Annotated in this window: 45 protein-coding genes and 2 pseudogenes (1 of these 47 running past the window's edge); 15 read left to right on the forward strand and 32 right to left on the reverse strand. The window is 61.0% G+C overall.

The genetic code is table 11. The features are described 5' to 3' along the window. Window positions 1-17: 17 nt before the first annotated feature. A pseudogene (locus tag AW06_RS12360) lies at window positions 18-1595 on the forward strand (alpha-amylase family glycosyl hydrolase); the annotation flags it as partial. Here the strand turns inward: AW06_RS12360 and gloA are convergent. From gloA to uvrB, 12 genes are all read right to left on the reverse strand, one after another. Next, the gene (gene gloA, locus AW06_RS12365; RefSeq protein ID WP_034950482.1) at window positions 1592-1984 is read right to left on the reverse strand and encodes a lactoylglutathione lyase; all 393 of its coding nucleotides are present in this window, start codon (window positions 1982-1984) and stop codon (window positions 1592-1594) included. The pseudogene AW06_RS12360 and the gene gloA sit on opposite strands and share 4 nt — an antisense overlap. A 9-nt stretch (window positions 1985-1993) precedes the next feature. Then, a complete protein-coding gene (locus tag AW06_RS12370; RefSeq protein ID WP_246148685.1) occupies window positions 1994-2767 on the reverse strand; it encodes a SprT family zinc-dependent metalloprotease in 774 nt (257 codons plus the stop codon). Further along, window positions 2739-3491 carry a lysophospholipid acyltransferase family protein gene (locus tag AW06_RS12375; RefSeq protein WP_034950484.1) on the reverse strand — a complete coding sequence of 251 codons (753 nt, stop codon included), beginning with the start codon at window positions 3489-3491 and terminating at the stop codon, window positions 2739-2741. Before AW06_RS12375 ends, AW06_RS12370 begins: the two co-directional genes overlap by 29 nt. Continuing rightward, window positions 3491-4027 (reverse strand): D-glycero-beta-D-manno-heptose 1,7-bisphosphate 7-phosphatase, encoded by a 537-nt coding sequence (gene gmhB / locus AW06_RS12380; RefSeq protein ID WP_034950486.1) that lies wholly within the window; start codon window positions 4025-4027, stop codon window positions 3491-3493. Before gmhB ends, AW06_RS12375 begins: the two co-directional genes overlap by 1 nt. Then, entirely contained in the window at window positions 4024-6096 is a 2073-nt protein-coding gene (gene glyS, locus AW06_RS12385) for a glycine--tRNA ligase subunit beta (RefSeq protein ID WP_034950487.1), read from the reverse strand. Before glyS ends, gmhB begins: the two co-directional genes overlap by 4 nt. 1 nt (window position 6097) lies before the next feature. Further along, window positions 6098-7003, reverse strand: a complete 906-nt coding sequence (glyQ, locus tag AW06_RS12390; RefSeq protein WP_034950488.1) for a glycine--tRNA ligase subunit alpha — start codon at window positions 7001-7003, stop codon at window positions 6098-6100. A 33-nt stretch (window positions 7004-7036) separates the two neighbouring features. Next, entirely contained in the window at window positions 7037-8611 is a 1575-nt protein-coding gene (gene lnt / locus AW06_RS12395; RefSeq protein ID WP_337958785.1) for an apolipoprotein N-acyltransferase, read from the reverse strand. Then, entirely contained in the window at window positions 8598-9440 is an 843-nt protein-coding gene (locus AW06_RS12400; RefSeq protein WP_034950491.1) for a transporter associated domain-containing protein, read from the reverse strand. The genes lnt and AW06_RS12400 overlap by 14 nt, the downstream gene beginning before the upstream one ends. 375 nt (window positions 9441-9815) lie before the next feature. Further along, window positions 9816-12584 carry a phosphoenolpyruvate carboxylase gene (gene ppc / locus AW06_RS12405; RefSeq protein WP_273704647.1) on the reverse strand — a complete coding sequence of 923 codons (2769 nt, stop codon included), beginning with the start codon at window positions 12582-12584 and terminating at the stop codon, window positions 9816-9818. Then, a complete protein-coding gene (locus tag AW06_RS12410; RefSeq protein WP_171047329.1) occupies window positions 12584-12859 on the reverse strand; it encodes a universal stress protein in 276 nt (91 codons plus the stop codon). The genes ppc and AW06_RS12410 overlap by 1 nt, the downstream gene beginning before the upstream one ends. Window positions 12860-13035: 176 nt before the next feature. Further along, entirely contained in the window at window positions 13036-13518 is a 483-nt protein-coding gene (locus AW06_RS12415; protein WP_138678198.1) for a cyclic nucleotide-binding domain-containing protein, read from the reverse strand. A 65-nt stretch (window positions 13519-13583) separates the two neighbouring features. Further along, window positions 13584-15662 (reverse strand): excinuclease ABC subunit UvrB, encoded by a 2079-nt coding sequence (gene uvrB, locus AW06_RS12420; RefSeq protein WP_034950495.1) that lies wholly within the window; start codon window positions 15660-15662, stop codon window positions 13584-13586. A 168-nt stretch (window positions 15663-15830) separates the two neighbouring features. Here uvrB and AW06_RS12425 point away from each other — a divergent pair, with 168 nt between their 5' ends. After that, window positions 15831-17033 (forward strand): amino acid aminotransferase, encoded by a 1203-nt coding sequence (locus tag AW06_RS12425; protein WP_034950497.1) that lies wholly within the window; start codon window positions 15831-15833, stop codon window positions 17031-17033. A 15-nt stretch (window positions 17034-17048) separates the two neighbouring features. Here the strand turns inward: AW06_RS12425 and AW06_RS12430 are convergent, their stop codons facing one another. The 3 genes from AW06_RS12430 to AW06_RS12445 form a co-directional block, all read right to left on the reverse strand. Then, complete coding sequence (locus tag AW06_RS12430; RefSeq protein WP_034950499.1) at window positions 17049-18920, reverse strand: AsmA-like C-terminal region-containing protein; 1872 nt, start codon at window positions 18918-18920, stop codon at window positions 17049-17051. A 1004-nt stretch (window positions 18921-19924) separates the two neighbouring features. Continuing rightward, window positions 19925-20263: a hypothetical protein gene (locus tag AW06_RS12440; protein ID WP_034950503.1), complete on the reverse strand. Its 339-nt coding sequence runs from the start codon at window positions 20261-20263 to the stop codon at window positions 19925-19927. 139 nt (window positions 20264-20402) lie between these two features. Further along, window positions 20403-21434: a PstS family phosphate ABC transporter substrate-binding protein gene (locus AW06_RS12445; RefSeq protein ID WP_034950505.1), complete on the reverse strand. Its 1032-nt coding sequence runs from the start codon at window positions 21432-21434 to the stop codon at window positions 20403-20405. Window positions 21435-21683: 249 nt separating this feature from the next. Between AW06_RS12445 and AW06_RS12450 the strand changes: the two genes are divergently transcribed. Continuing rightward, complete coding sequence (locus tag AW06_RS12450; protein WP_034950507.1) at window positions 21684-22436, forward strand: SDR family NAD(P)-dependent oxidoreductase; 753 nt, start codon at window positions 21684-21686, stop codon at window positions 22434-22436. Window positions 22437-22447: 11 nt separating this feature from the next. Next, window positions 22448-23299 (forward strand): pyruvate, water dikinase regulatory protein, encoded by an 852-nt coding sequence (locus tag AW06_RS12455; protein WP_046535405.1) that lies wholly within the window; start codon window positions 22448-22450, stop codon window positions 23297-23299. A 45-nt stretch (window positions 23300-23344) separates the two neighbouring features. Here the strand turns inward: AW06_RS12455 and AW06_RS12460 are convergent, their stop codons facing one another. After that, window positions 23345-23665, reverse strand: coding sequence for an AzlD domain-containing protein (locus AW06_RS12460; RefSeq protein WP_034950509.1), 321 nt, complete (start codon window positions 23663-23665; stop codon window positions 23345-23347). Then, window positions 23662-24390, reverse strand: coding sequence for an AzlC family ABC transporter permease (locus tag AW06_RS12465; protein ID WP_034950512.1), 729 nt, complete (start codon window positions 24388-24390; stop codon window positions 23662-23664). The genes AW06_RS12460 and AW06_RS12465 overlap by 4 nt, the downstream gene beginning before the upstream one ends. Window positions 24391-24611: 221 nt before the next feature. Between AW06_RS12465 and aroC the strand changes: the two genes are divergently transcribed. From aroC to ald, 4 genes are all read left to right on the forward strand, one after another. Beyond that, window positions 24612-25715, forward strand: coding sequence for a chorismate synthase (aroC, locus tag AW06_RS12470; protein WP_034950514.1), 1104 nt, complete (start codon window positions 24612-24614; stop codon window positions 25713-25715). 81 nt (window positions 25716-25796) lie between these two features. Then, window positions 25797-26048: a DUF465 domain-containing protein gene (locus AW06_RS12475; RefSeq protein ID WP_034950698.1), complete on the forward strand. Its 252-nt coding sequence runs from the start codon at window positions 25797-25799 to the stop codon at window positions 26046-26048. Window positions 26049-26094: 46 nt separating this feature from the next. After that, window positions 26095-27282: an MFS transporter gene (locus AW06_RS12480; protein WP_034950517.1), complete on the forward strand. Its 1188-nt coding sequence runs from the start codon at window positions 26095-26097 to the stop codon at window positions 27280-27282. A 173-nt stretch (window positions 27283-27455) separates the two neighbouring features. Further along, window positions 27456-28574 carry an alanine dehydrogenase gene (ald, locus tag AW06_RS12485; protein ID WP_034950518.1) on the forward strand — a complete coding sequence of 373 codons (1119 nt, stop codon included), beginning with the start codon at window positions 27456-27458 and terminating at the stop codon, window positions 28572-28574. A 219-nt stretch (window positions 28575-28793) separates the two neighbouring features. Here ald and AW06_RS12490 read toward each other — a convergent pair whose 3' ends face one another. From AW06_RS12490 to AW06_RS12560, 15 genes are all read right to left on the reverse strand, one after another. After that, a complete protein-coding gene (locus AW06_RS12490) occupies window positions 28794-29162 on the reverse strand; it encodes a hypothetical protein (RefSeq protein WP_034950520.1) in 369 nt (122 codons plus the stop codon). 66 nt (window positions 29163-29228) lie between these two features. Beyond that, complete coding sequence (gene secF, locus AW06_RS12495) at window positions 29229-30173, reverse strand: protein translocase subunit SecF (RefSeq protein ID WP_034950524.1); 945 nt, start codon at window positions 30171-30173, stop codon at window positions 29229-29231. Window positions 30174-30185: 12 nt separating this feature from the next. After that, on the reverse strand, window positions 30186-32069 hold the full coding sequence (gene secD, locus AW06_RS12500; RefSeq protein ID WP_034950526.1) for a protein translocase subunit SecD: 1884 nt from the start codon (window positions 32067-32069) through the stop codon (window positions 30186-30188). A gap of 66 nt (window positions 32070-32135) precedes the next feature. Beyond that, window positions 32136-32462 carry a preprotein translocase subunit YajC gene (gene yajC / locus AW06_RS12505; RefSeq protein ID WP_034931364.1) on the reverse strand — a complete coding sequence of 109 codons (327 nt, stop codon included), beginning with the start codon at window positions 32460-32462 and terminating at the stop codon, window positions 32136-32138. A 55-nt stretch (window positions 32463-32517) separates the two neighbouring features. Beyond that, window positions 32518-33627 carry a tRNA guanosine(34) transglycosylase Tgt gene (gene tgt / locus AW06_RS12510; RefSeq protein WP_034950528.1) on the reverse strand — a complete coding sequence of 370 codons (1110 nt, stop codon included), beginning with the start codon at window positions 33625-33627 and terminating at the stop codon, window positions 32518-32520. Window positions 33628-33714: 87 nt separating this feature from the next. Beyond that, window positions 33715-36447: a pyruvate, phosphate dikinase gene (gene ppdK, locus AW06_RS12515; RefSeq protein WP_034950531.1), complete on the reverse strand. Its 2733-nt coding sequence runs from the start codon at window positions 36445-36447 to the stop codon at window positions 33715-33717. 159 nt (window positions 36448-36606) lie between these two features. Beyond that, on the reverse strand, window positions 36607-38229 hold the full coding sequence (locus tag AW06_RS12520) for an NAD(P)-binding protein (protein WP_034950534.1): 1623 nt from the start codon (window positions 38227-38229) through the stop codon (window positions 36607-36609). Next, on the reverse strand, window positions 38229-39242 hold the full coding sequence (locus AW06_RS12525; protein ID WP_034950536.1) for a thiamine pyrophosphate-dependent enzyme: 1014 nt from the start codon (window positions 39240-39242) through the stop codon (window positions 38229-38231). The genes AW06_RS12520 and AW06_RS12525 overlap by 1 nt, the downstream gene beginning before the upstream one ends. A gap of 10 nt (window positions 39243-39252) precedes the next feature. Beyond that, window positions 39253-40506: a pyruvate ferredoxin oxidoreductase gene (gene porA, locus AW06_RS12530; RefSeq protein WP_034950539.1), complete on the reverse strand. Its 1254-nt coding sequence runs from the start codon at window positions 40504-40506 to the stop codon at window positions 39253-39255. Continuing rightward, a complete protein-coding gene (locus AW06_RS12535; protein WP_034950540.1) occupies window positions 40499-41095 on the reverse strand; it encodes a 2-oxoacid:acceptor oxidoreductase family protein in 597 nt (198 codons plus the stop codon). The genes porA and AW06_RS12535 overlap by 8 nt, the downstream gene beginning before the upstream one ends. Before the next feature lie 160 nt (window positions 41096-41255). Continuing rightward, the gene (locus tag AW06_RS12540; protein ID WP_034950542.1) at window positions 41256-42311 is read right to left on the reverse strand and encodes a MaoC family dehydratase; all 1056 of its coding nucleotides are present in this window, start codon (window positions 42309-42311) and stop codon (window positions 41256-41258) included. A 33-nt stretch (window positions 42312-42344) separates the two neighbouring features. Next, window positions 42345-43388, reverse strand: a complete 1044-nt coding sequence (locus AW06_RS12545) for a CoA ester lyase (protein WP_034950545.1) — start codon at window positions 43386-43388, stop codon at window positions 42345-42347. A 59-nt stretch (window positions 43389-43447) separates the two neighbouring features. Continuing rightward, window positions 43448-44668, reverse strand: coding sequence for a 2-methylfumaryl-CoA isomerase (locus AW06_RS12550; protein ID WP_034950547.1), 1221 nt, complete (start codon window positions 44666-44668; stop codon window positions 43448-43450). Window positions 44669-44692: 24 nt separating this feature from the next. Next, window positions 44693-45922: a CoA transferase gene (locus tag AW06_RS12555; protein ID WP_034950549.1), complete on the reverse strand. Its 1230-nt coding sequence runs from the start codon at window positions 45920-45922 to the stop codon at window positions 44693-44695. Window positions 45923-45944: 22 nt separating this feature from the next. Then, window positions 45945-47132, reverse strand: a complete 1188-nt coding sequence (locus tag AW06_RS12560; RefSeq protein ID WP_138677967.1) for a CaiB/BaiF CoA-transferase family protein — start codon at window positions 47130-47132, stop codon at window positions 45945-45947. A 387-nt stretch (window positions 47133-47519) separates the two neighbouring features. On the opposite strand from AW06_RS12560, the gene AW06_RS12565 reads away from it, so the two are divergent. From AW06_RS12565 to ccrA, 7 genes and pseudogenes are all read left to right on the forward strand, one after another. After that, on the forward strand, window positions 47520-48380 hold the full coding sequence (locus AW06_RS12565) for a MaoC family dehydratase N-terminal domain-containing protein (protein ID WP_034950703.1): 861 nt from the start codon (window positions 47520-47522) through the stop codon (window positions 48378-48380). Between the two features lie 824 nt (window positions 48381-49204). After that, window positions 49205-50647, forward strand: a complete 1443-nt coding sequence (locus tag AW06_RS12570) for a phosphoenolpyruvate kinase (protein ID WP_034950552.1) — start codon at window positions 49205-49207, stop codon at window positions 50645-50647. A 21-nt stretch (window positions 50648-50668) separates the two neighbouring features. After that, entirely contained in the window at window positions 50669-52339 is a 1671-nt protein-coding gene (locus tag AW06_RS12575) for an acyl-CoA dehydrogenase family protein (protein ID WP_034950554.1), read from the forward strand. A gap of 131 nt (window positions 52340-52470) precedes the next feature. Further along, a complete protein-coding gene (locus tag AW06_RS12580; RefSeq protein WP_034950557.1) occupies window positions 52471-53652 on the forward strand; it encodes a MaoC family dehydratase in 1182 nt (393 codons plus the stop codon). A 2-nt stretch (window positions 53653-53654) separates the two neighbouring features. Further along, window positions 53655-55673, forward strand: a complete 2019-nt coding sequence (locus AW06_RS12585) for a protein meaA (RefSeq protein ID WP_034950559.1) — start codon at window positions 53655-53657, stop codon at window positions 55671-55673. Window positions 55674-55680: 7 nt separating this feature from the next. Beyond that, complete coding sequence (locus AW06_RS12590) at window positions 55681-56730, forward strand: methylmalonyl Co-A mutase-associated GTPase MeaB (RefSeq protein ID WP_138677962.1); 1050 nt, start codon at window positions 55681-55683, stop codon at window positions 56728-56730. Then, window positions 56711-57671, forward strand: a pseudogene (ccrA, locus tag AW06_RS12595) (crotonyl-CoA carboxylase/reductase) (its annotated part continues 272 nt past the right edge of the window); the annotation flags it as partial. The gene AW06_RS12590 and the pseudogene ccrA, both read left to right, overlap by 20 nt.

Genomic DNA, 57671 nt, shown 5'->3' on the forward strand with positions numbered 1-57671 from the left:
CGTGACCGCGCACGGTATATCATGGCTACGGTGTCCAGGATTTCCTCGACATCGACCCGCGTTTTGGCAATCGCGCCGATCTGGTCGCTTTGGTGGCAGAAGCGCATCAGGCCGGACTGCGGGTCATCCTCGACATCATTTTCAATCACTCGGGTTCCAACTGGGTTTATCCGGAGGGCACACCAGGAGGCACATCGACACCCCACTATACACAGGGACGTTACGCCTTCGGTGCCTGGCTCGGCGATCAGGGACAGACGGTCGGCGCCATCGCCGGTCCCGAAGACGGTGCCTGGCCGAGCGAACTGCAGGCGCCCGAGTGCTACACCCGTGCCGGCAGTGGCAGCCTGGGTGCCGGCGACATCAACGACCCGTTTGCCGAGCACAAACGTAGCGATTTCATCACGCTGCGAGATTTTGACCAGAACACGGTGCTTGGTGACCTGGCACAATGCTACAAGTACTGGATTGCGCTGAGCGACTGCGATGGCTTTCGGATCGATACGCTGAAGCATGTTTCACTCGAAGACGCGCGCAATTTCTGCGGCGCGATCAAGGAATTCGCCAGCAACCTCGGCAAGGATGATTTCTTTCTCGTCGGTGAGGTGGCAGGCGGCGACTACAGCCAGGACCGCTATCTCGATGTTCTCGACCGTAACCTGAACGCCGCGCTCGACATTGGCGAGATGCGCCCGACGCTGAATGGCGTCGCCAAGGGGCTGGTGCACCCGCATGCCTACTTCGACGGTTTCAACCCTGCTTCTGCGGGGATGGGTTCGCACCGCAATCTCGGCAACCGGCATGTTTCGATTCTCGACGATCATGACCATGTATTCGGTCAGAAACTGCGCTTTTCGAGCGAGGCGGCTTCGCCGCAGCAGATCGCGGCCGGCGTGGCCATGCAGGCCTTCACGCTGGGTATCCCGTGTATCTATTACGGGACCGAGCAGAGCCTGGCCGGGCCGGAGCCGGCAGAGCGTTTTTGGCTGCCGGAGTGGAAGGGTTCGGATCGTTATCTCCGCGAAGCCATGTTCGGACCGGCGCATCCGCTCCGGAGCGGGCGGGCCGGCCTGGAGTCTGCCCTGGACCCGGACCTGCCTGGCTTTGGCCCGTTCGGAACCGCCGGCCAGCACTGCTTCGACGAACAGGGCCCAGCCTTTACCCGCATTGCCGCGATCAATGCGGTACGCGCGCAGTACCCTTGCCTGCGGCACGGTCGACAGTACCTGCGCCCGATCTCCCTGTTCGGACGGGCATTCGACGTCTATGGGCCGGGCGAGCTGATCGCCTGGTCGCGCATTCTCGACGACGAAGAGTTGCTCTGCGTCGTCAATGGCCATGGCACGGACGCACGTGGCGCCGACGTTCTGGTAGACGCTTCGCTCAGCCCATCCGGTTCGCTGCTGCAGGTGGTGCTGAACACCGCGCAGGCTGGCTGCCCGCTGGCGTCCGGAGCGCACCCGGTAGGTTCAAGCCTGGTGGTGAAGCGGAGCAGTGGCGGTATGGCCTTTGTCGAGATACGCAATTTGCCGCCTTCGGAAGTCCTGGTCCTGGCAAACCATCCGCAACCCGATCCAGGCGACGTCTTGCCTTAGGCATGGGTCTTCTTCTGGATCAGCTCAATCTTGTAGCCATCGGGGTCTTCGACGAAGGCGATCACCGTCGTGCCGTGTTTCATCGGACCAGCTTCGCGCACCACCTTGCCGCCACGCTTCTTGATCTGCTCGCAAGCGGCGTAGGCGTCGGGAACCTCGATGGCTACATGCCCGAAGCCATTGCCGATGTCGTACGAGGGCGTATCCCAGTTGTGCGTCAGTTCCAGGACCGCGCCTTCCGATTCCAGACCGTAACCGACGAAAGCCAGCGTGAAGCGACCGCCAGGGTAATCCTGACGGCGCAACTCGCGCATGCCGAGAACTTCGGTGTAAAAGGCCAAAGAGCGATCGAGATCGCCAACCCGCAACATCGTATGCAAAATCCTCATCTCATCTCCTCACCAGTGTGGGCAATTCGTCGCGCAGCGCTTGAGTTCTGCGCGCGCGCTTCGGTAATCGGGGTACAGCGCTGCGACGATCGACCAGAAGCGTTCGCTGTGGTTCATTTCGCACAGGTGCGCGAGTTCATGGACCACCACGTAGTCGATCAGCGGCGGCGCAAAGTGGATCAGTCGCCAGTTCAGGCGAATGCCGCTGCGCAGGCTGCAACTGCCCCAGCGCGTGCGCGCTGCCGACAGCGAGAGCGGCGGCCGTGCAACGCCAAGCTGTGGCAGGTAATGGTCGATCCGTTCGCTGAACAGCAACCGCGCTCGTTCGCGCAGTGCTTTTTCGAGCAGCCGCGGCGCCTCGACCGGCGAGCGCAGGCACAGCGTCAGTGCCCGCTCGGAAGCCTGCAGGTTCCAGACGATGCGATTGGCGCCGACCGCCAGGTGGATGCTGAGCGGGTGTCCGAGCAGCGGCAGTTGCGCGCCATCGACGATCTGCAGCCGTTCCGGCAGGCGGCGGTTCTGCCATTCGTCGAGTTTCCTGCCGATCCATTCACCATGCTGACGGATCAGCGACTCGACTTCACGCAGCGAGACGCGCTCGGGGGCGCCGACACGTAGACCCTGCTGATCGATCGACAGTCCGATGGTGTGGCGCCTGCTCCGACGCAGGACATAGCTGACCGGGCGGTCGCCGAGTGCAATGCTGCGCGAGATTTCGCCGGCCGCCAGCGGCCGCTCGCCGGATCGTGGCGGTTCAGACTGCGGCAACGGCATCAGCAGCATCGGCAGCGCGATAACGATGCGGTGAGAGACGCCGCATTTCGGCTTCGATCCAGGCCGAGGCCAGGGCGTTGATCTTCACCGCAGTCTTGCCGGCGGGATCGATCGCCGGGCCGATACTGATGGTGATCAGACCGGGGGAAATCGCGAAGCGGCCCTTTTTCCAGACTTCCCCGGCGTTGTGTGCCACCGGAACGACCTTGGCAGCGCTGCGCACCGCCAGATGCGCGCCGCCAGGCTTGTAACGTTCGGTTTCGCCGGGGGCAACGCGCGTTCCTTCGGGGAAGATCACCACCCAGTAGCCGGCCGCCAGGCGTTCACGCCCCTGATCAAAGACCTGCTTGAGCGCATCCTTGGCCGCCGCCCGATCGATCGAGATCATCTTCATCGCTGCCAGTCCCCAGCCAAAGAAGGGCACCCGCAACAGTTCCTTCTTGAGCACGAAGACCAGCGGTGGAAAGACCTCCTGCAGCCCGACCGTTTCCCAGGCCGACTGATGTTTGGCGAGCACCACCGAAGGCTCGGCCGGGATGTTCTCGCGGCCGAGCACTCTGTAGCGGATGCCGAGCACGTAATGGCAGAGGGCCATGAAACCCCTCCGCCAGATTGCGATGATGCGGTAACGCGCTGGCATCGGAAAAAATACCGCCAGTGAAACGAGCACCCCAAAGGGAATCGTCAACAGACTGACCAGCAACAGGAACAGCGCCGTGCGCAAGGCTTCCATCATGAAATCAGGATGTGGTTGGCTGCCGCGGCAAGATCAGGGAATATCAGCGTACCTTCCGGAAGACCCCCTTCGGTATGCGTCAGTGTTCCTTTGCCGGTCATCACCAGCAGCGGTTTCGCCCCTACCGCGACGGCGGCCTGCAGGTCGCGCAGTGAATCGCCGATCGCTGGTACGCCTTCCAGATCGACGTTGAAGCAATGGGCAATACGTTCGAACATGCCGGTTTTTGGTTTCCGGCAATGGCAATCGGCATCGATCGAGTGCGGACAATAGAAGATAGCGTCGATGCGTCCTCCGGCCGCCTGTACAGCGCGGTGCATCTTGTCATGGATGGCATTGAGCGTATCCATGTCGAACAGTCCGCGTCCAATACCGGATTGGTTGGTCGCCACGACCACGCGATAGCCGGCCTGGTTGAGTTTGGCGATGGCTTCGATGCTGCCGGGAATGGGACGCCACTCTGCCGGCGACTTGATGAACTGTTTCGAATCGTAGTTGATGACGCCGTCACGGTCGAGAATGACGATCTTCATACGATCAGCTTCGAGATGTCGGCGACCGCATTGAGCAGGTCGAAAAGTGCTCTCAGCAGGCCCAGGCGGTTATTGCGCAGCAGCGGTTCGTGCACGTTCACCATCACTTCGTCGAAAAAGCGGTCGACCTCACAGCGCACCGAGGCGAGGACCTTGAGCGCATCGGCATAGTCCTCGTTGGCGACATGCGACCTGACCAGTGGCGCAATCAACAGCACCCGCTCGAACAGGGCTTTCTCGGCGGCTTCCTCGAGCAGCGCGATGTCTGGCTCGGGCAGATTCTGCTCGGCTTTTTTCAGAATGTTGCCGATGCGCTTGTTGGCTGCCGCCAGCGCCAGCGACTCGGGAAGCTGCAGGAACTCGCGCACCGCCGCCAGCCTGGCGGGTACCAGATCGATGCGCGTCGGTCCTTGCGCGAGCACCGCTTCGATGACGTCGGGCGCATGCCCGGCGTCCTTCAAGAGACCACGCAGACGGTCATGGATGAAGGCGAGCAAGGGTTCGTCGACGGTGGCGAGCTGGATTCCCTGTTTGGCCAGCTCCGCTTGCGAGTCCTTGATCAGTTCACCGAGGTCGAGAGGCAGCGGCGTTTCCATCAGGATGCGCAGTACCCCGAGGGCGGCACGCCGCAGACCGAAGGGGTCCTTGTCGCCAGTCGGTAACTGCCCGATCCCGAAGAATCCGACCAGCGAATCCAGCTTGTCGGCCAACGCGGCGGCACAGGCAATGTTGCCGGCAGGCAGGGCATCGCCGGCAAAGCGCGGCCGGTAATGCTGTTCGATAGCGTCGGCAACTACCGGCAAACCCCCTTCGTGCAGCAGGTAATAGCGGCCCATGATTCCCTGCAGTTCCGGGAATTCGCCCACCATGTCGGTCAACAGATCGATCTTGGCGAACAGCGCCGCTCGTTCGGCGAGGTGGGCCTCGGCACCGAGTCTTTCGGCAATGCTGCGGGCGATGCGCCCCATTCGCTGCGCGCGGTCGCCGAGCGAGCCGAGCTTGTGGTGATAGACCACCGAGCCGAGAGACGTGACGCGAGTGGCAAAGCCATTCTTGCGGTCCTGATCGTAGAAGAAGCGGGCATCCGAGAGGCGAGGGCGCACGACACGTTCGTTGCCGCGGATGATGTGGACCGGGTCAGCGACCTGCATGTTGGAGACGATCAGGAACTTGTTGAGCAGCCTGCCCTGGCCATCGAGCAGCGGGAAGTATTTCTGGTTCTGCTGCATGGTCAGAATCAGGCATTCCTGCGGCACCTCGAGGTATTCGGCTTCGAACTCGCCGACATAAACCTCCGGCCATTCGACCAGCGACGTCACCTCATCAAGCAGGCCGTCGGCCGGATGGATGCGGGCATCAAGCTTGCCGGCAGCGGCGTCGAGCAGCGCGGCGATCTTTGCCCGCCGTTTGGAGAAGTCGACGATGACCTTGCCCGCAGCCAGTCTGGCGACATACTCGTCAGGATGATCGATGGCGATTTCGCCGCTCGACAGGAAGCGATGGCCCTGCGTCGTCCGGCCGCTGTGCAGCCCGAGGACTTCTCCGGCAACGACGTGCTGGCCGTGCAGGAGGATCAGGCCATGTACGGGGCGAACGAACTGGTGTTCGGAATCTCCCCAGTGCATCAATTTCAGGATTGGCAGCTTCCGGAGCGACTGGGAAACGATATCGGCCAGATGCAGCGCGAGTTCCTCGCCCTTTTTTTCGCGCCGGGCGACAAAGTATTCCCCTTTGCTGTCGGTCGTTGTCGCAAGTTGCTCGAAACGCACCCCGGCTGAGCGCATGAAGCCTTCGAGTGCCTTGGTCGGTTTGCCTGCGGCGTCGAGCCCACCGGCAACGCCGGGGCCCTTTTTCTCCAGCACGCGGTCAGGCTGGCAGGCGGCGATTCCAGTGATGGTCAGCGCCAGGCGGCGCGGGGTGGCGTAAGCGGTGCAGCGGCTGTCCGGGGTCGTGAACTCCTGTGCCCTGAGCGCAGAAAAAACAGCTTCGGCGAACGCTTCGGACAGCGACTTGAGTGATTTCGGTGGCAGTTCCTCGCTGCGCAGCTCGATCAGGATGGTATCGTTCATGTCATCGTACCCCAGTGCCAGCGGCCACCTTGCACATCGGGAAGCCGAGGGCCTGACGGGAATCATGGTAAGCCTGGGCGACTTCGCGCGCCAGGGCGCGCACACGGCCGATGTAGGCCGCACGTTCGGTTACCGAAATGGCGCCGCGCGCATCCAGAAGATTGAAGGTGTGCGAGCACTTCATCACCATTTCGTAGCCTGGAAGTGCCAGGCCGGCAGCGATCAGGCGCCGGGCTTCGGATTCGTGCTCGGCGAAATGACGGAACAGCATCTCGACGTTGGAATGCTCGAAGTTGTACTTCGACTGTTCGACCTCGTTCTGGTGATAGACGTCACCGTAGCTCACCCGATAGCCTGGCCCCTCTGCCCAGACCAGATCGAAAACGTTTTCCACTCCTTGCAGATACATCGCCAGGCGTTCGATGCCGTAAGTGATCTCGCCGAGGACCGGTTTGCAAGCAAGCGAGCCGACTTCCTGAAAATAAGTGAACTGCGTCACCTCCATGCCGTCAAGCCAGACTTCCCAACCGAGTCCCCAGGCGCCGAGGGTCGGGCTTTCCCAATCATCCTCGACGAAACGGACGTCGTGCTGGGCGGTATCGATTCCGAGCGCACGCAGCGAGTCGAGATAGAGGTCCTGGATGTTGTCCGGCGAGGGCTTGAGCACTACCTGATACTGGTAGTAATGCTGCAGGCGGTTCGGATTCTCGCCGTAGCGCCCGTCCTTGGGCCGCCGCGACGGCTGGACATAAGCCGCATTCCACGGCTCGGGGCCAATCGCGCGCAGGAAGGTGGCGGTATGAAAGGTTCCGGCACCGACTTCGATGTCGTAGGGTTGCAGCAGCGCGCAACCCTGCTTGTTCCAGAAATCCTGGAGACGCAGTATCACTTCCTGAAACGTGGGCATGGGAGAACTTCGGGTAAAAGCAAAAGCGAGATTTTACTTGGTTTCTCGCTGGACAAGAACCTGCTTCCGCAGCACCGCCCTGCGGCGACCGAGGAGAGCGATCAGCAACACGGCACAAACGATCACTGGCCAGTGACCCCAGCGCACATAAGGGGTGGCACCGGTATGGCCGCGCACTTCGCCGACCAGCGCGCCACGGGTGAAGGGAGGCAGCGACGAGAGCACGCGACCGTCCACGTCGACGATCGCCGTCATGCCGGTGTTGGTGGCGCGCAGCATCATGCGGCCGGTCTCGAGGGCGCGCATGCGGGCGATCTGCAGGTGTTGCGCGGGTGCCAGCGAATCGCCGAACCAGGCGACGTTGGAAATGTTGATCAGCAGCGTTGCGGCCGGCAGCGCAGCGATGATTTCCTCGCCAAAGACGTCCTCGTAGCAGATGTTCACCCCGACGCGCTGGCCGGCCAGGCGCAGCGGCGGCTGTCCCGGCGAGCCAGCGGTGAAGTTGGACATCGGGATGTTGGCCATGGCCATGAACCAGGCAAAACCGGGCGGTACGAACTCGCCGAAAGGCACCAGATGGACCTTGCTGTAGTGCTGCTGGCCGGACGCGCCCAGGCTCACTGCTGCATTGAAATACTGCTTGCCGTCGGCGACAGCGATTCCCAGCAGCAGGTCACCGTGCTGGCGCAGCGCCAGTTTTTGCAGCGCGTCGAGATACTCGGCGGGAACTTGGTCGAGGAAAGCCGGCAGGGCGGTTTCGGGCAGCACCGTGAGTTGCGCCGGATGCTCCTGTGCCAGACGGTAATAGGTGCGCAGCGAATCAAAGAACCGCTCGGGCCGCCATTTCATTTCCTGTGCCACGTTTCCCTGCAGCAAGGCCACCGATAGCGGCTCGCCCGCCACCTCTGTCCAGCGGAGGTCACGCAATCGGTCGCCGGTGACCAGAATCGCTGCGCCAGCGAGCAGCGGCAGCGCCGGGAAGCGGTGCAGCCAGCCGCGCGTGCTGCAGGGCTCGGTGGATAAGCAGCGCCTGCCGACCTCGAAGATCAGGGTCCCGAGCAGCGCTGAAACAAACGAGACCCCATGGACGCCGAGCAGCGCGGCATAACCGGCGAGCGGACTCGGTGGCGTTTGTGAATAGCCGGCGGCCAGCCAGGGGAATCCGGTAAAAGCCCAGGCACGCAAGCACTCGGCAAGCATCCACAGGCTGGCGAAGAGCAGGCCGCGCCGCCACCAGCCGACAACGGCGAAGCCAACGAACAGCGCCCCGGCCAGTGCCGGGAAGACCGCCAGGACAAGGCAGAAGAGCACGGTAGCCAGGCCCGCCACGGCTGCCGGCATGCCGCCAAAAACGCTCAGGCTGACATAGACCCACGAGACGCCGGCCAGAAACAGGCCGAGGCCATAGGCGGCGGCGATCAGCGCACCGTACCGGGCGCGCCGGTCGCCGCTGCAGCCGTCAATCTCGATACACAGCAGAGCAAACAGGCCGCCGAGGCTCAACCAGTTGACCGGAAACCAGCCAAGCGGTGCAAAGCCGACGACCCCCGTGGCTCCCAGGCAGGCGGCGCCAAAGCCGCGCCAACGCCGGGCTTTATTCAGCAGAATCGCCCGCCTCTGGCGATGGCGAGACTACCAAGGTGTAGATGCGGCGACTGTCGGCGCGCAAGACCTGGAAGCGGATGCCGTTGACGATGATCGTTTCATTGAACTGCGGTACCCGGCCGAGGTGAAGCAGGATCAGTCCGCCGACAGTCTGGCATTTGCTGTCGCTGAAGCGGGTGCCGAAAGCAGCGTCGAAGTCGGCTATCGCAGCATGTGCCTTGACGCGATAGAAGCCATTCGGATCGAGTTGAATTTGGTCGTCGGTCTCGTCAAAATCGTATTCATCTTCGATTTCGCCTACGATCTGTTCGAGGACATCCTCGATGGTGACCAGGCCGGCAATCCCGGCATATTCGTCGATGACGATCGCCATGTGATTGCGCGATACGCGAAATTCCCGCAACAAGATGTCGAGGCGCTTGAATTCGGGGATGAATACCGCCGGACGCACCCAGTCGCGCAGCCTGAAATCGCTCTCGCCCTGCACGCGCAGCAGATCCTTCGCCAGCAGGATGCCAACCACATTGTCGCGACTGCCGTTGATGACCGGGAAACGCGAGTGGGCAGTGGTGTTGACCCGGCTGACGACCTCCGCCAGCGAATCCCTGATGTCGACTACCTCCATCAACGGGCGTGGCACCATGACTTCCCGCACACACATTTCGGAAGCGGCAATGGCACCTTCGGTGATGCTCAGGGCATCGGCGTCAAGGAGCTTGCGCTGGTGCGCAGAGTGCAGCAACTGCATGAGTTGTTCGCGATCTTCCGGTTCGCGCACGAGAAACGAAGAAAGACGTTCCAGGAAACCGGGTCTGGGACTGCTGCTATCCATATCTGCCTTGTAAGGAATGCGACGTCAACAGCAACGCCTGGGGGGCCTGCAAAGCGGCGCAGCTGACGCTTCACTCCCGATTGCAATCCGCTGATCCAGCCATCCGGGGTGGCCTGTCGGCTCCGTTGATGGGCTCTCGCTTATGGCAGCCTGGGTTTCGCCATCTCCAGCTCCCAGGCTTGCAGGCGCAGAAGAGCCAAGGATAAGAATTCCAACGGCACTGAAGAGAGTATATGAGCCTTCATCAAGCAGCGTCAATGTTCGATTTGCACCCGTGAGCCCCTGAAAAGTCATCCGGATCCCGCCTTGTTCAGTGCCCGTGGACATCCGCCGGTCCGGTCCGGCCGGGCAGATGACCATAGGCACGAATTCTCTCTAACCGCTGTTGCGCAACCCGGAGGCGATGCCGTTAATCGAAAGATGGATGCCGCGGGCGACACGCTCGTCGGTTTCCCCGGCGCGATGGCGCTTCAGCAGTTCTACCTGCAGGTGGTTGAGCGGGTCCAGGTAGGGTGAGCGCAACTGCAGCGAACGCTTGAGCAGTGGATTGTCGGCGAGGAAGTCGTCCTGTCCGAGAATATCCAGCAGGTGTCGGCGGGTCAGTTCCCACTCGGCCCTGATGCGCTGGAAGATGCCGGCGCGCAGTTCCGCATCGGCGACGAGTTCGGCGTAGCGCGAGGCGATGGCGAGGTCGGTCTTGGCCAGCACCATGTCCATGTTGGACAACAGGCTCCTGAAGAAGGGCCAGGCATGGAGCATCCGGCGCAAGGTGGCCAGCCCTTCGGGGTTGGCCTGCAGATAGCCGTCGACCGCGGAACCGAAACCATACCAGCCAGGCAGCATCAGCCGGCACTGCGCCCACGAGAAGACCCAGGGGATAGCGCGCAGGTCCTCGATGCGCTCGGATGGCTTGCGCGAGGCCGGGCGGCTGCCGATGTTGAGGGTCGCGATTTCGGAAACGACTGTCGACTGCCTGAAATAGGTGGTGAATCCGGGCGTTTGATAGACCAGGCTTCGGTAGGCCACGAAGGCGCGCTGCGACAGTTCGTCCATCACGGCGTGGAACTGCTCGGCGGGTTCGACGCGGTTCTCGTGGTCGGTCAGGCTGGCTTCGAGCGTTGCCGCGATCAGCACTTCGAGGTTGCGTCGACCGGTGTCCGGGTTGCCGTACTTGGTCGAAATGACCTCGCCCTGCTCAGTCAGCCGGATTTGCCCGGACACGGCGCCGGCGGGCTGGGCGAGTATGGCGTGATAGCTGGGGCCGCCGCCGCGCCCGACCGACCCGCCGCGGCCGTGGAAGAGGCGCAACCGGACACCATGCTGGCGGCAGACGCGGGTCAGTCCGATCTCGGCTTTGTAAAGTTCCCAGCCCGAGGTCAGGAAGCCACCATCCTTGTTGCTGTCGGAGTAGCCGAGCATGACTTCCTGCTCGTCGCCAAGTCCGCCGATCAGCGCGCGGTAGGCGGCAAGGTCGAAAATACCAGCGAGCGTCGCCGCGCTCTTCTGCAAGTCCTCGATCGTTTCGAAAAGCGGGATGATGTTGACGTCGAGTTGCGGCTGGCTGCCAGGACGCAGCAGGCCGGCCTCCTTGAGCAGCAGTGCCAGTTCGAGCAGGTCGGAGACACCGTCGGTCTTCGAGATGATGCAGTTGGGCAGCGCCGCGGCGCCATAGCGCTGGCGTAGCTCGCGTGCCGCGAAGAAGATGGCCAGTTCGCCGCGGGTTTCCTCCGAATAGTCGAGAAAAGGCGAATGGAGCGGGCGCGGCGTCGCCATTTCCTCAACCAGCAAGCTAATGCGGTCGACCTCGGAAAGTTCCTCGTAATTGGGGCAACGCCCGGCACCGGAGAGGAGTTCGGCAACGCTGCGGGCATGGACTTCGGAATTCTGGCGCAGGTCGATCGGCGCCAGGTGGAAGCCGAAGACCTGCACCGCCCGCAGCAGGCGGCGCAGGCGGCCGTCGGCGAGGCTGGCGCTGCCGTTCTGCCTGAGCGAGGCGGACAGTACCTTGAGGTCGGCGTGCAGTTCGGCCGGGGTGGTGTAGGATTCGGCTTGGCCGATTTCATGGCGCACCGGCTCGACGCGGTCGAGCGTGCGGGTGGTCGCTGCGACACGCGCATAAATCCCCGTCAGCGCGCGACGGTAGGGCTCGTCTTCCCGTTGCGGCGAGTGGTCGGTGGAACGCGCCGAGAGGGCGTCGAGCTCGGTCGTGGTCCGGACCAGCAGGCTGGAGAGCGGCAGCTCGCCACCGAGTTCGTGAATTTCGTCGAGATAGTGATTGAGCACGGCCGCCGATTGCAGGCGCAGCGTTTCCCGCAGGATGTCCGCGGTGACGAAGGGGTTGCCGTCGCGGTCGCCTCCGATCCAGGTGCCGATGCGGAAGAACGGTGGCAGCGCCCAGGTCTGCTCGGGGTAACGCGCGTGCAACTGTTGAGCGACCTGGATGTAGAGGCGCGGCAGTTCGTTGAAGAAGGTTTCCTTGAAGTAGGTGATGCCATTCTTGACTTCGTCCAGCACCTTGAGGCGCACCGGACGCAGCATGCGTGACTGCCACAGAGTCAGGATCGCGTTGCCCAGGCCGAGATCGTTCTCCGCTTCCTCTTCTGGCGTCATGCGCTGGCGCTCGCGCTGGTCGAGCAGGTGGGCGAGGTCGCGGTGGTTGCGAATCAGGCTCTGGCGCTGAACCTCGGTCGGATGCGCGGTGAGGACCGGCGCTACCAGCGCGTGGGCGAAGAAATCGGCGACGACCTCCGGCGGGACCTCGCTCTCGGCGAGGCGGTCGAGGGCGTGGACAAGGCTGCCTTCGCGCGGCGGCGAACCCGCCAGATCATGAGCGCGCCGGCGCCGGACGTGGTGCTCGTCCTCGGCGATGTTGGCCAGTTGCAGGAAGTAGCTGAAGGCGCGGACGACCGTCTGCGTCGTGTCGCGCGACAGCGGGTCGAGGAGGGCGGAGAGTTCGGCGCGGGCGGCGGGGTCGCCGTCGCGGGCGAAGCGCACGGCAGTCTGGCGGACGCGTTCGACAATCTCGAAGACTTCGCTTCCTTCCTGCTCGCGCACGGTGTCCCCGAGAACCCGGCCGAGAAGCCGGATGTCGGCGCGCAGCGGCTCTTCCTTGTCATCGTCGAGCATGGCGATGGCGGGCGGCATCAATGCTTGCCCACCAGCAGGACCGAGGCGTTGGGCAGCCTGGCGACCCTCCCGGCGACCGAACCGAGGAACAGCAGGGCGACGAGACCGCGCTGGCCGTGGCGACCGATGACGATCGGGTCGCAGCCGAGTTCGCGTGCCTTTTCCACGAGAATGTCGGAGACGCGGCGCTCCATCGTCTCGAGCAGGACGATTTCGGCCTCGACGCCCGCTGCCCCGGCTGTGGCACGGGCGGCCTCGAGGATGGTGATACCGGCGTCTCGAATTGCCGTCATCGCATGATCGAAATCGAGCGACGTCTTCACGGCGTATTGGCGCCGAGTGCGGCAACTGCATGAGTTGTGTTCGCAAATGAGTTTTTCGCAATCTTCCGGCTCGCGCACGAGAAACGAAGAAAGACGTTCCAGGAAACTGGGTCCGAGACTGTTGCTATCCATATGTGCCTGAGTGTTCAAGAAGGGTCCGGGCGGCTGTTCGTAGCCATGTAGTGTACCGCCAGATCGTCGATGTTGCGCAGGCGCCGGCTCAGTTCTCGGGCCAGGTTGAGGGCCAGGAGCGTGAAGGTCTGTGGGTCAGACTCGTAGATCTGGAACAGATCGGCGTTGGACAAGGCCAGCACCGACACAGGCTCGAGTGCACGGATCGTTGCCGAACGACGCTGCGTGTCGATCAACTCCATTTCGCCAAAAACGTCACCGACCTGGAGAACGGCGATGCGCTTTCCAAACGTGCCGTTCGCGACAGGAGAGGCTTTCAGCACCTCGACCGAGCCGCTGCAGATCACGAAGAGGGAGTCACCATCTTCCCCCTCTTGAACGATCACCTCGGCAGCCGCGAAATGGAGTTCCCGCATCAGCAGCATGATCGACTGCATCGCCTGATCGCCAACGCCGCCGAAAATGGGTTGTTCCTGGAGGAATCGTGCTGTCTTCACTGCGCACTCCGGAGACAAAGATGGAAACCTCGACTATTGAAATAGCTTATACAGAATCAATCAGTTCACAAGGGCTGAAGATGTTCTTCGGCGCCGCTGATCCCGAATACCTGTTTGCGGATCCGGAACAATTCGTCGCGCGCGGCGGCGGCTTTCTCGAATTCGAGGTTTTTGGCGTACTCGCGCATCTCCTTCTCCAGGCGTCGCAGTTCGCGCGCCAGTTGCTTTTCGCTCATGGCCTGGTAGTCGGCCTGTTGCTGTGCGACCTTGAGGTCGCGTTGCGCGTTCTCGGCATCGTAGACTCCGTCGATGATGTCGATGACACGTTTGCTGATCCCCTTGGGTACGATGCTGTTGGCTTCGTTGAAAGCGAGCTGTTTGAGCCGCCGTCGTTCGGTTTCGGCGATCGCACGCTGCATCGAGTCGGTGACCCTGTCGGCGTAGAGGATCGCTGTACCGTGCAGATGGCGGGCGGCGCGACCGATGGTCTGGATCAGTGAGCGTTCGGAACGCAAGAAACCTTCCTTGTCGGCGTCGAGGATGGCCACCAGCGAGACTTCAGGAATGTCCAGGCCTTCACGCAGCAGGTTGATGCCGACCAGAACGTCGAACTTGCCCAGACGCAGATCGCGAATGATCTCGGCGCGCTCGACGGTATCGATGTCCGAATGCAGATAGCGCACCCGCACTTCATGTTCGTTAAGGTAATCAGTCAAATCCTCGGCCATGCGCTTGGTCAGGGTGGTGACCAGCACCCGTTCCGCCAGTGCTGTGCGTAGCCGAATCTCCGACAGCAGGTCGTCGACCTGGGTCGAGGCGGGGCGAACGATGAGTGTCGGATCGACCAGGCCGGTTGGGCGAACGAGTTGCTCGACGACCTGTCCCTGGTGTGTCGTCTCGTAGTCGGCAGGGGTGGCCGAAACGAAAATGGTCTGCCGCATCAGGGCCTCGAACTCGGCAAACTTCAGTGGCCGGTTATCGAGCGCCGACGGCAGACGAAACCCGTAATTGACGAGGTTCTCCTTGCGCGAGCGATCCCCCTTGTACATGCCACCGACCTGAGAAACCGAGACATGCGACTCATCGATGAACATCAGTGCATCGGTTGCCAGATAGTCGATCAGGGTGGGCGGAGGTTCGCCGACCTGGCGTCCCGAAAGATGCCGGGAATAGTTCTCGATGCCCTTGCAGAAACCGACCTGATCGAGCATTTCGAGGTCGAAACGGGTACGCTGTTCGATGCGCTGCGCTTCGACCAGACGGTTCTCGGCGTTGAAGTAGGCGATCTGTTCAACGAGTTCCCCCTTGATCGCCTCGATTGCCCGCAACACGGTCTCGCGCGGTGTCACATAGTGCGACGACGGGAAAACCGTGAAGCGCAGCAGCCGGGCCTGCAGATGACCGGTCAAGGGGTCGAAGAGTTGCAGGCCCTCGATCTCGTCGTCGAACAGCGAGATCCGGATTGCCTGTTCGGCGTGTTCGGCGGGGAAGACGTCGATGGTGTCGCCGCGAACCCGAAAGGTGCCGCGGTGAAAGTCGGTCTCATTGCGCTCGTACTGCATGTCGGCGAGGCGCCTGATCATCTCACGCTGGCCGATACGGTCGCCGACGCGCATGGTCAGGATCATTTTGTGGTACTCGTCGCGGTCACCAAGGCCATAAATGCACGAAACGGTGGCAACGATCACGCAATCCCGGCGTTCGAGCAGGCTCTTGGTCGCGGACAGGCGCATCTGTTCGATGTGCTCGTTGACCGAAGAATCTTTTTCGATGAACAGGTCGCGTGCCGGCACATAAGCCTCCGGCTGGTAGTAGTCGTAATAGGAAACAAAATACTCGACCGCGTTATCAGGAAAAAATTCGCGGAATTCGGCGTAGAGCTGTGCCGCGAGCGTTTTGTTGGGCGCCAGAACGAGCGCTGGACGACCCGTTCGCGCGATGACATTGGCCATGGTGTAGGTCTTGCCCGAGCCGGTGACGCCAAGCAGGGTCTGGAATGAGAGCCCGTCCTGCAATCCTTCGACCAGCCGATCAATGGCGGCAGGTTGGTCGCCGGCCGGCAGGAAGGGTTGGTAGAGACGAAACGGGCTGCCCTCGAAGGTGACGAAGGGCGGTTTCTCAGGAGAGTGCGCTTGGTTCGGCATGTTAGAATTCTACGTTGTTTCGCGACGGATCGGCGCCGAGAACGGCCGTTCAGCGTTCTGTCTCGCGGATCTGGTTGTGTCTTCGGTGGGTGAAGGAACCATGCACCACCGCTTTCGTCAAGGCACAACGAACCCATCTTGACCAACCGAGCAACTGAGGAAACCTGCATGACCGCTTCGATTTTCGCCGCCGTGGAAATGGCTCCACGCGATCCCATTCTCGGCCTCACCGAATCATTCAACGCCGATGGACGCTCCACCAAGGTCAACCTCGGCGTTGGCGTGTACCTCGATGGCAGTGGCAAGGTGCCCCTGCTCGCTGCCGTCAAACTGGCCGAGAAAGCTCGTCTGGAGGCCATGCCGCCGCGTGGCTATCAACCGATCGACGGCCTGGCCGCTTACAATCAGAACGTACAGAAGCTGCTTTTCGGTGCCGACTCGGCGCTTCTTGCAGAGGGGCGCGTGCTCACCATCGAGGCGCTGGGCGGCACCGGCGCGCTCAAGGTCGGCGCCGACTATCTGCGGCGTCTGCTGCCCGAAGCCACGGTGTATCTCAGCGATCCGAGCTGGGAAAATCACCGCGCACTGTTCGAGAACGTAGGCTTCACGGTGGCGACTTATCCTTACTACGATCCAGCGACGCATGGCGTCAATTTTGCCGCCATGCAGGCTGGACTGAATGCCTTGCCGACGGGTTCAATCGTCGTTCTGCATGCCTGTTGCCATAATCCAACCGGCGCTGATCTCGACGAGGTACAGTGGCGCCAGGTCATCGAAGTGATCGGCGCCCGTGGTCTCCTGGCCTTCGTGGACATCGCCTATCAGGGCTTTGCTGACGGCCTCGTAGAGGATGCCCTGGCGCTCCGGCTGTTTGCTGAGTCTGGCTTGCAGTTCCTCGTGGCGAGTTCATTTTCGAAATCGTTCTCGCTGTACGGAGAGCGTGTCGGTGCCCTGTCGGTGATCACCGCCAACAGGGATGAATCAGCGCGCGTGCTGTCACAGATCAAGCGTATCGTCCGCACCAACTACTCCAGCCCGCCGACGCATGGCGGTGCCATTGTCTCTGCGGTGTTGTCCAGTCCGGAGCTGCGCCGCTTGTGGGAAGAAGAACTGGCAGAAATGCGCGGGCGAATCCGTGCCATGCGCCTCAGTCTGGTCGACCGGCTGAAGGGCCGGGGAGTCAGTCAGGACTACTCCTTTGTCATTCGGCAGAGAGGGATGTTCTCCTATACCGGACTGAGCGCCGAGCAGGTCAACCGCATGTGTGAGGAGTTCGGTATTTACGCTGTGAGCAGTGGCCGAATCTGCCTGGCGGCGCTGAATACGCACAACATCGACTACGTGGCTGACGCCATCGCAGCGGTCCTCTAATGGATGATTCCCTGATCAGTGGTTGGCTGTTTGCGTCAGCGGCGACTTGAGGGGGCCGCTGATCAGGATCGACCGGCTGCTGTGATCAGCCTGGCCGCGCATCTGGACATCCATCCTGCCGCGTAACTGGAGCTTGCGGGTCAGTTCGATCTGTCCAGAGGACTGCATCAGGCCGGCATTCAACGCCAGGCGTGAAAAGAGGAAAGCGTCTGGCGTCACCGTGATGGCGCCGGACAATTCCTCGAAACGGGTCCAGCCGCCCAGCGTTGCTGGCGTGCTCAATGATCGGCGTACTGCCTCGGGAAGATCGATGCCACCCAGCCTGCCACGACGCATCGTAAAGTTTCCGCTGGCCTGAAGTGCAGCGGGTAGGCCTGGCCAACTGGCCGAGTTGGCCGAGAATTTCAGCTTGCCATGCGCCTCGCCCTGGAATTGGCTCCCGATACCCAAAGCTTCGCCGAGTTTCCGGGCATTGATCCGCTCGAACGACAGTTCACCGGCAATTGCCGCTTGCTGTCCATCGCGCAGTATCATCGCCGCGCGCACCACGCCGTCGAAAATTCGCGATTCGAAGCTGTCGATGACCCAATCGCTGCCTTCGATGACCCCCTTCACGTTCAACGAATCAAAAAGAAACGGCGAACCCTGTGCTACCCGCCAGGCGATCGCATCGATCTGAACCGTGAGTCCGCGCTCGCTCGGGTTGAGCTTCAACAGCAGGGCGCGGTCTCGCGAGCGTAGCGAGATCGATTCCAGGTGGTGATCGGTCGAGAGTTCGCAGTGGCCATCCATTTCGTCAATGGCCAGTTCGGAGAACGAGAATGCCGCATTGCTGATCGTCAACTGCTGAACGCCGACCCGGGCTGATGGGCTGGCGACGGAGGCCAGCATTCGCGACAGATTGCTGATCGTCGCGACGGACAGCCTGACGTCGCTCAGTTCAGCCTCCCTGAAGAGAATCTTGTCCGCCCGAAGCGTCTGGAGTTCGGGTTGCAGGCGGACCTCGGCGATCTCAAGCCCCTCGCTTCCCTCACCGAGGCGGACATTAACCAGCAGCAAGCCGGGCCGGGGATAGACACTGACCCGCATACGATCGATCCTGGCAGGCTGTCCGATGCTTTGCGCCAGGCCGGCTTCCACCTCCGGCAGGTAGTTGGCGTAAGGAAAGAACAGGGCCAGAAGAAAGAGCACGGCGCAGAGCGACAGTCCCCCCAGCAGCAGGCCCAGCGACCAGGTCAGAGACCATCGCCGGCGGCCACGCCGGATCGGTTTGAGCGCTGGCTCATCGTTCTCAGTGGCAGGTCGGGCGATCGCCTTCAGACGATCAACAAGCGAGGGTTTCGCCGGTTCGGCTTCGGCGGTTGCCGCCGGTCTGGCAACTGTGGTTTCCTGCTGTGGCTGCAGGGCCGCGCCGGACAGCGGGCCGCCGCTCAGAGAAGGCTGCGGCGTGAGCGAGAGGGGAGCGCGCGAGGGATGGCTTCCCCGACTTTCAGAATCAGGCAAAGGAATGCTCCGGCCTTTCTGGTCGTCGGATACAGGTTCCTCGACGGGTGCGGCAGCGTTGTCGCCAAAAGTGGAGAATTCGGAAACCGCACGGATGGCCGTTGCCACGATGCCTGTAGGTGAGTCCTTGGCGTGCCGCCAGACCGAGTTCTTTTCGATTCTCCGTTCGATGAATCCGTCATGTTCGAGTTCGAGCAGTGCATTCTGGGTAATCGGAGCATTGCCGGTCTTGTCGCATAACTCGGCGACGGTGGCGTTGCCATCGACGAGAATGAGCACCATCCGGACGTTTCGCTGGACGACCCGCGTTCGTTGCAGCATCGCTTCTTCGCCGGCCGGGGTCTTGGCGAAAACCAGATTGGCATCGATCAGATCAGGGTCCATGGTATTGGCAGGGCCGCAGGGTTAATGTGAAAGTCTCGTCGGCGACTGATCACCTTCAGGGAAGGGTCCGGCCGTTGCAAGGATCGAATGGTGCATTGTGCACCTTGTTGGCAGGCGGGAAAAGGCGCAGACGACATGGGCCGGCATCCGTGCTTCGACAGCATAAACGGCCTGGCCCGTTCCTGCACGGCCAATCACCTGCTTGCCGCCCGGATGTTGAGTCGCTGCAATGGGTTTTTGGGCCCACGGGCAGGCTGGCCATTCATTCCGGCAGCGGCGCTGGGTGGTAATGAACGGCCAGCCAGACGCTGGTCTGATCGGGTTGCTCCAGTCCACACTGTGCAGCCGATAAGGCGCAATGCGTAGATTGGCAGGCGAGTCTGGAGGTGGCAGTTTGGCGAACAGATTGTCCATTGGGCGTGAGCGGTGAGTGGTCGATGCGGCAGGCAACAGATCCGAATGGTGAAGAGCGGATGATAAACGCAGCCGATCCCGAAAATTGAAAAATGGCGGTGTTTGAGTTTCAATTGCCACGTGCCTGGCATGTGGTCTGGCGGCTGGAGATTAGCCCAAGCGCTCCGGTGGGCGCTCAGTTCCCGCTGGCGGCCACCAAGTCATGGAGGGGAAATAGGGGAAATAGGGGAAATGACGACGCGCTGTTCAGCATCCTTGTCTGGCAGCGGTTTCGCACCGGGCGCGGCGCGGACGATACTACCGTGGTGCTCCCGCGGGCCTGGGGCGCCTTGCTCGAACGTCTTGACGGTCGGCGACGCGCTCGGCAGCAATCATTCGGTTGCTGCGCTATTTCTTCAACGAATTGCCGAATCTCCTGCCGGCGCTCGACGAAGCTGTCGAATGGGATAATGCCTCCGACGAGAGACCCATCTGCGTGGCTATCGCCGCACTGGCCAAGGTCTTCGCATATGCCAGTCGCGCCGAGATCTGCCTGACTCATCTCGAACCACTGGCCGGCTCAGGCCCTGGTCCTGGTGCGTACCGTCTCGCTATTCGCTTTCCTGGGTCGCAGGTTCTGGAGCGATGACGTCGCGAATCGCTGACTTCAGCTCGCTGCGGTCGAGATGGACGAGCAGCAGGAGACCGGCGCGAATGAGTTCTTCCTTGCTGGCGGAGACGCCCTTGCGCGCAAGTTGCTTTTTCAGCCTGGAGAGATCGAGGAATTCGCTATTGGTCAGGCGTACCTCGCAGCGAACCATCCTTGCGGTTTTCCTTCCCTTTTTTCGGCCCGGCTTCTCGCCGGTTTTTCCGGCCAGCCTTTTCAGTTTGAGTGCATGTGTTGCAGCGGCGATCGGGTCATCGCCGGGAGGAGTGGCTGATGCTGACATTCAAATCTCCGTGACAGGAAGCAACAGGTTCAGGGTTCAACAGCGGTCCATTGTGCGGAAGGATGGCAGGTGTCTCGCTGCGAGTGGGGGTTCCGGAGGGGCTTCGGAGTATTCCAAAGATCTTTGTCTGGGGCAATGCTCAGGAACCGTGCATCAAGGCATCGAGCAACTTGCGCATGTCAACCGGCCGCGGGCGGGCCTTGTTCTCGCCACCGTAAACGCTGCCGACTTTCCGGGCATTGATCCGTTCGAGGTTCTCGCTATACGCCCGTGCCGGCAGCGGCAGGTAGTTCGCTTCGACAACCAGCCGCTCGGCGTTCTTCATGCAGAAATCGACGAAATCCTTGACCGCCGGTTTTTCGAGCGACTTTTCATTGACGTAGAGGAACACCGGACGCGACAGCGGCTGATAGCTGCCGTTGCGAATGTTGGCAACCGTCGGCAGAACGGCTTCCTTGCCGTCCCCGATTGCCACAGCCTTCAGCTTCTTCCCGTTTTCGACGTAGTAGTCGAGGCTCAGATAACCCAGAGCGTCCTTGTCGTCGGCGATCCGCTGCGCCAGCACGGCGTGGTCTTCGGCAGTCTGGACATCGCTGCGGCTGGACTTTGCAGTGCCAACGACGACTTCGGTGAAGGATTCAAAAGACCCCGAGTCGGCACCCGGCGCGTAGAGATTGATCTTCTGGGCCGGCCATGCCGGGTTGAGGTCTTTCCAGGTGTTGATCCGGTTCTGTGCTTCCGGTTCCCAAAGCTTTCTCAGATCGGCAACGCCCAGTCTATTGACGAAGGTGTTCTGTGGATTGACCACGACGGTCAGCGCATCGTAGGCCATCGGCATTTCGTAGAAGCGGACGCCGGCTTTGGCGCAGTCGTCCATTTCCTTTTTCAGGATCGGTCGCGAGGCATTCGAGAGGTCGGTCTCGCCGCGGCAGAACTTCGTGAAACCGGCACTAGTTCCGGAGACGCCGATGTTGACGTGCACTTCGTGCAGCTTGGCCCGCTGGAAATCCTGGGCAACCGCCTCGGTGATCGGATAGACCGTGCTCGAACCGTCGATCTTGACCACGGGCGCGGCGGCGCCCATGGCCAGCGGACTGACCGCCAGAGCCGCAGCAAAAGCGCCTGCAGGAAAAAGCGACGTTGCAATTGAAGCGGACAGATCGCGTGACATGGAAAGTCTCCGTGATTAGAGTTGATCGAAACGATGCAGAGATTATGTGACAGCTTTGTGACGGATTGATGACAGATTGTCTTTGCCGCTCGCCGAAGAAGATCTGCCAGGTTGGCTACAACCGTTCTGGTGGAATCGTCGCCCCTACTCGCACGACCGCACGACGGGCCTGTTTGCGTGCGGAAGCGCGACGCCCGATAATGGGTGCTGGCGCCGGGCCGACAGTCCGGCAGAACTCGGGAGCGTATTATGGATCTATGGGCATGTCCGGCGGTAGTGACCGGGGCGGCATCGGGCCTGGGTGCCGAAACGGCGCGCTATCTCACTGAAGCGGGTGCCAAGGTGGCAGTGATCGACATCGACGCCGAGGGTGTCCAGAGAGTTGCCGACGAGATTGGTGCGCTCGCCATTCCCTGTGACGTCGCCGATGCACGATCTGCAGAGCAGGCGATCGCCATGGCACGCGCGGCGCACGGGGCGGCGCGCGTGCTGGTGCACTGCGTCGGCCGTGGCCACTGCAATCCAATCGTCGGGGTCAGTGGTCCGATGCCACTGGAGGATTTTCGCCAGCTCGTCGAGGTTAACCTGATTTCGACCTTCAACATGATGCGGCTCGCCGCTGCCGACATGGCGGGCCTGCAGCCACTGGCCAACGGCGAGAGAGGCGTCATCCTGTCGACGGCATCAGTCTCGGCCTACGAAGGACAGAGCGGTGAGGCAGCGTATGCCGCTTCGAAAGGCGGCGTCGTCAGCATGATCCTGCCGGCTTCGCGCGAACTCGGTCCGCTCGGTATCCGTGTCGTCGGTATCGCGCCCGGCCTGTTCGGCACGCAGACACTGTTCGATATGGAAAAGAATCTCGACTCGCGGCTGGCGAGGCAGATCCCGTTCCCGCACCGCTTTGGCGATCCCGCCGAGTTCGCGATGCTGGTTTTGCATGTCCTCAAGAATGTCATGATCAACGGCAGCGTGCTGCGCCTCGACGGAGGCTACCATCGCTGAAAGGGTGCGAGATGATGAAGGAGAAGGGACGGAAGGCTGAGCACAGCAGGACCATTGTCCTGTATCTTGTCTCGCACGCCTCGGGCGAGCTGGTCGAGATGCTGGCGCGCAATGCTGTAACCCAACTTACTGGACTCGAGGTGAAACGCCGGCTGTGGAAGATGGTCCGCCACCTCGACCAGGTTCCCGAAATCCTCGGCACATTCGCCAGTTCGCCGGGCTATGTTCTGCACAGCATCAGCCACCACGATATCCGCGAGGCACTTGAGGAAGGCTGTCGTCGGCTCAACCTCCCTTACCAGTTTGCGCTCGAGCCGCTGCTCGGCCGGCTCGCCGGATACTCCGGCGCCACTGTACAGTTTCACAACAGTTCTGGCGACGCTTTTGACGAGGACTACTACCGCCGTGTCGAGGCCATGAAGTACACCCTGGCCCACGACGACGGTATCGGCAGCGATGATCTCGAGGGCGCAGACGTGATCGTCGTCGGGGTGTCACGGGCAACCAAGACGCCGACCTGCATGTACCTTGCTTCGCGCGGCATCAAGGCCGCCAATGTGCCGCTGGTGCCGGGGGCGCCGCCGCCGCTTGCGCTGTTGCATGTGCGTAAGCCATTGATCGTCGGGCTCACCGTGGATCCAGTGCGGTTGGCGATGGTCCGTGCGGCCCGCCTGACCGCTCTGCAGGACGACACCAATACCGACTACGCGGATATTGACGGTCTGCGCAAGGAAGTGCTCGAAGCGCGTCGCCTGTTCATCCGGCGCGGCTGGCCAATCATTGACGCCACCCATCGTTCGATCGAGCAGACGGCGTCAATGATTGTCGAAATGCTGCGTAAACGGGCGATCGAGGGTCATTAGCAGGCGACGGCCCGGCCAAGCATCGTTTCGCAACCGCTAGCGCTGCTAGAAAAAATATCGATGGGCGAAGAACGCCGCAAGACCCATGGCTATCGTCATCAACAGATTGCGCGTGACGATGCCGGCGGCAAGGCTGAGCAGCGCGGCGACCAGGTAGGAGTTGGCAAACGAAACCTGCCACTCGCCATTCGGCAGCAGGACGGCTGGTACGGTGATGGCCGTCAGCACTGCCGGCGGGATGAACCTGAGCGAGACTTCGAGCCACGGCGCCAGGCGAATCCGGTCTGCCACTGCGAACAGAAAATAGCGGATGCCGAAGGTTACGATCACCATCCCGACAAGCATCCAGGCTTCAGCGCCACTCATCGCCGGTGAGCCTTCTGGCGTGCGTCGATGATGCGCTGCGCCAGAAGGCCCGAGGCGATGCCGGCGAAAGCGGAAACGACGATCCCGAGCTTGTAGGGCATCGCCAGCGTGAGCAGCGACGCCGCCCCTGCCGTGAGAACGGAGAGCAGGACAGGGATGGTTTTGACAAAGGGGATGATCATCCCGATGAAGGTTACCGGCATCGCCACATCAAGCCCCCAACTCTGCGCGTCAGGAATGCGGTGGCCGAGCACCAATCCGAGAAAGCACCAGGATTGCCAGTTGAGATACATGGCGATCGACGAGCCGAGCTGGTACCAGTGTTTGCAAGGTGACGAATCGTTCTTTTGAAAGCGGTGCACGGTTACCGCGAAGGTTTCATCGGTCAGCCAGAACGCCAGTGGAATCCGCCATCTTTGCGGTAGCTCCTTGAGATACGGGAGAAGGGTGGCGCTGTAGAGCATGTGGCGCAGATTGACGATCAGGGTTGTCAGCACGATGATCGCGACCGGCGTCTGTGCGGCGACGAGCCCGACGGCAATGAACTGCGATGAACCGGCGAAAACCAGCGCGGACATCAGGATTGCTGCCGCCATCGACAGACCAGAGGTAGCAGCGATGGCACCGTAAATCAGCCCAAACGGCAGCGCGCCGAGTAGCAGCGGCAGCGTATCGCGGATTCCCGAGAGAAATTCGTGTTTCTTATCAGATTCAAGGTGATTCATGGGAGTGGGCTCGCTGAAGTACTCTTTCAACGGTCACAACTAAAGCCTTTTTTGAAGGCTTGGAAGTTCAGGATCAGCAAGGAATTCAGCGCCTTGGCGTGGATGGTATGAGTATCCTGCAGTCAGAATGTGTCAGCTTGGTGATCATCAGGACGAGCTCGGAGAGGGGAAGGTGGCACTATGGTAGACTGCTGTTCAATTTTAACGCTCAAGAGGCCGCCATGTCCGGCAATACCTTCGGCACCCTGTTTTCCGTGACTTCTTTTGGTGAGTCGCATGGGCCGGCGATCGGCTGCGTGGTTGATGGCTGCCCACCTGGACTTGCGATCAGCGAGGCCGATATTCAGGCCGATCTGGACCGCCGCAAACCCGGAACCTCGCGGCATGTGACGCAGCGGCGTGAGCCCGATGCCGTTGAGATTCTGTCGGGAGTCTTTGCAGGTCGGACCACGGGCGCGCCGATTGCTCTCCTGATCCGCAATCAGGATCAGCGCAGCAAGGACTACAGTAACCTCGCCGAGACCTTCCGTCCGGGACATGCCGACTATGTTTACACACAGAAGTACGGTTTTCGCGACCATCGCGGTGGTGGTCGCTCGTCGGCTCGTGAGACGGCGGTTCGCGTCGCTGCCGGGGCGATCGCCCGCAAGTGGCTGGCGGAACGTTACGGGGTTCGCATCTGTGGCTGGATGAGCCAGCTTGGTCCGATCGAAATCCCTTTCGTTGCCACGAGAGAGATCGATGGCAATGCCTTCTTTGCCCCGAACGCGGCCATCATTCCACAACTCGAGGAGTATATGGATGTGTTGCGCAAGTCCGGTGATTCAGTGGGGGCGAAGATCACGGTCACGGCAACGGGTGTTCCACCGGGCTGGGGGGAACCGGTTTATGGTCGTCTCGATGCCGAGATTGCCTATGCGATGATGGGCATCAATGCGGTCAAAGGAGTCGAGATTGGCGCTGGTTTTGCCAGCGTCTCTCAGAAGGGTAGCGAACATGGTGACGAAATGACACCGCAGGGCTTTCTCGGCAATCATGCCGGTGGTGTGCTCGGAGGTATCTCGAGCGGCCAGGATCTGGTCGTTAATCTGGCGATCAAGCCGACCTCGAGCATCCGTCTGCCGCGCCGCTCGGTGACTCTTGAGGGCCAGCCGGTGGTGGTCGCAACCCATGGTCGACACGACCCCTGTGTGGGCATCCGCGCGACGCCGATTGCCGAGGCCATGCTGGCCCTGGTGTTGATCGATCAGGCCTTGCGGCATCGCGCCCAGTGCGCCGACGTGGTCTGCCCGACGCCAGTGATTCCGGCGCATCCGGTGGGGTGACGGGCAGACCTGGCAATGGGTATAATCGCGTTGTCCGGTCACGCATGGGGCGGGCCGGGACCAGCCACAGGGGCGATGATCATGCAAGTTGAGCACCACGACCTTCACCATGAGTTTCCCGAGTATTTGGATTACATTCACTCGCTGAAAACGGCAAGCGAGCAGTTTGGCCACATGTATGACGAGTACCATCAACTGACCAGAGAGGTCGAGCGGCTCGAAGAAGAAGACCTGCCGGTCGACGACTTCACCATCGAGAACATGAAGAAGCAACGCGTGTGGCTGAAGGACCAGATGTACCGAATGCTGGTTGCACACAAGAACGGCGTCTGATTCGATCGAGGCCGGAGTCGTCGGATGCATCCGGTAGAATTGCCGGATGCATGACCTTCCCTATTGGCGACTTTCCGGCTACTACTTCTTCTATTTCGCTTTCGTCGGCGCATTTTCGCCTTATTTCGGGCTCTATCTCCAGTCGCTATCGTTTTCGGCCTGGGACATTGGCCTGCTGATGTCGCAAATGCAGCTGATGCGTCTTTGTGCGCCTTATATATGGGGCGCTCTCTCGGATCGTCTGGAGCAGCGGGTGAGGATCGTCCGTCTCGCGGCCCTGCTCAGCCTGTTCGGGTTTTTGGCTTTTTTTGTCGTGCAGAGCTTTGTGGCGATGCTGGCCGCCATGGCATTGCTGGCGTTTTTCTGGAGTGCCGCGCTGCCGCTGGTCGAAACCGTGACTTTCGACCATCTGCGTGACAAGCCTGGCCAGTACAGCCGCATCCGCCTATGGGGATCGATCGGTTTCATCGTCGCCGTCATGGGAACCGGCGCGCTGCTGGACAGCATGCCCTTGCCCAGGCTGCTGTGGGTGATCGTTGGCACGTTGGCCGGCATTCTGGTCTGCGCGCTGGTGGTTCCCGAAGTGGCGTCGTATGGATCGGCGGATGAACAACTCCCGGTGGCCACGATCATCCGCCAGGCGCGTGTCCGGGCACTGTTTGCCGCGTGTTTCCTGATGTCGGCGGCGCATGGCTCGCTCTATGTGTTCTACTCGATCCATCTCACCGATCATCACTACAGCAAGCTCTTGGTCGGTGGTCTATGGTCGCTCGGCGTCCTCGCCGAAATCGGCGTCTTCTTTTTCATGGTCGCCATGCAGCGAAGCCTTGGCCTGCGGGTCATTCTTCTCATCAGTTTTGCCGCAACGGTGTTGCGTTTCCTGATGATCGGCTGGTGCATCGAGTGGCTGGCGGTGATTATCCTCGCCCAACTCCTGCACGGGCTGACCTTCGGCGCCTATCATGCGGCAGCGATTGCCGCAGTCAACCGCTGGTTTCCAGGGCGCTGCCAAGCGCGCGGACAAGCGCTGTATTCGAGTATCTCGTTTGGCGCCGGCGGCCTGCTCGGCAGTCTGCTCAGCGGCTGGACCTGGGACCGCCTGGGGGCCGGGCTGACTTATACCTTGAGTTCGGTGTTTGCGGCCGCTGGCCTGATCTTCGTCGTGCTTTGGGTGAAACGCAGCGATCTCGATGATGCCTGCGATATACGCCCCTTGCGAATTGCTCGACGTTGATGTGAAAGTCGCGTCAGCCACCCAGGAATCAGCGGTGTTCTGACGGTCTCATGGAAGCCGCTGTGGGCATTGGGGAGATGGCCTGCGGCACCGGGAAGGTGGTCGAAAAAAACGCCGTTCGCTGGAAAATGCCCTAAGATGGTCGGCCCTCAACCACTGGTAAGGAGACAGAGATGCACATCGGTGTACCCAGAGAAATCAAGAACCACGAATACCGCGTTGGTCTGACCCCGTCATCGGTCCGGGAAATGGTCGCCCACGGCCATCAGGTGACGGTTGAAACTGGCGCCGGCAAAGGCATCGGCGCCACCGACGAGGTCTACCAGAAGGCCGGCGCAGTCATTGCACCCACCGCCGCGGAGATTTTTGCCTGCGCCGAAATGATCGTCAAGGTCAAGGAACCACAGGCCGAGGAGCGTGCGATGTTGCGCGAAGGACAGATTCTCTATACCTATCTGCATCTTGCGCCCGATCCGGCGCAGTGTGCCGATCTGGTCAAGAGCGGTGCGGTCTGTATCGCCTACGAAACGGTCACGCAGGCCGGCGGTGGCCTGCCACTGCTGGCACCGATGTCCGAAGTCGCCGGCCGCCTGTCGGTCCAGGCCGGTGCCTACTGCCTCGAAAAAGCGCATGGAGGCATGGGTGTCCTGCTCGGTGGCGTTGCCGGCGTGCCGTCGGCCAGGATCGTCATCCTCGGCGGTGGTGTCGTCGGCTCGAATGCAGCGCAGATCGCAGTTGGCAGCGGTGCCCAGGTGGTGGTTATCGATCGCAACATTGATGTGCTGCGGCGCATGGATCGCCTGCTCGGCGCGCGCGTGATCACTGTCTTTTCCAACCGGGACAACGTTGAGCAGCATGTGCTGCGCGCCGATCTGGTCATCGGTGGCGTGTTGATCCCTGGCGCCGCCGCACCCAAGCTGGTCACTCGCCAGATGGTCGAAGCGATGAAGCCGGGTTCGGTGATCGTCGACGTCGCCATCGACCAGGGCGGCTGCTGCGAAACGGCCAAGGCGACGACGCATGCCAATCCGACCTACCTGGTCGGCAACGTCGTGCATTATTGCGTCGCCAACATGCCGGGCGGCGTGCCGCGCACCTCGACCTATGCGCTCAACAACGCGACCCTGCCTTTTGCACTGCAGATCGCTGACAAAGGCTGGCGGCAGGCGCTCCAGGACGACGAACACCTGCGCAATGGTCTCAACGTCGCCCTCGGAAAAGTCACCTGCCGTGAGGTCGCCGAGGACCTTGACTACGACTATCACGAGGCGCTGTCGGTGATCGCTGGCTAACGGTCATGACTTTTCCAGGCTTCCCGATCATGATCATGATCGGGAAGCCGACAAGAAACCTCACCGTTGGCAGGACTCGGTCTTGCGCCCTGCCGAATCAGTTTGGAATTGTTGAGGAGGCCCCGCCACTCCTCCTGGCACAGGCGCGCAGCACCGTGCGGGAACCGACGAGCCGGATTACAGGCGAGCCGATGGCTCACCTATCCGGAGGCCTGTGGACTACTCGGTATGGGTATATATCCTGCCGCCACAGTTCACGAAACACCGACGATAGTCCTCTTCGCAACGCCAGGTGCTTTCGGTAGCCGAACAATAGCCGCGCTGCTTGTCACACTTCTTGGCATCATCCTTGCTGACAGCACGGGAAATACAGTGACGGTAGGCCGATTCGTTGCGCCGTTCACAGCCTTCCTTTTCCCACTGAGCCCGCTGTATTTCGTTGCCACGGCAGGTCTCCTGAACACCCGCGCAGTGTGTAATGCAGATACGGCCTGAGTCGGTAGCCGGCAAGACATATTCATAACGCGTGCTCGTGCAGGCAGACATGGTGAGCGTGAACAGGGCAAAGACGACGATTTTCAGTTCCATCAAGGGTTTTCGTGAACACATCTTGAAGCAGCTCCGGTCAACGTAAGGCTCGCTCAAAACGGTCATCTAGACGACGGCACCCTCATCATTGGCGCCTTCGATCTGCTTCTTGGGCCTGATGAACTGCTCGCGCGAGACGCCGAGCCACATCACCAGCGGACTCGCCACCAGCACAGAGGAATAGATACCGAAACAGATGCCGATGGTCAGTGCCAGGGCGAAGTAATACAAGGTCTCACCGCCGAAGAGCAGCATCGACAGCACCATCATTTGTGTCGAGGCATGCGTGATGATGGTTCGCGAAATGGTGCTGGTAATCGCGTGGTCGAGCACCTGCGGCGTGGTGAGCCCCCGGACTTTCTTGAAGGTCTCGCGGACGCGGTCGAAAACGACGACCGACTCGTTGACCGAGTAGCCGAGGACGGCTAGTACGGCTGCCAGCACTGAAAGCGAGAATTCCCACTGGAAAAAGGCAAAGAAACCAAGGATGATGATTACATCATGAAGGTTGGCGATGATCGCCGACACCGAAAAACGCCACTCGAAGCGAAAAGCCAGGTAGACGACGATGCCGATGACCACCAGCAAGAGCGCCAGGGCGCCGTTTTCTGCCAGTTCCTTGCCAACCTGCGGGCCGACGAACTCGACTCGACGCAGCGTCGCGCCCGGTGCTTCGGTGGCGAGGGACTGCATCACGGCCTCGCCGATCTTGGCGGTGTTCTGCTCGGCCTTGAGGGGCAGGCGAATCAGGACATCCTGGCTGGAACCGAAATTCTGTACCGAGAGATCGGTGTAGCCCGCCTTGCCAAGGCCGTCACGGACTTTCTCCAAGTTGGCCGCCTGCGCATAGTGGAGTTCGATCAGCGTACCGCCCGTGAACTCGACCGAGAGGTGCAGGCCGCGGCTGAAGAGGAAAAACACTGCCAATAGAAATGTAAATAGCGAGATGACATTGAAAACCAGGGCATGCCGCATGAACGGGATGTCTTTGCTGATCCGGAAAAATTCCATCTGCGTGCTTTCCTATTTGGCTGCGCCGACGTTGGCTGCGTTTGTTGTCGGTTTCCAGATCTGGCCGATGGCCAGCGAGTCGACCTTGCGCCGACGACCATAGATCAGGTTGATCAAGGCCCGTGAGACGACCACCGCCGAGAACAGGGAAGTCAGAATTCCCAGACAATGCACCACCGCGAAGCCGCGGACCGGCCCGGATCCGAAAATCAGCAAGGCGATGCCGGCAATCAGCGTCGTGATGTTGGAGTCGAGAATCGTCCCGAAGGCGCGTTCGTAACCGGTATGAATCGCCGCTTGTGGCGTCGAGCCATTGCGCAGTTCTTCGCGGATCCGCTCGTTGATCAGGACATTGGCGTCGATCGCCATGCCCAGCGCCAGCGCGATGGCGGCGATTCCCGGCAGGGTCAGGGTCGCTTGCAGCAGGGAGAGCAGGGCGACCAGGAAAAGCAGGTTGGATGCCAGGGCAATTACCGAAACCAGGCCAAAGAGCATGTAGTAGGCGATCATGAATGCGGCAATTGCCGCAAACCCCCACATCGTCGACAGAAAACCCTTCTTGATGTTTTCGGCACCCAGGCTCGGGCCGATGGTACGTTCCTCGATGATCTCCATCGGAGCCGCAAGCGAACCGGCACGCAGCAGCAACGCCGTGTCATTGGCTTCCATGGTGCTCATGCGGCCGGAAATCTGCACACGACCGCCGCCGATCTCGGCCCGGATGACGGGCGCAGTGACGACCTCCCCCTTGCCTTTTTCGACCAGCACGATGGCCATGCGTTTACCGACATTGTCGCGCGTGATGTCCTTGAAAATACGGGCTCCGGCCGAGTCGAGAGTCAGGTGAACGGCGGGCTCATGTGTCTGGTTGTCGAAACCCGGCTGCGCGTCGGTGAGTCGTTCGCCAGTCAGCACCACCTGTTTCTTGACCAGCAGCGGCATGCCGCCACGTTCCACATAGAGTTCAGCGCCAAAAGGTGGCTGACCGGCCTGTGCTGCTTCGACGGCGCCTGGGGTGTCATCGACCATGCGGATCTCAAGCGTTGCGGTGCGGCCGAGAATGTCCTTCGCCTTGGCCGTGTCCTGCACCCCCGGCAACTGTACAACGATGCGGTCGGCACCCTGTTGGGCGATTACCGGTTCAGCGACGCCGAGTTCATTGATCCGATTGTGCAAAGTGGTCATGTTCTGCTTGATCGCGAATTCCTGGATGCGTTTGATTGCTTCGGGCTTGAGCGTCGCGATCAGCTTCAACTCATCGCCCTCTCCCTGGTCAGCCAGGAGCAGGTCGGACTGGTTGTCCTCGAGAGCGATGCGCGCCTTGCTGCGCGTCTCGTTGTCGCGGAAGCGAATCACCACCCGCTCGCCTTCACGGATGATTCCGGCGTGGCGGATGGTCTTGTCGCGCATTAGCGTGCGCAGGTCGCCACTGATCGCGTCGAGGCGTTTGGTAATGGCACCTTTCATGTCGACCTGCAGCAGGAAATGAACACCGCCGCGCAGGTCCAGACCGAGATACATCGGCAATGCGTGCAAACTGCTCAGCCACTGCGGCGAACTCGACAGCAGATTCAGCGCTACGACATACTGTGGATCATTGGCGTCAGGGTTGAACTGCTTTTCCAGCAGGTCTTTCGCCTGCAACTGGCTATCCGTGCTCTGCAGACGCGCCTTGACGCCGTTGCTGTCGAGGAAGATCCCGCTGTGCTCGATGCCTGCCGTCTGCAGGGTGCTGGCGACGCGTTCGCGGGTTTTCTCATCGACCTTGAGCGTGGCTTTGGCGCTGGAAACCTGGACCGCTGGGGATTCGCCGAAGAAGTTCGGCAGGGTGTACACCAGGCCGAATAGCACTGCGAAGGCGACGATGAGGTATTTCCAGAGCGGATAACGATTCATGGATATGGGATGCTTTTGTTCGGATGACGCGGGCGCGACGTGCAAGGCAAGCCGCCCGCAGGGTGGCTAGAGCGCCTTCAGCGTTCCTTTGGGCAGAAGCACCGTGACGGCCTGCTTCTGTACCTGGATTTCGACGGCAGGGGCAACCTCGAGAGTCAGGAAGTTGTCGCTGACCCGTGTGACACGGCCGGCAATGCCGCCGCCGGTGACGACTTCATCGCCCTTGACAAGGGCCTCGATCAGCGCCTTGTGTTCCTTCGCACGCTTCATTTGCGGGCGAATCATCAGGAAATAAAGGACGACGAACATCAGGATGATCGGCAGCAGCTGCATGAAGCCGCCCATCGGGTCGGTGGCGGCAGCTTGTTGGGCGTGGGCGGTGCTGATCAGCACATCAGTCTCCTATGGCAGAATGTTTGAATTGAACCGGCAATTGTACCACTACCGTTCAGCTCTGCTGACAGCGCCTGCTATGGAAAGCGGCCACTACCGCAGAAAGTGTGCCGGTGGAAATTGCATCGCGCAGCTCTTTCATCAATTGGTGATAATAGTGCAGGTTGTGCAGTGTGCCGAGCTGGGCGGCGAGAATCTCGCCGACACGGTTGAGGTGGTGCAGGTAGGCGCGCGAAAAGTTTCGGCAGGTATAGCACCCGCAGCTTTCGTCAAGCGGCCGCGGGTCGTTCTTGTGTTTGGCATTACGGATACGGACGTCGCCATGGCGAGTGAAGAAATGGCCATTGCGCGCGTTGCGCGTTGGCAGAACGCAGTCGAACATGTCGATTCCAGCCTGTACGGCAGCCACCAGATCCTCCGGGGTACCCACTCCCATCAGATAGCGCGGCTTGTTTTGCGGCAGGCGCGGCGTGCTGTGGGCGAGGATGCGCGCCATTTCGTGCTTCGGTTCGCCGACTGACAGCCCGCCGATCGCGAAGCCATCGAAGCCGATTTCGGCAAGCCCAGCCAACGATTCGTCCCGCAGGTCTTCATACATGCCACCCTGCACGATTCCGAACAGCGCGTTGCCGTTCTCCAGTTGATCGTGCTGAAGGCGCGAGCGGCTGGCCCAGCGCAGCGACAGCCGCATCGAACTGGCTGCTTCGGAACGGGTGGCAGGGTAGGGCGTGCATTCGTCAAGGATCATGACGATATCCGAATCGAGGACATGCTGGATACGCATCGACTCTTCAGGCGTCAGGAACAGGCGGTCACCGTTGATCGGCGACTGGAAGCGGACTCCCTCTTCGCTGATCTTGCGTAGCGCACCCAGCGAAAATACCTGGAAGCCACCGGAGTCGGTGAGGATCGGGCCGTTCCAGCACATGAAGCGGTGCAGGCCGGCATGTGCGGCGATGACCTCCAGACCGGGGCGCAGCCAGAGGTGGAAGGTGTTGCCCAGACAGATTTGCGTGCCGGTCTCGATGAGGTCGCGCGGAGTCATCGCCTTGACCGTTCCATAGGTGCCAACTGGCATGAAAACGGGGGTTTCGATGCAGCCATGGGCGAGGCCGAGGCGGCCTCGACGGGCCGCACCATCGCTGGCGAGAAGTTCGAAGTTCATGTGCTCAAGGAAAGGACACCTCTGGCAAGCCAGAGGTGTCAGGAGAGGGAAAGCCGGGCGCCGGGCGCCAGGCTTGTTGACAAAGGCTTACTTGCCGTCGTCGAGAGCTGATTGCGCTGCAGCCAGGCGGGCTAATGGCACCCGGAACGGCGAGCAACTGACGTAATCGAGACCCGTTCGGTGGAAGAACGCGACCGAAGCCGGGTCACCACCGTGTTCACCGCAGACGCCCAGCTTGATTCCCGGACGTACCGAACGACCTTTCTCGACGGCCATCTTGACCAGCAGTCCGACGCCTTTCTGGTCGATCGACTGGAAAGGATCCTGCTCGTACATGCCATCTTTCAGATAGCTGGGCAGGAACTTGCCGGCGTCATCGCGCGAGAAACCCATGGTCATCTGTGTCAGGTCGTTGGTGCCGAACGAGAAGAACTCCGCCTGTCCGCCGATGCTGTCGGCGATCAGGGCAGCGCGCGGCGTTTCGATCATCGTGCCGAGCAGGTAGTCGAGTTTTTCGCCGCGCTCGGCAAAGACCGCCGCCGCCGTCTGGCGGATGACCTTGGCCTGGGCGTTGAATTCACGGACCGTCCCGACTAGCGGAATCATGATTTCGGCCTTGACGTCGAAACCCTTGGCCTTCATGTTGAGGCCCGCTTCGAGGATCGCGCGCGTCTGCATTTCGGTGATTTCCGGGTAGGTGATGCCGAGGCGACAGCCGCGGTGACCCATCATCGGGTTGAACTCATGCAGATCGTCGACGCGCATCTTGATTACACCCAGCGGTACATTCATCTCGTGGGCCATGATCCGCTGGTTTTCTTCGTCATGCGGGACGAACTCGTGCAGCGGTGGATCGAGCAGGCGGATGGTGACCGGCAGACCGCTCATCTCGCGGAATAGGCCTTCGAAGTCGCCGCGCTGCATCGGCAGCAACTTGGCCAGCGCCCGCCGCCGACCGGCTTCGTCATCGGCGAGGATCATTTCGCGAACCGCCTTGATGCGGTCGCCCTCGAAGAACATATGTTCGGTGCGACACAGGCCGATGCCCTTGGCACCGAAATTGCGTGCCACCTTGGCGTCATCGGGGGTGTCGGCATTGGCCCGCACTCCGAGCCGCTTGTAGCGGTCGGTCAGTTCCATCAAGGCACCGAAGTCGCCGGTGAGTTCGGCTTCCTTGGTCGGTATCTGACCCTCGTAGACTTCACCGGTCGAACCATCGAGCGAGATCCAGTCGCCTTCCTGGTAAGTCCGGTCGCCGATCGACATCGAACGTGCGTGGTAATCGACTCGTACGGCGCCCGCTCCGGAGATGCAGCATTTGCCCATGCCGCGCGCGACGACGGCCGCGTGCGAGGTCATGCCACCGCGAGCGGTGAGGATTCCCTTGGCGACGCTCATGCCGCGCAGATCTTCGGGTGACGTTTCCTGACGAACCAGGATCACGGTCTTGCCCTTTCTGACCCACTCCTCGGCCTCATCGGCAAAGAAGACGATCTGTCCGGTGGCAGCGCCCGGAGAGGCTGGCAGGCCATGTGCGATGGAACGTGCCCTCTTGATCGCTGACGGGTCGAAAACCGGGTGCAGGAGTTCGTTCAAACGCTCCGGGTCAACCCGCCGCAAGGCCTCTTTTTCATCGATCATGCCCTGCTTGAGCATCTGCATGGCGATTCGCACCATGGCCGCGCCGGTGCGCTTGCCGTTGCGCGTCTGGAGCATCCACAGGCGGCCTTCCTGGATCGTGAATTCGACGTCCTGCATGTCCCGGTAATGGTTCTCGAGCGTTGTTTCCGCCTGCAGGAGTTGCCGGTAGATGTCGGGCATCAGTTCCTCGAGTGACGGGAACCTGCTGCGGCGCTCCTCTTCGCTGACCAGTGCCAGTTGAGCCCAGCGGCGCGACCCTTCGAGGGTGATCTGTTGCGGTGTACGGGTGCCGGCAACGACGTCCTCTCCCTGTGCATTGACCAGGAATTCGCCATTGAACAGGTCTTCACCGGTGCCCGCATCGCGCGTGAAGGCAACGCCGGTGCCGCTTTGATCGCCCAGATTCCCGAAGACCATGGCCTGTACGTTCACGGCTGTACCCCAGGAGTCAGGGATGTCGTTCAGTTCGCGGTAGACCTTGGCGCGGTCGTTGTTCCAGCTCTGGAAAACGGCCATCACCGCACCCCACAGTTGTTCCCAGGGATCGGTCGGGAACTCGCGGCCGACGCGAGCACGAATCAGTCCCTTGAAACGCAGCACCAGTTCCTTGAGGTCGTCGGTGTCGAGTTCGGTATCGAGCTGCACTCCCTTCTTCTCCTTGAGCGCGTCGATGACCACTTCGAAGGGATCGTGTTCCTGTTTCGATACCGGTTTGAGGCCCATCACCACATCGCCATACATCTGTACGAAACGGCGGTATGAATCCCAGGCAAAACGTTCGTTGCCAGCTTTGCGCGCCAGTCCGGCAACCGCCTCGTCATTGAGGCCGAGATTCAGGATGGTGTCCATCATGCCCGGCATCGAGGCGCGCGAACCCGAGCGTACCGACAGCAGCAGCGGATCGGACGCGTCGCCAAATTTTTTACCCATCTCTTTTTCGACGAAAGCCACGCCATCGCGGACGTCCGCCTCGATCAGCTTGACCACGGCATCCTGGCCCTGCTCGCTATAGACGGCGCACACCTCGGTGCTGATCGTGAAGCCGGGGGGTACGAGGATCCCCAGGCGGCACATTTCGGCCAGGTTGGCGCCCTTGCCTCCGAGAAGATTCTTCATTGTGGCGTCGCCGTCAGTTCGAGCGGCACCAAATACGTAGACATTCTTTGTTTCAGTGGACATACATACCTCGCGGTTAGGGAAGAACGAAAGGACACTTCAAACGCCAGGTTCGAAGTGTCCCCGGATTGGGCGATCCGGATCACGATGCCGGATCACGTGGTTTGCGCGCCCCGGTTGCGGCAAGCGGCCGGGAGCATCAATGCCGGCGTTGCTCAGTGCTCAGATTTGTTCTGCTTCCATCTTGATCGCACCGCAGGGACATTCGGCGACACACATGCCGCAGCCCTTGCAATAGTCGTAGTTGAACTCGAAGCGCTTGCCGGCGCCGAGTTTGATGACCGCATTGTCCGGACAGACGCCGTAGCAGTTGTCGCATTCGAAGCAGTTGCCACAGGAAAGACAGCGCCGGGCCTCAAACAGCGCGGTGCTTTCATCGAGTCCGCCCTGGACTTCATCGAAGGTCGATTGACGACGAATGATATCCAGCATCGGACGAACGGTTTTCGGCGCATCGGTGTAATACCAGGTATTGAGGTTCTCGAAAACCGCAACTTCGTGCTTGGGCGGTGGGATGTATTGCTCCTTCCGCAGCCAGGCGTCGATATGCCTTGCCGCCGCCTTGCCGTGACCGATGCCGACCGTGACGTTGCGTTCGGCCGGGACCATGTCGCCACCTGCGAAAATACCCGGATGGCCGGTCATCATGTTGGCGCCGACCTGCACCACGCCATCGCTGACCTGCAGTCCTGGAACGCCTTCGAGCAAACCGAGATCGACGTCCTGCCCGAGCGCAAGCACCAGCGAGTCGGCCTCGATGGTTTCAATTTCGCCGGTCGGCTGCGGAAAGCCATTGCTGTCTAGGGCCATCTTTTCAATGGTCAACGAGGATTCGTCGGCCTGCTTGATGGTCGACAGCCACTTGACCATGATCCCTTCCTGGAGCGCCTCCTCGACCTCGAAATCATGTGCCGGCATTTTCTCGCGCGTACGACGATAGACGATCAGCGGCTCGGCGCCCATACGCTTTGCGGTGCGCGCCACGTCGATGGCCGTGTTGCCGCCTCCGTAAACGACGACGCGCCGGCCAAGCATGGGCTTGTCTTCACCTTCCATGCTGCGCAGCAGCGAAATGGCGTCGATGATTTTTGCGGCGTCACCGGCTGGAATCCTCGCTCGCTTGCCGATGTGCGCACCTACCGCCAGGAAAGCGGCGTCGAACTTGCCGGCCTGCATGGTGTCGAGGATGTTGTCGACCTTGCTGTTTAGTTTCACCGTGACCCCAAGTTCCACGACACGCTGCATCTCGGCTTCGAGCACATCGCGCGGCAAACGGTACTTGGGAATGCCGAAGCGCATCATGCCGCCGAGCAGCGGGCCTGCCTCATGGACCGTGACGCGGTGACCGAGCCGGCGCAGGTGGTAGGCTGCCGACATGCCCGAGGGGCCGGCGCCGACAATCAGGATATGCTTGCCAGATTCGGTGGTCGGTGCCGTCAGCTTCCAGCCGCGCTTGAGTGCCTCGTCGCCGAGGAAGCGCTCGACCGAATTGATGCCGACAGCTGCATCGATCTTGCCACGGTTGCAGACGTTCTCGCAACTGTGGTAGCAGACGCGTCCCATGATTGCCGGGAAGGGGTTGTCCTTGGTCAGGTGTCGCCAGGCGCTTTCATAATCGCCGGATTCGGCATGGAACAGCCAGCCCTGGATGTCCTCACCGGCCGGGCATTGATTGTTGCAGGGCGGCAGGCGGTCAACATACACCGGCCTGGACGTGCGCCACGAGCCGGTGCGGTTGGCCAGCGAAGAGCCGGGATCTAGGGTTATGGCAAAGGGTTTTTCCATCAGTTCGCCTCCTGGTCAAGCAGTCCGTACTTGCGAATGTTCTTGTCCGCCGCCGCTTGCAAGCGGGCGATCGTTGCCACTGCCGGCGCCTTGCCGAACAGGTGGGCATAGCGTTTCTGCAGTCGCAGGTATTCCTCGACTGGCTGTTGCCGGCGGATTTTCAGGACGCCGGTGACCTCGCCGTGTTCCGCTTCGAAAACCGGGAAGATGCCGGTTTCCTTGGCCAGGCGTGCCAGCTTGATGGTGTCCTGCGAGGCCGCGCCCCAGCCAAGAGGGCAGGGCACCAGGATGTGGATGTAGCGTGCGCCGCGCATGCCCATGGCCTTGGTGACCTTGTATTCGAGGTCGTGCAGGCCCGCAACGGTCGCCGTCGCGACGTAAGGAATCTCATGCGCCATGGCAATTGCCGGAACGAATTTGCCCTGGCCGAAGACGTTGCCGGGCTCCGGACCGACCGGCATGGTGGTCGCCGTGCGGGCTGCCGGCGGCGTCGCCGAACTGCGCTGCACGCCGGTGTTCATGTAGCCGCCGTTGTCGTAGCAGATGTACAAGACATCGTCATTGCGCTCGAACATTCCCGACAGGCAGCCGAAACCGATGTCGGTGGTGCCACCGTCGCCACCCTGGGCAACGACGCGGACATCAGCCATCTCGCCTTTTTGTCTTTTCACCTTGATCGCAGCAGCGATGCCGGTGGCGACCGCGGCGGTGTTGCCGAAGAGCGAGTGAATCCAGGGGATCTGCCACGAGGTCTCGGGGTAGGGGGTCGAGAAGACTTCAAGGCAACCGGTGGCATTGGCCGCAATCAGTCGGCCACGCGCGGCATTCATCGCCGCATCGATGGCAAAACGCGCGCCGAGTGCTTCACCACAGCCCTGGCAGGCGCGATGCCCCGAATTGAGTGAATTGGTGCGGCGGATGTCGGACTGCACCGTCCGGTCTTCTTCGTCGAGAAGGCGGTTGCCGATGGTGAAGGTGCCGGTCTGGTAGAAATGAAGGGGTTGGAAGCTCATCGTCGATTCCTCAGCCAATACGGGCGGCAATGACGCCCACGTCGCGCAGCATGCTTTCGGCTGCCGGACCCGAACGGCGCGTGGTGCGCTCGCGTTCGAGCTGCTTGTTGACCACGTTCCAGTCGAGATCGAGGAAGGTCAGATGTTCGAGTTCGCCGCGAGCAGCCTTGGCAAACAGCCCGCGCAGGGATTTGCGGGTGATCGCCCGCCCGCCGAGTCCGGCGACGACGGTGTGGCCGTGCAATTGCAGGCCCGACATCGCCATGCGCACGTCGGTAGACAGAATGCCGCCGATGCCGACTGCCAGGCTCTTCTCGAGCACCACCACGCGCTGCGCATTCTGCAGCGCAGCCCGAACGCTGTCGATCGGGAAAGGCCGGTAGGAAGTGATTCCCAGCACGCCGATCTTCTCGCCGGCAGCACGCATTTCGTCGACAGTGTCCTTGATCGTTCCCAGTACCGAACCCATCGCCACGACGATGGTTTCAGCATCCTCGGTCAGATACGAACGCGTCAGGCCGCCCGACTCACGACCGAATGCCGTTCTGAACTGCTCGGCCATTTTCGGGATCAGTCCAAGCGCCTGCATCTGCTTGGCGTGCGCGAGGTAGCGGACCTCCGCGAAAGCCTCGGGACCAACCATCGCGCCAATGGACACCGGCTCCCTGGGGTCAAGCGCCTGGCGGGGTTCGTAAGGCGGCAGGAAAGCGTCGACCTGCTCCTGGGTGGGAATGTCAACCCGCTCGTAAGCGTGCGTCAGGATGAAGCCATCCATGCAGACCATCACCGGCAGACTGACTTCCTCAGCCAGCTTGAAGGCCTGGATGTGCAGATCGAGCGCTTCCTGGTTGGTCTCGGCGAACAACTGGATCCAGCCGCAGTCGCGCTGCGAGAGGGAATCCGAGTGGTCGTTCCAGATATTGATCGGTGCGCCGATGGCGCGGTTGGCAACGGTCATCACGATTGGCAGGCCAAGGCCGGAAGCGTTGAATACGGCTTCGACCATGAACAGCAGGCCCTGCGAAGCAGTGGCGGTGTAGGTGCGGGCACCGGTGGCCGATGAGCCAATGGCAACGCTCATCGCGGCAAACTCGGACTCAACGTTGATGAACTCGCAGTTTTCGACCTCGCCGGCCTTGACCATCTCGCCAAGGCCTTCGACGATGTGCGTCTGAGGTGAAATGGGGTAGGCGCAGATCACCTCGGGCCGGCACAGGGCGACGGCCTCGGCAACGGCGTGTGAACCTTCGGTCTGCTTAAGCATGTGCGGCCTCCTCTTGACGTATGCTCTCGATTTCGTCGAGGACGAACTGATAAGCTTCGGTAGCGGCAGTGATATTGTTGCTGGCCACCTTTTCGGAGAATTTGTCGTTGATCGCCATGATCACCGACTCCAGCCGGATGATGCCTGATGCGGCCGCAAAACCGGCGAGCAAGGGGACATTGGGCATCGGACGACCGACATGCTTGCGACTGAGATCGGTGGCCGGGACCGTGCACAATCTCTCCTTCGGCCAATCGCGGAGGAAATCGCCAAGACCCAGTTCATCGAAACTGCGGGTGGTGTTGATCAGGATGTAACCGCCCTTTTTCAGGCCGGAGAAGACATCGACCTGGAACAGCAGCGTCGGGTCCTGAATGATCAGGGCATCGGGTTCCATGATCGGTTCGCGTAGCCGGATCTCCTGGTCGGCGATACGGCAGAAGGCGACTACCGGGGCACCGGTACGTTCGGAACCGAAGCTCGGGAAGGCCTGTGCGTGGCGGCCTTCCTCAAAGGCAGCAATAGACAACATCTCGGCAGCCGTCACCACACCCTGGCCACCGCGACCGTGTATTCGGACTTGGAACATAATTCCTCCATTGGTTTACATCGTTCTTTCGACGTTCGCGCAGCATAGCTGAGTTCGAGTCTGATGAAAACAACGATACCGCGGCGTATGGCCGAACTTATTGCAAGGAGGAAAGGAGAAGAGGTAGGCGGGGGAAGCAATGCGACAACCCTCGCCGCGGCTACTCTCTTCTCGGGATCAGCACCGTATAGTCGAAGTCAAGCAGCACGCTCGGATCGTAACGGCCATCGGCAGCCTGGTAGGGAAAATCCGCGCAGGGCTGGTCCCTGGTCGCGACGGTACGCAGCCGCAGCGCGCCGATGTCATTGCGTCCCGGCACGATCAGTTGTTCGAGCACCTCCGACCAAGCGTAGATCGTATCACTAGCAAAGGCGGGCGCGACATGCCGGCCACCGTTGATCGCTGCGATACTGAAGGCATTGGCCAGCCCGTTGAAGGAAAGCGAGCGCGCCAGGCTGAGGATGTGGCCACCGTAGATCAGGCGGCGTCCGAAGCGGCCGGTTGTTGCGGCCTGCTGGTTGAAGTGTAAGCGCGCGTTGTTCTGGTACAGACGGGTGGCCATCATGTGTTCGCTTTCTTCGATGGTCATTCCGTCCACGTGGTCGATGCATTCGCCGACCTCATAGTCATTCCAGAGGTCGGTGCTACCGGACAAGGCGGTGTCGTACTGTTCAATCCTGATCCCGGTCGGAACCCGCAGATCACCAGCCGCGACGGCGGTTGGCAGTTCCGGCACGACGGTTTCCGGAGGCGGCGAAGCCGGGTCGCGCTTGTGGACCATGAACCAGCTACAGTAATCGAGGGCGATCTGCCCGCGTTGGTTGACTCCACACGAACGCACATAAACGATACCGGTCTTGCCGTCGCTGTTCTCCTTGAGCCCGATCACGGTCGAATCGGCGCTGAGCGTGTCGCCCGGATAGACTGGATGGCCGAAGCGGCCAATCGCGTAACCGAGGTTGGCGATGGCACTAAGCGAAATGTCCGGCACGGTTCGGCCATAGACCATGTTAAAGGTCAGCAGATCGTCTATGGGTGCCCGCGGGAAGCCTATGCTGTGCGCGAAGGTGTCGGCTGAGGTGGCGAAGCGCGAACCGGTCAAGGCGGTGTACAGTGCCACGTCGCCCTCGGTGAGGGTCCGCGGTGTGGCGTGCGCAATCTTCTGCCCGACGCGGAAATCTTCGAAAAAGTTGCCATGTCTGGTTTTTTCGCTCACTGAACGCTCTCCCCAAGGTGTTGAAAGAAGATCCTACAGTCCATATGCAGCAGCCAGTTCCGGGTCTCGCCTGGCCACCAGGCGCGCCAGATCGACAATCACCCTGGCCTGTTTCCAGGTCGCATCGTCCTGCATTTTACCGTCGATCGTCGCCACACCACTGCCGTCGGGCATCGCTTCGAGAATGCGCTTGGCGAACAGCACTTCCTTGACGTCGGGGCTGAAGACGCGCTTGGCGATGGCGATCTGGTTCGGTGCCAGCGACCAGGCGCCAGAGCAACCCATCAGGAAGGCATTGCGGAACTGCGCCTCGCAGGCGGCTTCGTCCTTGAGGTCGCCAAAGGGACCGTAGAACGATCGCAGACCATGTGCCACCGCGGCATCGACCATACGCGCAACGGTGTAATGCCAGAGGTCCTGTTGGAAGAAGGCACGCTGGTTCTGGCCGGGTTCGGGGTCGGCAAGGACGCCGTAGCCGGGGTGACCACCTCCGACGCGGGTGGTCTTCATGCCGCGCGAGGCGGCCAGGTCTGCCGGGCCGAGACTCAGTCCATGCATGCGCGGACTGGCACCGCAAATGGATTCGACATTGGTCACGCCCTGCGCGGTTTCGAGCAGGGCATGCAGCAGAATCGGTTTCCTGACTGCGTACTTGGCTTCGAGCAGTGCGACGTACTGGTCGACGAAATGAATGTCCCACGCGCCTTCAACCTTGGGAATCATGATCACATCGAGTTTGTTGCCGACATGTCTGATGATTTGTTCGAGGTCGTCGAGTATCCACGGGCTGTTCAAGGCATTGACGCGCACCCACATCGCGGTATCACCGAAGTCATGCTTGCTCAGCAGTTCGATGAAACCGGCGCGCGCTGCGTCCTTGGCATCGATGGGAATGGCATCCTCGAGGTTGCCGCACATGACGTCACAAGACCTCGCGGTTTCGGGCGCCTTGGCACGAATCTTCTCGATGTGCGGCGGAAAGAAATGGATCATCCGTTCCGGCCGCACCGGCAGTTCACGCAGGGGCTGTGGAGCGCCGATGGCGAGTGGCTTGTAGAAATGAATGGGTAGCTTCATGGCGGTTATCCCTGACGAAAGAAATGCGGGTGGAGTCGACGGCGTTGACACAGCGGTTTTCAATCCGGACCGGCAACGACGCGCGCGTCGTGCAGGCGGCCGACCTCAGCCTCGCTCAAACCGAGGATTTCGAGCAGGATCTGGTCGGTGTGTTCGCCAAGGCGTGGCGCCGGCGTCGCCGGCAGGCGTGGCACGCGGCTGAATTGGAGCGGTGTTGCGGGCATCAGGTAGGCGCCAATCCCGGGTTGTTCGGTCATGGTGAACAGCGGATTGTCGGTCGAGCAATCGGGGTCGCAGGCAATGGTTTCACGCACACTGCGATAGGGACCCCAGCTGACACGGTGGGCATCGAGGATGGTGGCGGCTTCGGCGAGCGTGCGCGCATGGAACCACGGTTCGAGCAGCGCAGCAATCTGTTGTCGGGCACGGAAGCGATGACCTTCGTCTTCGAGGTCGAGACCCAACCGGGTGCCGAGTGCCGCGATGGCCTCTTGCAGGCCAGTGGCCTTGATCAGGCAATGCCACTGCATGCTGGTGAGACCGACGACCATCAGGCGCTTGCCGTCGAGCGTGGTGAAATCGCGGCCGAAGGCACCGTAGAGATAGTTGCCCTGTCTGGGCCGGTCGGTGTCATTGATCATCACCTCGGCAAGCATGCCAAAATTGCCGAGCATGGCCAGGGCCACGTCCTTCAATGCGAGGCGGATCAGTTGTCCATCGCCAGTCAGCCGCCGGTGTCTTTCGGCGGCGAGCAGGCCAAGGGCGATCATCTGGCCGCTGATGAAATCCCAGGCCGGAAAGACGTGGTTCACCACCTCCGGCGACGAGTTTGGGCCGGTCATCAAGGGTAGGCCGAGCTGCGGATTCAGCGTGTAATCGACTTCCGAGCTGCCGTCACGGCGTCCGGTCAGATTGACCATGATCAAATCCGGACGTCGTGCCTGCAACGCCTCGAAAGCGAGCCAGCCCTTGGCCGGAAAGTTGGTGCTGAACAGACCCGCATTTTCTCCCGGCGCACAGATCAGCTGCGTTAACAACTCCTGGCCACGCGGCTTGCGAAAGTCCACGGCAATCGAGCGCTTGCCCTTGTTCAGGCCCGCCCAGAACAGGCTGTGTCGTCCGTCGAGGGTGAGCGGCCAGCGGCGATGGTCGAGGCCGCCGCCAAGCGGGTCGAAACGGATGACATCCGCTCCGAGCTGGGCCAGCGTCATGCCGCCTAGCGGGGCGGCGACAAAAGCCGAGCCTTCGATGACGCGCAAGCCCTTGAGGATTCCATCCATTCTATCCACCCATCCTTTCGCTGTTCAGATCACACGCTTCTTGCGCAGTTCATCGATCTCGTTTGCGGCCAGACCGAGCAGATCCGCGAGTACTTCTTCGGTATGTTGCCCGAGCCGTGGACCGAGGTGCTTGATCCGGCCCGGCGTAACCGACAGACGCGGCAGCACTGACGGGACAATCACGGTCTCACCGATGTCCTGCTCGTCGATAGCCACCAGGTTACGGCGGGCGTGGAACTGCCGGTCGCCAAAAATGTCGGCAATACTGTTCAATGGACCGGCTGGCGCACCGGCGGCAAAGCAGCGGTTGAGGATGTCGTCGCGATGTAGTGAACCGCACCAGTCGCGGACGATTTCATTGACATCATGACGGTTGTCAAGGCGTGTCTTCTGGTTTCCGTAGACATGTGGCGCGGCCAGTTCGGGGCGTCCCATGGCGATCGCCAAGCGCTCGAAAAGCTTGTCGGTGACACACGAAATGGCCACCCACTTGCCGTCGTCCTTGGTCGGAAAATGGCCGTGCGGGCAGGCGAAATCGTTATGGGTCGGTCCGTGCCGCTCACGAATCCGACCGAACATGCCGTAGGCCGGTGCCAGTTCGTCGGTGCAGCGAAATACCGATTCGTACAGGGCGGCATCGATATATTGCCCCTGGCCGGTGCGCTCGCGGTGGCGCAAGGCCATCAGGATGCCGATGCAACCGTAGAGGCCGGTCAGGTAGTCGCCAAGGGTGGTCGACCCCGGCGTCACCGGGGTTCCCCTTGGCATGCCGGCGAGAAAGGCAATGCCGCCGACCGCGTGCGCGACCCGCGCAAAACCGGGACGGTCGCGGTAGGGGCCGGTCTGGCCGTAACCGGTGACGCGCAGCATGATCAGGCCAGGATTGACCGCGCGCAGAACCTCCCAGCCGAGACCCCATTTTTCGAGGGTGCCGGGGCGGAAGTTTTCGCACAGCACGTCAGACTTTGCAATCAGTTGTTTGAACAGCTCGACGCCCTCGGGCAGGTGCAGGTCGAGGGTCACCGATTTCTTGTTGCGCGCTTCGCTGAGCCAGGCGAGCGTGTCCTTGCGTTTGGTCGGAGTTCCGAAGTAACGCATCGGGTCGCCGCCGATCGGGTTCTCGACTTTCAATACCTCGGCGCCGAATTCACTCAGGATGGTCGCGCTGTAAGGCGCAGCGATGACCGTTGCCGCATCGATGACGCGAACTCCTTCGAGTGGCAGCCGGGTCACGGCGGGATCAGGGGTAGTCATGGGAATCCTCGCAATGGCCTGTTCAGATGATCTTGTTTTGTCGTAGCCGCCTGATTTCCTTTGCCGAAATCCCGAGTAGCTCGCGCAGCACTTCATAGGTCGCGTTACCGAGTGGGGGGCCGAGGTTGGAAATCCTGCCCGGCGTTTCGGACAGCGTCGGTACCACGCCAGGAATCACCACTTCACCCAGACCTTCCTCCTGTAGATGGGCGAGGTTGCCGCGCGCCTGGAAATGCTCGTCCTCGAAGATGTCGGCGATGCTGTTGAGCTTGCCGATCGGCACTTCGCCGTCGATGCAGCGCTTCATGACCTCGTTGCGAGGCATCGAACCGACCCATTCGATGACGATCCGGTTGATCTCGTCGCGCGCTGCCAGGCGCTTGCGTTGATTGCCGTAGCGATCGGCAGCCGCGAGTTCCGCTTTGCCCATCACTGCCGCGAAGCGTTCGAACATCTTGTCGGTGGTGCAGGCAATGGCGACCCATTTGTCGTCGATGGTGCGGAAGTGGCCATGTGGAACGGCGACAAAGCTGCCGGCGCCTTCGCGCTCGCGTACCTTGCCGAACAGGCCATAAGCGGCGGCAATTTCGTCCATCTGGCGAAACACGGCCTCGTAGATACCGATGTCGATGATCTGGCCTTGTCCTGTTGCCTCACGGTGGCGCAGGGCCAGCAGGATGCCGATTGCGCCGTACAGGCTGGACATGTAGTCCCCCATTGGTGCGGTCCCGGGAACCACCGGCGTTTCACCGGGGAAACCGGCGAGGTATGAGAGTCCGGCAAAACCATGCGCAATGTGCGCAAAACCCGAACGTCTGCGATACGGTCCGGTCTGTCCATAGCCCGAGACGCGCAGCATCACCAGGCCCGGGTTGGCCTGGCTCAACTCGTCCCAACCAAGTCCCCATTCCTCCATCGTGCCAGGGCGGAAGTTCTCGATCAGCACATCCGACTTGGCGACCAGCTTCAGGAACAGATCGACGCCCTGCTGTTGGCGCAGATCGAGGGTGACCGATTTCCGGTTGCGGCCTTCGCTGAGCCAGGCCAGCGTCGCATCGTGACGCTTCGATGCTGTTCCGAAACGGCGCATCGGATCACCGGCGATCGGGTGCTCGACTTTCAGCACCTCGGCGCCGAACTCGCCAAGAATCGACGCCGCATAAGGGCCGGCGAGAAAGGTGCCGACATCGATGATGCGCAGGCCGCTCATCGGTAGCCGGTCGTTCTCGGTCGAGAGATCCGGATCTGCATCGTCCTGCTTCGACTGCTCGCGGACGGACTGACCGCCTGTCGGCACGGCCTCGACGTTGCCCGCAAGTCCGGTGTGCAGCGGCACAGACTCCGTCGAAGCTGCTTCCCCTTTCATCACTGTTTTATCTCCCCGACAAGCTCGCCGGAAAACCCCTCAAGGCCTTACTCGAAACGGGCGCTGCACCGACGACAGCGAAACAGTATATGAGCAAATCAGTTTCCTTGGCGCAAAGATCTGAGGATTGCCCTGCTTTGGCGCTACGCGTGTGCGTAAACCCCCGCGTTTGGCCGTATGCTGTACGCTACTTGCAGAACCGTTCAAGGAACTCCGGAAAGGATGAATGGCATGAACGACGTGACAACCGACTACGCAGAATGGATTGGCCGCCAGGAGACTACTGACGACGATCTGAGCCAGACACTGGCGCTGGCAGCGGCGGCAATGCTCGACGACACACAGACCTGTCTGGGGACCGGGAGCGCGCTGCCTCCGCTGTGGCACTGGTTCTATTTTCTGCCCAGGGTACCGCAGATGCTGCTTGGCATCGACGGACATCCACAGCGCGGCGGTTTCATGCCACCAATTCCCTATCCGAGGCGGATGTTTGCAGGTGCGCGCATGCGTTTCCATCATCCGCTGCTGATTGGCCAGCCGGCGCGACGTGCGGCAACCATTCGCGATATCCGGCTGAAATCGGGCCGCTCCGGCAAGCTGGCCTTCGTTTCGGTGTGCTACGGCTATTATCAGGATGACAGGCTGTGTATCGAGGAGGAGCAGGACATCGTCTATCGCGAACCAGGGCCCGCGGTGGCCTGTACGCGCATGCTCGACGAATGGCCGCCGTTACCGGCAGGTGCCTGTGCACGCATCGTGACGCCGGACCCGAGACTCCTGTTCCGCTTCTCGGCGCTGACCTTCAATGCGCACCGGATTCACTACGATCGTCCCTATGCAATGAAGGAAGAGGGCTATCCGGGCCTGGTGGTGCACGGACCGCTGACCGCGGTGCTGCTGATGGAACTGGTTCGTCAGGAAGTGGCACGACCGGTGCAGGAATTCAGCTTCCGTGGTCTGACGCCGCTGTTCGACCTGGCGCCGTTCCGCATCGTCTGCACCCCGGTCAACGAAAGGCAATGCGCTCTTGAGGCACAAGCGCCCGACGGTGCGACGGCGATGCGCGCCAGCGTCGAACTCGCACCAGTCTAACGGCCATCACCACAGTCAGCAATTTTCCAGGCACCCCCCGATCATGAAAGTCATGACCGTTTCCCACCCCCGTTTGCGGGAGCGGGGCGACCCATGAGTGGCTGACGCGACTTTCAGACCACCCTTCCACCGGCACCTTCCCAGGTACCGTTTGTTCCCGATATAAATCCTCGCGATTGAGCTTGCGGGGACACCTCGTGAGGCGCTAGAATCCTATGGCGCTGTGTAGTGATTTGGCGAGAGTGGGTTGACCAGGGGGAGGCGATGGCTGTGGTGCAGCAGTGCGTCCGGGCGGGGCTGGTGCTTGCCTCGGTGCATGTGCAACCTGGACATTCACTGGCCGAATCAAGAGTTCTGCTGCATTGTCGACCCTTCCTCTCGGAATATATTCGGCAGCCTTTGAGGCAACCGTTTCGCGGCATGAGCAGAACGCGGGATGATCCCGTCAATCGCCAGCGGTTCATCCGTCTGCCGCTGTCCAAGCCCTTGGTCGAGAGGGCAGCGGGGCCATCCTCCGCCCACTCCTTTCCCAAGCACTCTTCTCTTCCTTGCCTGTTCCGTGGCGTTTATCTGGTCGAACCCTACCCGGCCTGGAGCCCGGCTCCCTGCATTCGCCCAGGCCATGCCTGCGCGCCTCTGATCGCGCTCATCGATGACCACAAGGTCATCGGTTGGCGAATTAGCCACCCCATTGAAGCCGTCGTTCGTCTTGACTCCGGGGTCCGCCTTAACTGTTGATGGAACCCGACCATGGCGTCGGGATATTTGCATGCGCAATGTCGAACGTGTATTGAGCAACGATTAACGTATTTCGGAGGCAACACATGAAGCTCACGCTGACCCGCGACGAAATGAATTCCTATTGCAGCGAGCTGCACGATTCCAATGCAGTTTTCAAGTCAGATTACCCGGCGGACTCCTTTGAGAGGCAGCCGGTGCACACGGTTTACGGCGGTGCCAATCTGTTCAAGGCCGGCTTCGCCTCCAAATTGGGGGAAGTGGCACTCAAGACTCTCGACACCTATGCGCCCAACTACCTGGTGTTTGGCCGCGTTCTGGGTCTGCCGGGGTCGGAGACGCTGCCGACCAACCCCGTCTACCAGGAAAGCCTGACGCGTGCCCTGGAAAGCAATCCTGAGCAGGTGCGCGGGGTCAAACCGGCGGCGTGGCTGGCTTACACGGTGTTCAACCGGGTCCTGAAAAAGCTGCAGACCGAGCCGATCGAGGACAATCGCATCGATTTCGAGGATGGCTACGGCAATCGTCCCGACGTGGAGGAAGACGGCCATGCCGTTGCGGCTGCCGATGAAGTCGCCAAAGGCATGCGCGAGAATCTGCTCTCGCCATTTGTCGGTATTCGCATTAAAACGTTTTCGGACGAGTGCAAGGTTCGCGCGATTCGTACGCTGGACATTTTCCTGACCCGCCTGGCCGAGAATACCGGTGGCAAATTGCCACAGAATTTCATCGTCACGCTTCCCAAGGTGGTCACCGCGACGCAAGTTTCGACCTGCGCCAGGATTCTCGAGAATCTCGAAGCCCGACTCGGCTTTCCGAAGGATTCTCTGAGAATGGAAATCATGATCGAAACCACCCAGTCGATCATCAATTTCAAGGGCGAAAACACGGTGCCGCTGCTGGTCGCAGCGGCTGGCGGCCGTTGCCGCTCGGCGATTTTCGGGACCTACGATTACACGGCTTCGTGCAACATCACGGCGGCACACCAGAGTCACACCCATCCGGCCTGCGATTTTGCCCGCCATGTGTTGCAGGTCAGCCTCGCCGGAACCGGCATCACCATCAGCGACGGTGCGACCACCAGCATGCCGATCGGTCCCCACAAGGCCGCCAGGGACGCCGTGCTGACGGCCCAGCAGATGGATGAGAATCGCGCCGTCGTGCATGCTGCCTGGAAGCTGCACTACGACAATATCATGCACTCGATGCGGCACGCCTTCTATCAGGGGTGGGATCTCAATCCGGGGCAGTTGCCGGTGCGCTATGCGGCGGTCGATACCTTCTTCCTCAGCGGTCTGCAGGATGCCTCGGCCAGGCTGAACGCATTCCTGAACAAGGCCGCCCAGGCGACACTGGTGGGCAATACCTTCGACGATGCGGCAACAGGGCAGGGCCTGCTGAACTTCTTCCTGCGGGGAATGGCGTGCGGAGCGATCACCGAGCAGGAAGTGCTGGCGACAGGGATCACCCTGGAAGAGCTGCGCTCGCGATCTTTCGTTCGCATTGTCAATAATCGGGCCAAACAATAGCCACCAGGAAGGGGATGAACCATGACTGAGGTCACGAGTGACATGCAGGACGGATTGCAGTATCTCGAATCAGCCGATTCGGTGATCAGGAAATCGCTGATCTGGATCAAGCAGCAATGCATCGGCGACAAGGGTGTCTCGAATGAAAAACTGGACGAGCACCAGATGGCCAGCTTCGATCTGGCCTGGTGTGCCGCTGAATCGACCGCAGCCCGCTTTGCGGCGGAATATGCCCGCAAGGCGGCGGCCGCGACGAGTGGTGGCGTCTGCCTGGAAGAGCGGATGGCCCGGGTATTTTGTGCCGAGGCCTTGCAGAACATCCATAATCGCTTGCGGGCGCGACCGCAGAGTTTCGGTCTGAGCGACGCCGATGTGGCGGACCTGGCCTCTTCGACGCTCAGCCGTTTCTGCCAGACGCAACTGGATGCAGGCAATCTGGAAGCACTGGGCAGGGAAGTTATTGCCTTGAATGGCGTCAGCGGTGCCTACCTGCTCGACGAGCACGCCATGATGATGCAGGACACCTTCCGCAAACTGGCGACCAACGTGGTGATGCCTCTGGCCGAGGAGATCCATCGGGAAGACCGGATCATTCCGCCGGAGATTCTCGATCCGCTGACCGAAATGGGTTGCTTCGGTCTGTCGATCCCCGAGCGTTACGGTGGCCTCCAGAGCGACGACCATGAAGATAACATGGGAATGATTGTGGTCACCGAGGAGCTTTCGCGCGGCTCGCTCGGTGCAGCGGGGAGCCTGATCACGCGCCCTGAAATCCTCAGCCGCGCCCTGCTCAAGGGGGGAACCGAAGAGCAGCGGCAAAAATGGCTGCCCCAGGTAGCGCTCGGCGATCCCTTGTGTGCCATTGCCGTCACCGAACCGGATACCGGTTCCGATGTCGCCGCCATGCGCCTCAAAGCGAGCAAGTGCGATGGCGGCTGGATCCTCGACGGCGTCAAGACCTGGTGCACCATGGCCGGCAAGGCTGGACTTCTGCTGGTTCTGGCGCGCTCCAATCCGGATCGCTCGCTCGGCCATCGGGGGCTCAGCATGTTCCTGGTCGAAAAGGACTCGTATGAAGGGCACGACTTTGAATATCGACAAGTACAGGGTGGCGTATTGACCGGTCGGGCGATTTCGACCATCGGTTATCGCGGGATGCATTCCTACGAGGTCTTCTTCGACAATGTCTTTGTTCCCGATGAAAATCTGGTCGGTGGGCCGGCGGGCGAAGGAAAGGGCTTTTACTTCACCATGGCCGGATTTGCCGGCGGGCGCATTCAGACGGCTGCGCGTGCGATTGGTGTCATGCAGGCCGCATTCGAACGGGCGGTTTCGTATTCCCAGGAACGCAAGGCATTCGGCAAGCCGATCGGCGATTTTCAGCTCACCCTCGTCAAGCTGGCGCGCATGGCGACGCTGCTGACCGTTTCCCGCCAATTCACCTACGCCGTCGGCAGTTTGATGGATCAGGGCCTGGGGCAGATGGAAGCCAGCATGGTGAAACTGTTCACCTGCCGGACAGCCGAGTGGCTCACCCGCGAAGCGATGCAGATTCATGGGGGAATGGGTTATGCCGAGGAGTCGCCGGTCAGCCGTTATTTCCTCGATGCCCGTGTGCTGTCGATATTCGAGGGAGCCGAAGAAACGCTGGCTCTGAAGGTGATCGCCCGCTCTCTCATCGATGCGGTGTAGGTTCGGCTAACTTCCCGACACATCGTCACGCCAACGGTCATGACCGTTTCCCTAGATCCCTTTCCCCATGTCTTGGAAAGGGGGGAATTCGTGAGTCGCTGAAGTGACTTTCACGGTAACAGGAGAATTTCATGTTGCAGGCAATTCGTTTCCCACCACAAGCCGAACTGGCCGCCAAAGTGCAGGTGGACATGCAGCAAGCCCGCCATCCGCACTATGGCCGCTATCTGGAGGAGTTCGTGCCGGGGCAGGTGTTTGTTCACCCGCGTGGTTTCACCTTCCTCCGTGCTCAGATGGAGTCCTTTGCTCGGACCTACATGCAGTGCAATCCGCTCTACCTCAATGAGGAATATGCCAGGGCCAGCGGCTTCGCGGGTCTGGTGGCATCACCGCAGATGGTCTTCAATGTCGTTCTCTCGCTGGGTGTGCAGAATGACTCGGAAAAGGCGATGGCCAACCTTGGCTATTACGATGCCCAGTACCTGCGGCCGGTTCATGAGCTGGATACCATTCGCTCGCTGACCAAGGTCATCGACCGTAAGGAGCGCGGTGCCGGCAAGCCGGGTATCGTGACCATCCGGACCCTGGGCATCAACCAGGACGACCAGGTGGTGCTGCAGTACGAACGTAAAATCATGGTTGCCGGCCAGGGAGACCGTCCGTCAACCACCCCCTTGCCGGCGGCTGCGGTAATGCCCGCTTTCCCCTGGGTCGACGAGGCCGAGGTCTTTCTGCCGGACTTCCCGGAACGGCTTCCGTCCGGATTGACCGGTCCCAATTCCTGGTTCGAGGATTTTTCCGTTGGCGACATCATCGTCCACGCCAACGGCCGAACGATCACCGACGAGCATCTGCCGCTGACTTATGCGGTGGGCAATACCCATCCGCTGCATTTCGATCGGGTCTTCAGTTCCGGCTTGTCGGGCAAGATGAGCGGTGATCCGATCGTTTATGGGGGCCTGGTCTTCGCCTGGCTAGAGGGCCTGGCGAGTCGCGATGTCAGTGAAAACAGCGTTTGGGAGCTCGGCTTTACCGAGGGCTATCACACCCAGCCGTCGATCGCCGGCGATACCGTTGCCGCCCTGTCGCGGGTACTGGCGGTCGAAGACGCTCCGGGCGAGCTGGGCGCGAAGTTCGGCATCGTCAGTTTTCAGTTGATTGGCGTCAAGAACATCAGTGCGTCGGCCGCTCTTGCCAGACATGGCGGGGACCTGTTCATCAAGGAAAACGACAAGAAGGCGATGGACAAGGAAAAGATTGATGAGAAGATTTTTGAGATCGAAAGACGTCTCTTGATCAGGAAAAGGGGATAGTCATGTCTGCCTCCCGAAAAAATCGCGATCAACCCTGGTTGATGCGGACCTACAGCGGTCACAGCTCGGCCAGGGCATCCAACGCCCTGTATCGAACCAATCTTGCCAAAGGCCAGACGGGATTATCGGTGGCCTTCGATCTGCCGACGCAGACCGGTTACGACGCCGACAGTCCACTGGCGCGGGGCGAGGTCGGCAAGGTCGGTGTGCCCATCTCGTCGATCGAGGATATGGATCAGTTGTTCGACCAGATCCCGCTCGATCAGATGAATACCTCGATGACCATCAATGCCACGGCGGCATGGCTCTTGTCACTGTACATCGGCCTGGCGCAACGGCGAGGCATCGATCCGACCAGGTTGAGCGGCACCACCCAGAACGACATCATCAAGGAATATCTCTCGCGGGGTACCTATATCTATCCGCCGGGTCCATCGATGCGCCTGATCGCGGATACGATCAATTACACGGTCAGGCATGTACCGAAATGGAATCCGACCAATATCTGCAGCTATCACCTGCAGGAGGCGGGGGCGACACCGGTTCAGGAGCTGGCCTACGCCCTGTGCACCGCGATGGCGGTTCTCGATCGGGTCAAGGCTTCCGGTGAAATCGCTCCGGAGGCGTTTCCGCAGGTCGTCGAGCGGATCTCGTTCTTTGTCAATGCCGGCATACGTTTCGTCGAAGAGTGTTGCAAGCTGAGGGCATTTGGCGAAATGTGGGACGAGCTGACCCTGTCCCGCTACCAGGTGGCAGATCCCAAGCTGCGCCGATTCCGTTATGGCGTGCAGGTGAACTCCCTGGGCCTGACCGAGCCGCAGCCGGAAAACAATGTGCAGAGAATCGTTCTCGAAATGATGTCGGTGGTGCTCTCGAAACGCGCAAGAGCCCGCGCCATCCAGCTCCCGGCGTGGAACGAGGCGATGGGTCTGCCGCGCCCCTGGGATCAGCAATGGGCGCTACGGATGCAGCAGGTGATGGCTTTCGAAACCGACCTGCTGGAGTACGACGATATTCTCGATGGGTCACCGGTCATTGCCGCCAAGGTCAGGGAGCTGGTCGAGGGTGCCCAAAGGGAAATCGAGAATGTCGAAGCCCAGGGCGGGATCATTGCCGCGATCGAATCCGGCTACATCAAGCGCGAACTGGTCGGCAGTCACATGAACCGCTTGCGTGCCATCGAGTCGGGCGACCTAAAGATCATCGGAGTGAACTGCTTCCAGGAAACGGCGGAATCGCCGCTGACCGTGGGCAGTGATGGCGCCATCATGAAGACCGATCCGGCAGCCGAGCGTGAGCAAATCGAGCGGCTGCAGGCGCATCGCCGGAACCGCAACGATGCCGACGTTCGGGCTGCCTTGCAGGGTCTCGGCGATGCCGCCAGGAGTGGCGAAAACATCATGCCCAGTTCGATTCGCTGTGCGCTGGCGGGAGTCAGCACCGGCGAATGGGGCGATTCATTGCGTGCGGTATTCGGCGAGTTCAGGCCACCGACGGGGATCGACATTGCCATTGACAGCCGCGAAGTCCTGGGCAAGAAGAATCAAGTCACCGAATTGAGAACCCGGGTCGCCAGTACGGGCCATGCGCTCGGCCGCCCGCTCAAACTGTTGGTCGGCAAACCCGGACTGGATGGGCATTCCAATGGGGCCGAACAGGTGGCCGTCAAGGCCAGGGATGTCGGCTTCGAGGTCGTCTACGATGGCATCCGGCTGACGCCGCAACAGATTGCCCAGGCGGCTCAGGAGGAAGGGGTGCATATGGTTGGCCTGTCGATCCTTTCCGGAAGTCATATGGAGCTGGTGGAGTCGGTTCTTCAGGAACTGCGCCTGCGTGATCTCTCGAATGTGCCGGTGATTGCTGGCGGAATCATTCCGCGGGAAGACGCCGACAAATTGCTGGCAATCGGTGTGCGCGCGGTCTACACGCCCAAGGACTTCAATTTGAATGCCATCATGGAGGACATGGTGGACGTGATCCGCGAATGCAACGGTCTCGAACGGTTTGCCTTGCCACAGTGACCGATCGATGACTCCAGTCCATCTTCCCGATCCCGAGCAGTTGGCGGTACGGATCATGCGCGGAGAGCGGGCGGCGGTTGCCAGTGGCCTGAATCTGCTGGACAACAAGCTTGCCGAGGCGCGCAACCGTTCGGCAAGCCTGCTGGCTTTACTGTCCGGCGAGCGCTGGCTGAATGATGGTCACCTGATCGGGGTGACTGGGCCTCCTGGTGCCGGAAAGTCCTCGCTCGTTGCCGCGATGATTCGCGAGTGGCGCTTGTCAGGCAGGACGGTCGGGGTGCTCGCGGTGGACCCGTCCAGCCGCCCCGAGCTGGGTGGTGGCGCTCTGCTTGGGGATCGCATCCGTATCAAGAACTCGTCGCACGACGAAGGTCTGTTCATCCGCTCGCTGGCCAATCGCAACCAGTTGGGTGGGGTGGCTACCGAGGTCTGGCCGATGAGTTGGCTGATGTTGGCCTGTTTCGATATCGTCGTGATCGAGACGGTCGGTGTCGGCCAGACCGAGATCGATATTGCCGAAATCGGCGATACGGTCTGTTACGTCGCGCAGCCGGCCTCAGGGGATACCATCCAGTATCTGAAGTCGGGGATCATCGAAATTCCGGATATTTTCGCGGTCAATAAATCCGACCTGGGTGCCCCGGCACGCAAGACGGCCAGCGAAATCGGTCGCAGTGCGTCCCGGCAGGATCGCCGGGAGAATTGGGATTATCCGGTATGTCTGGTGAGTGCGACGATGAATACCGGGATCAAACCGTTTCACGATCATTTTGACAGGCACCGCAAGTTTCTCGCCAATGCCGGCTTGCTGGACAAACTGCGGATTCGCCATCAGAGTGCCTGGGTAATGCGCTTGCTGAAAGAGGAATTCGGAACTTTTGGCCTGGAGCTGGCTGGCGGCCAAACCGTTATTGGCGAGCGGCTGAGAGAAAATCGATTCAATCAGTTCGAAGAATACGAGCGTATGCGAAAGCATATTCTCTCCAGATTTTTGTCGGTAAACCAACCAAGCAGTCTAACCACAAAGGAGTATCTTGATGAGCAAACAATTGTATGAATTAGGTGAAAAGCCTCCCTTAGGCGAAGTCCCGGAGAAAATGCACGCCTGGCTGGTCCGCCAGGACCGCTTTGGCAAACCCACCGAAGCGTTTCAGCAAGAAGTGGTCAATACTCCATCGATCGCTGATGACGAGGTGTTGGTCTATGTGATGGCCGCCGGCATCAACTACAACAATGTCTGGGCAGCACTCGGCATTCCCGTCAATGTCATCGCTGCCCGCAACAAGGGCGGTGAACCCGAGGACTTTCATATTGGCGGCAGCGATGCGTCCGGCATCGTCTACAAGGTCGGCAAGGATGTCACCAACGTCAAGGTCGGTGACGAAGTGGTGATGCATTGCGGTCAGTACAGCCGCAATTGCGAGTGGGTCAAGAAAGGTGGCGATCCGATGTACTCGCCGACCTTCAAAATCTGGGGTTACGAAACCAATTATGGCAGTTTTGCCCAGTTCACCCGGGTGCAGGCCCAGCAGTGCATGCCCAAGCCCAGGCACATGACCTGGGAGGAGTCGGCGGCGTATACGCTGGTTGCGGCCACCGCCTGGCGGATGCTGCATGGCTGGGGTGCCAGCTCGATCAAGAAGGGCGATGTCGCGCTGATCTGGGGCGGTGCTGGCGGCCTCGGATCGATGGCGATCCAGATCGCCAAGGCGGTTGGCGCCACATCGGTCGCCATGGTCTCGGGCGAGGACAAGTTCGACTATTGCATGAAGCTGGGCGCCAAAGGTTGCATCAACCGCAATGACTTCGATCACTGGGGAATGCTCCCGCACTGGAAGGACAATGCCGGTTATGCCAAGTGGCTGAAGGGCGTGCGCTCCTTTGGCGCGAAGATTTGGGAAGTGTTGGGCGAGAAGCGGGCGCCGAACATCGTCTTCGAGCATCCCGGCGAATCGACCATCCCGACGTCGATCTTCGTTTGCGAGACCGGCGGCATGG

The organism is Candidatus Accumulibacter cognatus (genome assembly GCF_000584975.1).
GTDB classification, from domain to species: Bacteria; Pseudomonadota; Gammaproteobacteria; order Burkholderiales; family Rhodocyclaceae; genus Accumulibacter; species Accumulibacter cognatus.

Bases quoted from the DNA above. Each gene is read 5' to 3' on its own strand.
- gloA (WP_034950482.1), bottom strand. From the start codon at position 1,984: ATGAGGATTTTGCATACGATGTTGCGGGTTGGCGATCTCGATCGCTCT.
- AW06_RS12370 (WP_246148685.1), bottom strand. From the start codon at position 2,767: ATGCTGCTGATGCCGTTGCCGCAGTCTGAACCGCCACGATCCGGCGAG.
- AW06_RS12375 (WP_034950484.1), bottom strand. From the start codon at position 3,491: ATGGAAGCCTTGCGCACGGCGCTGTTCCTGTTGCTGGTCAGTCTGTTG.
- gmhB (WP_034950486.1), bottom strand. From the start codon at position 4,027: ATGAAGATCGTCATTCTCGACCGTGACGGCGTCATCAACTACGATTCG.
- glyS (WP_034950487.1), bottom strand. From the start codon at position 6,096: ATGAACGATACCATCCTGATCGAGCTGCGCAGCGAGGAACTGCCACCG.
- glyQ (WP_034950488.1), bottom strand. From the start codon at position 7,003: ATGCCCACGTTTCAGGAAGTGATACTGCGTCTCCAGGATTTCTGGAAC.
- AW06_RS12400 (WP_034950491.1), bottom strand. From the start codon at position 9,440: ATGGATAGCAGCAGTCCCAGACCCGGTTTCCTGGAACGTCTTTCTTCG.
- ppc (WP_273704647.1), bottom strand. From the start codon at position 12,584: ATGCCGCCCGCCATCGCCATGCTCGACGATGACAAGGAAGAGCCGCTG.
- AW06_RS12410 (WP_171047329.1), bottom strand. From the start codon at position 12,859: ATGACGGCAATTCGAGACGCCGGTATCACCATCCTCGAGGCCGCCCGT.
- uvrB (WP_034950495.1), bottom strand. From the start codon at position 15,662: ATGCCGAACCAAGCGCACTCTCCTGAGAAACCGCCCTTCGTCACCTTC.
- AW06_RS12425 (WP_034950497.1), top strand. From the start codon at position 15,831: ATGACCGCTTCGATTTTCGCCGCCGTGGAAATGGCTCCACGCGATCCC.
- AW06_RS12430 (WP_034950499.1), bottom strand. From the start codon at position 18,920: ATGGACCCTGATCTGATCGATGCCAATCTGGTTTTCGCCAAGACCCCG.
- AW06_RS12440 (WP_034950503.1), bottom strand. From the start codon at position 20,263: ATGTCAGCATCAGCCACTCCTCCCGGCGATGACCCGATCGCCGCTGCA.
- AW06_RS12445 (WP_034950505.1), bottom strand. From the start codon at position 21,434: ATGTCACGCGATCTGTCCGCTTCAATTGCAACGTCGCTTTTTCCTGCA.
- AW06_RS12450 (WP_034950507.1), top strand. From the start codon at position 21,684: ATGGATCTATGGGCATGTCCGGCGGTAGTGACCGGGGCGGCATCGGGC.
- AW06_RS12455 (WP_046535405.1), top strand. From the start codon at position 22,448: ATGATGAAGGAGAAGGGACGGAAGGCTGAGCACAGCAGGACCATTGTC.
- AW06_RS12460 (WP_034950509.1), bottom strand. From the start codon at position 23,665: ATGAGTGGCGCTGAAGCCTGGATGCTTGTCGGGATGGTGATCGTAACC.
- AW06_RS12465 (WP_034950512.1), bottom strand. From the start codon at position 24,390: ATGAATCACCTTGAATCTGATAAGAAACACGAATTTCTCTCGGGAATC.
- aroC (WP_034950514.1), top strand. From the start codon at position 24,612: ATGTCCGGCAATACCTTCGGCACCCTGTTTTCCGTGACTTCTTTTGGT.
- AW06_RS12475 (WP_034950698.1), top strand. From the start codon at position 25,797: ATGCAAGTTGAGCACCACGACCTTCACCATGAGTTTCCCGAGTATTTG.
- AW06_RS12480 (WP_034950517.1), top strand. From the start codon at position 26,095: ATGCATGACCTTCCCTATTGGCGACTTTCCGGCTACTACTTCTTCTAT.
- ald (WP_034950518.1), top strand. From the start codon at position 27,456: ATGCACATCGGTGTACCCAGAGAAATCAAGAACCACGAATACCGCGTT.
- AW06_RS12490 (WP_034950520.1), bottom strand. From the start codon at position 29,162: ATGGAACTGAAAATCGTCGTCTTTGCCCTGTTCACGCTCACCATGTCT.
- secF (WP_034950524.1), bottom strand. From the start codon at position 30,173: ATGGAATTTTTCCGGATCAGCAAAGACATCCCGTTCATGCGGCATGCC.
- secD (WP_034950526.1), bottom strand. From the start codon at position 32,069: ATGAATCGTTATCCGCTCTGGAAATACCTCATCGTCGCCTTCGCAGTG.
- tgt (WP_034950528.1), bottom strand. From the start codon at position 33,627: ATGAACTTCGAACTTCTCGCCAGCGATGGTGCGGCCCGTCGAGGCCGC.
- ppdK (WP_034950531.1), bottom strand. From the start codon at position 36,447: ATGTCCACTGAAACAAAGAATGTCTACGTATTTGGTGCCGCTCGAACT.
- AW06_RS12520 (WP_034950534.1), bottom strand. From the start codon at position 38,229: ATGGAAAAACCCTTTGCCATAACCCTAGATCCCGGCTCTTCGCTGGCC.
- AW06_RS12525 (WP_034950536.1), bottom strand. From the start codon at position 39,242: ATGAGCTTCCAACCCCTTCATTTCTACCAGACCGGCACCTTCACCATC.
- porA (WP_034950539.1), bottom strand. From the start codon at position 40,506: ATGCTTAAGCAGACCGAAGGTTCACACGCCGTTGCCGAGGCCGTCGCC.
- AW06_RS12535 (WP_034950540.1), bottom strand. From the start codon at position 41,095: ATGTTCCAAGTCCGAATACACGGTCGCGGTGGCCAGGGTGTGGTGACG.
- AW06_RS12545 (WP_034950545.1), bottom strand. From the start codon at position 43,388: ATGAAGCTACCCATTCATTTCTACAAGCCACTCGCCATCGGCGCTCCA.
- AW06_RS12550 (WP_034950547.1), bottom strand. From the start codon at position 44,668: ATGGATGGAATCCTCAAGGGCTTGCGCGTCATCGAAGGCTCGGCTTTT.
- AW06_RS12555 (WP_034950549.1), bottom strand. From the start codon at position 45,922: ATGACTACCCCTGATCCCGCCGTGACCCGGCTGCCACTCGAAGGAGTT.
- AW06_RS12560 (WP_138677967.1), bottom strand. From the start codon at position 47,132: ATGAGCGGCCTGCGCATCATCGATGTCGGCACCTTTCTCGCCGGCCCT.
- AW06_RS12565 (WP_034950703.1), top strand. From the start codon at position 47,520: ATGAACGACGTGACAACCGACTACGCAGAATGGATTGGCCGCCAGGAG.
- AW06_RS12570 (WP_034950552.1), top strand. From the start codon at position 49,205: ATGAAGCTCACGCTGACCCGCGACGAAATGAATTCCTATTGCAGCGAG.
- AW06_RS12575 (WP_034950554.1), top strand. From the start codon at position 50,669: ATGACTGAGGTCACGAGTGACATGCAGGACGGATTGCAGTATCTCGAA.
- AW06_RS12580 (WP_034950557.1), top strand. From the start codon at position 52,471: ATGTTGCAGGCAATTCGTTTCCCACCACAAGCCGAACTGGCCGCCAAA.
- AW06_RS12585 (WP_034950559.1), top strand. From the start codon at position 53,655: ATGTCTGCCTCCCGAAAAAATCGCGATCAACCCTGGTTGATGCGGACC.
- AW06_RS12590 (WP_138677962.1), top strand. From the start codon at position 55,681: ATGACTCCAGTCCATCTTCCCGATCCCGAGCAGTTGGCGGTACGGATC.